Raw genomic sequence first — 55,522 nt, forward strand, 5'->3', positions numbered from 1 at the left:
TCGACGACGTCGTCGTCGCCAAGATCGCCGGGCTGGCCGCACGCGAGGTCTCCGGCGTGCACGCCATGGGCGGCGGCGCCGCCAGGGCGCTCGGCAGCATGCGCGGCATGGTCGGCGGGGAACGCAGCGTCGCACAGGGCGTCTCGGTCGAGGTGGGAGAACGCCAGGCGGCCGTGGACATGGACCTGGTCGCCGAGTACGGCACCGCGATCCCGGACCTGGCCGCCGCCGTGCGCAGGAACGTCATCGCGGCGGTCGAGCGCATGTGCGGCCTGGAGGTGACCGAGGTCAACATCAGGGTCGACGACGTGCACCTGCCCGGCCAGGACCGCGACAAGGACAGGGAAATGGGCGACGGTCGCCGCGAGGTCATCGAGCAGCCGGAGCCCCGGGTCCAATGACCCGGCCCGACGCCCCCGCCTGTGGCAGGGCCGACACCGAGACCGACGCCGAGGCGGAGGCCGAGGCGCTGGCCGAGCTCGTGCGGGCCTGCCCAGGGGTGGCGGGGCTCTCCGGCGGCCCGTTCGGGACGGTGGCGACGTACCTGCGCGGGGAGCGGGTCAGGGGCGTCTCGACCGGCGGGGACGTGGTGGAGGTCGCCATCGTGGCGACCCTGGAACGGCCGCTGCCCGAGACCGCCGAGGACGTCCGCCAGGCAGTGTGGAAGCTGACCGGCGGGCGTCCCGTCAACGTACGCATCGACGACGTGGTGGAGGAACCATGAGCAACGTCCCTTGGCTGCCGGTCATCGGCATGATGGTCGGCATCATCCTCGGATTCGCGGGGGCCTTCGGCGGCCTCGGCGCGTTCCTGCTCGTCCTCGTGCTCGGCGCGGTCGGCTTCCTGGTCGGCAAGATCGCCGACACCGGCGAGCTGAACCTGTCGGGCCTGACCGCGAGGCGGCGATGACGCCGATGATCACGACCGCTCCCCAGGTGACGGTTCCCCGGCAGCGGCTCGCGCCGGGGGACGAGCCGGAGCGGCGGGGCCGTACCGAGATCGCCGACCGGGTGGTCGCCAAGATCGCGTGCTGCGCGGCGCGGGAGGTTCCCGAGGTGCGCGACGTGCAGCTGGGCGGCGTGCCGTGGACGCGTTCGTCCAGCGCCGAGGTGCGCGGCGAGCGGGCCACCCTGAAGCTGAACGTGACCGTCGCCTACCCTGCCCCGCTGCACGCCGTGGCCGCGCGGCTGCGGGAGCACGTGCGCAACCGGGTGGCCATGCAGACCGGCCTGAACGTCACGCGCCTCGACGTGATCATGACCGATCTGGCGGGAGGCCCGGAATGACCCGCCCCCTCCCGCCCGAAGAGCCTGAGGAGGCGCGGGGGGCCGTCCCGGCGGACGGGGCCGGGGCCCATCGGGGCTGGGCGGAGGCCGTGCCGCCGCGCGACAAGGGGGCCGACCGGGCCGCGGTGCGCGCGTTCCGGCCGCAGCGCCGGGCGCCCGCCATCGTGGTCGCCGTCCTGCTCACGCTGCTGGGCCTGCTGGTCGCCGCCGAGACGGTGTCCGCGCTGGTCGGCAGCCCGTTGCGGTGGCTGCCATACGACCGGATGCTGGCGTGGGCGTCCACGACGCCGTGGTCGCACCCGCTGGTCCTGGCCGGGGCCGCGATCGTCGCGCTGATCGGCCTGGCGCTGCTGGTCACCGCCCTGGTGCCGGGACGGCCGCGGATGGTCCCCGTACGGACCGGCGACCCCGACCTGATCATCGGGGTGCGTCCCAAGAGTTTCACCAGGGCTTTGGAGCACGCCGCCGAGGAGGTGCCGGGGGTGCGCTCGGCCCACGCCACCCTGCGCGGCCGCACGGTCGCCGTCACCCCCGCCACGTCCGGCTGGGACGACGAGGGCTTCGGCCACGCCGTGCGCGAGGCCGTGCTCACCAGGCTCGCCGGGCTGGACCCGGTGGAGCCGTACCAGGTGGCGGTCAACGTCAAGGAGCGGCGATGAACAGGCGGACCGGGCGCGGCAACCGCTGGGGGCTGGCCCTGGTCGGCCTGGTGCTGGCCGTCCTCGGCGGCCTGACGCTGGCCCGGGGCCTGCTGGGGCCGTCCACGCCGATCGTGGACGCGGGCACGCGCGGGTTCTTCGCCGGCAACAGCCCGCTCGTGTGGTGGGTCGTGGCCGCCGTGTCGGTCCTGGTCGCGCTGCTGGCCCTGCGCTGGCTGGTCGTGCAGGGCCGCAGGGACGCCCGCACCCGGCTGCGCCTGGAGAGCGGCCCGGACGGCGTCACCGAGATCGCGGCGGGCGGGATGGCCCACGCGGTCGCCGCCGACGTCGAGGCCAGCCCCGCCGTCCTGAACGCCGACGCCGACCTGGTCGGCCCGCGCGGCCACCCCGAGGTACGGCTGCGCGTGGCCGCCGACGAGGCCGCCCCGATCGCCGAGCTGAGCGAGCACCTGTCCAGGGTCACCCTGCCGAACCTGCGGGACGCGCTGGACAGGGATCACGTGCCGGCGGTGGCCCGCGTTAGCCTGGAGCCCTCACCTGCGACGCAGCGGGTCGTGCGCTAAGGCTTCGCCGAGAGGGGTCCTCCGTTGTCCATCGTGAAGATCAACGTCCTGACCGTGCCCGACGAGATGCGCGAGGAGCTGGAGAAGCGCTTCTCGGGCCGGGCCGGGATGGTGGAGTCGGCCGACGGGTTCGAGTGGTTCGAGCTGCTGCGGCCGGTCGAGGGCACCGACCAGTACCTCGTCTACACGCGCTGGCGCAGCGAGGAGGACTTCCAGACCTGGCAGCAGGGTCAGGCGTTCCAGCGCGGCCACGCCCAGGCCGCCGCGGCCGCCGGGCAGGGGCAGGGGCACGGCCACGGGCAGGGCCCGGCGGCGACGGGCTCCCAGGTGTGGAGCTTCGACGTCGTGCAGAGCGCCGGGCCCAAGGGTTAGGCGTCGAGCGGGTTGTTCGCGATCCGGTCGGCGGCCCCGTTGCGGACGAACCGGCCGGCGATGCTCGACGGCTTGCGCGCCCCCTGGTCGGCGATGCAGGCGGCGAACTCCTTGGCGATCTCCAGCCGCGGATGGCGCTCCAGAACCTCGCGCCGCACGCCGTCGGGGATGTCCTCGGTACGCCGTCCGGAGATGTCCATGCCGGTGGAGAGCTCCAGCAGGTGACCCTCCGGGTCCTCCTCCAGCGGCACCTCCTCCCACATGTGCCGGACGATCACCTCGGAGGCGCGCAGCCGGCGCTCGGGCGACCAGCCGGCCCCCGCGCAGAAGGCCCAGGCCACATGGCCGCCGGCCTCCTCGAAGGGCACGGTCTGGCTGTCGAACTCGGCGACCAGGCCGAGATCGTGCAGCATCGACGACACGTAGAGCAGCTCGGCGTCGAAGTCGATCGCCCTGCTCTGGGCGTACGCGGCGGCCCACAGGTAGGCGCGCACGGAGTGGTTGAGCAGCGAGGGCGTCTGGTAGCGCGTGGCCACCTCCAGCGCACCCCGGCAGGCCGGCGTGTCAGGGATCACGATGTCGTCGTATCTCACGGATTCAGCATGACATCCGCGCTGCCGCAGGCACCGGTGCGCATCGGGCCGTTAACGATCCGGTACGCGACTTGACCGCTTGATCGTGATTCCGAAAGCATGTCCCGCCCTCACTTCTTTGTCCGGAAGGAACCCTGGCGTGCGCCGGCTCGCGATACCTCTTGCCCTCATGCTCGCGACCAGCGGGCTGGTGAGTCCCGCGCAGGCCGCCGACAAGGTGACCCGCACCGCGCAGTGCCAGGGAGACTGGCTGCCGGGCACGCCGACGGCCGAGGACGTCATGAAGGGCGAGATCTCCCTGGTGGGGCTGCCGGCGTACAAGCTGGGCAAGAACGTCGACTGGGGGGCGAGCCCGTACCGGAACCGGTCGTGGGAGTTCGTCTTCCAGTCGCTGCGCTGGATGGGCACCCTGGTCGTGGCCTACGAGAACACCGGCGAGCAGCGTTACCTGGATCGTGCCACCGAGATCACCAAGGACTGGGTGGCGAGCAACCGGCGCGGCGCCGCCGCGACCAAGCCGTACGTGTGGAAGGACCACCCCGTCTCGCTGCGCACGCAGCCGCTGCTGTGCCTGAGCATGCACGTCAAGGAGAGCTGGCTGAAGGACAGCCTGGCCGACCACGCCAAGCTGCTGTCGGACGCGCGGTTGTACAAGAAGGGCCACAACCACGGCATCGACCAGGACATCGCCCTCATGGGCATCGGCTGCCGCTACGGCCGCTCCGACTGGTCGAACCTGGCCTCCAGGCGGCTCACCGGCACGGTCAAGCTGGACGTCGACTCTCAGGGCGCGCTCATGGAGCAGGCCCCCCGCTACGCGGTCTACGTGTACGGCCGCCTCCAGGTCGCCATGACCAACATGAAGGCCTGCGACCGCAAGGTGCCGTCCGAGATCAGCCGGCGGGCCGAGGCGCTGAAGGACTTCATCGCCCACTCCACGATGCCCAACGGCTACATGGCCCCGATCGGCGACGGCAGCGCCGAGACCGAGCCCAAGATGGAGACCGGCACCCCGAAGCAGAAGGTCAAGGTCTACAAGGCCGGTTACGTCTACGGCCGGACGGCCTGGGGCAAGCCGGACTCGTCGTACTACTCGATCAGGTTCGGCCCGGGCATGAAGTTCCATGGGCACGAGGACCACCTGGGCGTCACGTACTACGCCCAGGGCCACGACATCCTCATGGACGGCGGCTTCCACTCCTACGAGAAGAGCGCCTACCGCTACTGGACGCTCTCCCCCGAGGCGCACAACGTGCCGACGGTCGAGGGGGCCCGGTTCCGGCCGCGCACCTCGTCCAAGCTGACCAAGACCTCCTACGGCAAGGACCGGCAGGCCTTCCGGCTCACGGACAAGGCCTACGGCGTGAGCCGGACGCGTGCGGTGCTGGTGAACCACGGCCAGGACCTGATGGCGGTGCTCGACACGGCCTCCGGGGGCAAGAAGGTCAGGAACCTGTGGCGGTTCGCGCCCTCGTACAAGGTCGTCTCGAACTCCGGCGGCAAGGTGGTGCTGGCCGACGGCGCCTTCAAGGTGACGCTGATGCAGTTCTCCGCGTGCCGCCGGGTCGGCGGGCAGAAGGTGGAGCGCGGCGGCAAGCTGGGCTGGGTGTCGCCCACGTACCTGGCCAAGGAGGCCACCAACGTGGTGGTGTCGCCGGCGGCCAGGTCGCTGCTGACGGTGATCGTGCCGGGCACCGACTCGCCGAAGGTGTCGTGCTCGGGCGGCAAGCTCAAGGTCGAGGGCCAGACCCTCTCCGCCGGGCTGCTCTAGAACGCGATCCGGCGGTACCACTCGTTGGACAGCATCTGGGCGCGGGCCCGCTCCGGCAGCCCGGTCAGCATGGTCATCGACGCGCCGCGCCCGACCTCGGACTCGTGGGCGAGCATCGCCGCCCACTTGCGCTCCGACCAGCGCGACACGTCGATCGCGGCCGAGACCTGGTCGTCGGGGACCCCGGGCAGCGCCTGGCCCGGCTCCGGGTCGGCGCCGAAGACCGCCCGCCAGTGTGACGTCACGACCGAGCGCGGGACGGTCGCCAGGTAGAGCGCGTGCGGCCGCCAGGGCTCGCCCGCGTCGCGGTGGAGCTGGTCGTACCCGGCCGCCTCGACGGCGGCCAGGGTGACGCGGTGCACGTGGACGTGGTCGGGGTGGCCGTAGGCGCCGAAGCCGTCGTAGGTGAGCACGACGTCGGGCCTGACGTCCCGGATGTGCTCGACCAGCAGGCCCACCGCCTCGTCGAACGGCACGTCGAGGAAGCGCGGGCGGCCGGGGGCGGACTCGGGCTTGTTCGCGTCGGCGAAGCCCAGCAGCCGGGGCTTGCCCGCGCCGAGGATGTCGAGGGCCCGTTCCAGCTCCTGCGCGCGCTGGGTGCCCTCGGCCCACGTGCAGGTGACGACGGCCGTCCGCGCGCCCTCGTCGGCGTATTTGGCGAGGGTGCCGCCCGTCCAGATCGCCTCGTCGTCGGGATGGGCGTGCACGCCCAGCACACTGAAGCTCATGGATCACCATCGTATGGAGGCCGGGCACCACTCCGGCCCCACGTAGGCTTGGGCGGAACATCCGGCGCGGAAGAAATGACCCGATGAGCGAGCCCGTACCCCCTGATCTGCTGGAGATCGCCGACGCGCTCGTGCCCGGCGCTCCTCTCGACACGGCGCGGCTGGCCCGTGGCGGGATGCACGACGTCGTCCTGGTGCCCGAAGTGGCGGCCGTGCGGGTCGGCCGGCGGCCGAGCGTGTCCGAGGCGCTGCCGCGGCGGACCGAGCTGCTGCGCGCGATCGGTGCCGCCGGGCTGCCGTTCGCGGTGCCCGAGCCGCTGACGCCGGTGACGACGTTCGGGGAGCGCGCGGCCGTGGCGGTGTCCTGGGTGCGCGGCGCCGGGCACGACGCCGGCCAGGGCGACCCGGGGCTGATCGGCGAGCTGCTCGGGGCCCTGCGCGAGCTTCCGGTCACCCCGGAGCTGCGTGCCCTGCTGCCCGCTCCGCGCGCGTACGCCGGGCCGGCGAGCTGGAGCACGATCCTCGCCGAGGAGGTGCTCCCCCGCTTCCCCGCCAGGTGGCGCGACGAAGGGCGGCGACGCCTGGACGACGCCCTGGCCCTGGAACCCGTCCCCGACGCGCTGGTCCACGGCGACCTGGTCGGCGACAACGTCCACTGGGACGAGAACGGCAAGCTGGTCGGCGTCCTCGACTGGGACCGGGCGCACCTGTTCGACCCGGCGATCGACGCGGCCTTCATGGGCTGGCACGGCTGGCACACCCTGCGCGACGCCGTCGACGCCGGCACCTACCGGCGGGCGGTCACATGGGAGCGCGCGTTCGGGGTCAACCAGCTCGTCGCCCTCCTCGTGCTCGGCGGCGAGCCCCTGACCCTCGCGGACAGCTTCACGACCCACGTCGTCGCCTGGCTGGACGAGGGCGGCGGCCCGGACCGGCTCTAGTCGGCCCGCTCCCGCGCGACCGGCATGCGGATGATCGCCGTCGTGATCGGACCGGCTCCCACGGCACCGGGCCGCATGGTCAAGGCGTTCCTGGCGAGAAGCGCGGCCTCCTTGGACGCCGACTTCGCCACCGATGTCGCCGCAGCCCGCGAGGCGTTCGACGACGAGATGAGGGACACGTGACCCGACGCCTGATCCTGGACACAGGGGTGCTCATCGCAACCGCGCGCGTCGTGGTCACCATGGACGCCTCCGCCGCGTTCGACGATCTCCCCGGCGTACGGGCCGTGGTCCTTCCTCACTGACACCCGGCGGCGCCCAGCGGTCCGCCACCGGGCCCGCCCGGCTCACCCCTCGCCCCGCGACCCCGACCGAGGGCCGCCCCTTCAGGAGGTCGGCCCTCAGCCGCGAAGCCCGCTCGGAGCGAGCGTCGCCTCGGGGGTCAGCCGCAGTCGCGGCCCGCGCGCAGCAGGCCGTACGTGACCGCCTGCTCCAGCGCCTGCCAGGAAGCGTCGATGATGTTCTCGGCCACCCCCACCGTCGCCCACTCGGCGGTGTCGTCGCTGGAGGTGATGAGGACGCGGGTGACGGCGTCCGTGCCGTGGGTGCCTTCGAGGATGCGGACCTTGTAGTCCACCAGCTCCAGCTTGGCCAGCTCCGGGTAGAGCTGCTCCAGCCCCTGCCGTACGGCCTTGTCCAGGGCGTTGACGGGGCCGTTGCCCTCGCCGGTGGCGACGATGCGCTCGCCCTTGGCACGCAGCTTGACGGTGGCCTCGCTGACCAGCTCGCCGCCCTTCGTACGCTCGACGATCACCCGCCACGACTCCACCTCGAAGTGCCGGCGGCGCTCCCCCTGGACGGTGTCGCGCAGCAGCAGCTCGAACGACGCGTCCGCGGCCTCGAAGGTGAACCCCTGCGACTCCAGCTCCTTGACCCGCTCGACCAGCGTCTTGGTGTGCTCCGGGGTCAGCTCGTAGCCCAGCTCGCGGCCCTTGAGCTCGACGGAGGCGCGGCCGGCCATGTCGGAGACGAGCATGCGCATGTCGTTGCCCACGGCGGCCGGGTCGATGTGCTGGTACAGGTTGGGGTCGACCTTGATGGCGCTGGCGTGCAGCCCGGCCTTGTGCGCGAAGGCGGACATGCCGACGTAGGGGGCGTGCGAGTTGGGGGTGACGTTGGTGACCTCGGTGATCGCGTGCGCGATGCGGGTCATGTCCGCCAGCGCCTCCTGCGGGACGAGGTCGAAACCGCGCTTGAGCTGGAGGTTGGCGACGACGGTGAAGAGGTTGGCGTTGCCCGAGCGCTCGCCGTAGCCGTTGGCGCAGCCCTGGACGTGCGTGGCGCCCGCCTTGACCGCGGCGAGGGTGTTGGCGACGGCGCAGCCGGTGTCGTCGTGGCAGTGGATGCCGACGCGGGCGCTGGTCTGGACGGCCGCGTGCACGGTCTCGGCCAGCTCGTCGGGCAGCATGCCGCCGTTCGTGTCGCACAGGGCGATGACGTCGGCCCCGGCTTCGGCGGCGGTCCGCAGGACTTCGAGCGCGTAGGCTGGGTTGGACTTGTAGCCGTCGAAGAAGTGCTCGGCGTCGAGGAAGACTCGCTGTCCCTCCGCACGAAGGTGAGAGACCGTGTCGCGGATCATCGCGAGGTTCTCCTGGAGAGTCGTGCGGAGGGCCAGCTCCACGTGCCGGTCGTGGCTCTTGGCGACAAGGGTCACGACCGGCGCGCCGGATTCGCGCAATGCGGCTACCAAGGGGTCGTCGGCGGCCTTCACACCGGCCCGGCGGGTCGCGCCGAACGCGGCGAGCTGCGCGTGCTTCAGGTCGAGCTCTGTTCGAGCGCGCCTGAAGAACTCTGTGTCCTTGGGGTTGGCGCCCGGCCAGCCCCCCTCGATGAAACCGACGCCCAGGCTGTCCAGGTGCCGCGCGATGGCGAGCTTGTCGACGACGGTGAGGTTGAGTCCTTCCTGCTGCGCGCCGTCGCGCAGAGTCGTGTCGTAGACGTGGAAGCGGTCGTCGGCCATGAGTCTCTTCTTTCGGATCCGTGTCCTGGAAAACAAAAAGACCCCTCACGGACGTGAGAGGTCTGCGCGCTGGCGGTGTCCCTGTGTCAGCCAGCGCGCCTGCCGATAATGAGCAGACTGTAGAACATGGTGCCTGCCAGTCTGCCACAGGGATTCACCATCTGGCACATCGGTCTCACCTCGTGGACACGACCTTTACACTTGCACGCCGGTGCCGCCGACGATGACGCGTTCGAGCGCCGCCGGGTCGAACACCTCGTTGCCGAGCTGCTGCCCGTTGAGCAGGACGGTCGGCGTGCCCTGGATCTGGATCTTCGCGGTCTCCGCCAGGTGCGTCTTGGCGTACGACTGCGAGGTCACGCACTCGTCCACCGAGGCGCCCGCCTTCCTGGCCGCCGCGACCAGCTCCTGCACGGTGAAGCCCGAGGCCGTGCCGTGCGGGGCGGGCTGCATCGCGTAGAGCGCGTCCCTGAAGGCCAGCCAGTTCTCCTCCGGCATGCACCGGGCGGCGGCCGCGGCCCTGATGGAGTTGGAGCGCATGGGCTCGTCCTGGAAGATCGTCACGGGGTGGAAGACGACCTTGAGCCTGCCCTCCTTGGCCAGCTTCTGGATCGTACCGTCGACCTTGGAGTGCATCTCCTTGCAGATCGGGCAGTCGAAGTCCTCGTACACGTCGAGCACGGGCGCGTCGCTGGACCTGTCGGCCAGGACCATCGAACCGTCGAGCTGCCTGGTCAGGCGTACCGACCCGGCCGTCTCACCCGGCTCCGAGAACGCCAGCACACCCAGCACCACCAGGGCCGCACCCGCGACCACGACCGCAATCAACCGCTTCATCATCCGCCCATTTCCCCGCTCACCGATCGCGCAGACCCTACCAACGCCAGAACCACTCTCCGGACGGCCGCCCGGCGCGGCTCCCTCATTGGTACCTGATGACGGTGAGAGAACGCTGTGAGGAGAGAATGACCTTCATGAAGGCGAACCTCCTCGACCCCGCGGTGGGCCGGTACATCCTCGACCACTCCACCCCGCCCGACTCCCTGCTGGAGGAGCTGGCACGGGAGACGGCCGAGGCGACGGGCGACCGCGCCGGCATGCAGATCTCCGCCGACCAGGGCCGGTTCCTGACCATGCTCACCCAGCTCGCGGCCCCGGCCGTGGCGGTCGAGGTGGGCACGTTCACCGGCTACTCCTCGATCTGCATCGCGCGAGGGCTGTCCGGCGGGCGGCTGCACTGCTTCGACGTGAGCGAGGAGTGGACCTCGATCGCCCGGCGCTACTGGGAGAAGGCGGGCGTGACCGACCGCGTCTCGCTGACGCTCGGGCCCGCCCTGGAGACGCTGGCCGCCTTCGACGAGCCCGTCGACCTGGCCTTCCTCGACGCCGACAAGGGCAACTACCCCGGCTACTACGAGCTGCTGGTCGAGCGGCTGCGGCCGGGCGGCCTGCTGCTGGCCGACAACACGCTGCGCAGCGGGCACGTGGCCGACCCGGCGCACGCGGAGCCGACGACGGTGCAGATCCGCGAGTTCAACGACCTGGTGATCGAGGACCCGCGGGTGAGCGTGGTCGTGCTGCCGATCGCCGACGGGATCACGATGATCAGGAAGAACCACTAGCCCCCCTTGACCACGGGATCCCGGCGGTGGCCGGCGGCTGAACGCCGGCCTCCCGGGCACGCCCTAGGCGATCTTGTGGATCCAGCCGCGGGTGTCGGGGCGGGCGCCGTACTGGATGCCGACGAGCTCCTCGCGCACCCGCATGGTCACCGGGCCCGGGGTGCCGTCGGCGATGGTCCAGGAGCGGTCGGCGCCCCTGACCGAACCCACGGGGGTCACCACGGCGGCGGTGCCGCACGCGAACACCTCGGTCAGCTCGCCGGCGGCGCAGGCGGACTCCCACTCGTCCACCGAGATCAGCCGCTCCTCGGTCTCCAGGCCGAGCTCGTCGGCTAGCTCCAGGATCGACTCGCGGGTGATGCCGGGCAGCAGGGTGCCGGTGAGCGCCGGGGTGACGAGCTTGTTGCCGAAGACGAAGAACAGGTTCATCCCGCCCATCTCCTCGACGTACTCGTGCTTGTGGGCGTCGAGCCAGACGACCTGGTCGCAGCCGTTCTCGACGGCCTGGCGCTGGGCGACGAAGGCGGCGGCGTAGTTGCCGCCGCACTTGGCGAAGCCGGTGCCGCCGGGCGCGGCGCGCGTGTACTCGGTCGACAGCCACACCGAGACGGGCTTGATGCCACCGGCGAAGTACGAGGCCGCCGGCGAGGCGATGACCATGTACTTGTAGGTCTTCGACGGGTAGTTGACGCCGAGCCCGGCCTGCGTGGCGAACATGAACGGACGCAGGTAGAGGCTGTGGCCCTCGGTGGTCGGCACCCACTCCTTGTCGGCCGAGACCAGGAGCTCCAGCGACTCCACGAACGCCTCCTCCGGCAGCTCCGGCATGGCCATGCGCTCGGCCGAGCGGTTGAAGCGGGCGGCGTTCGCGTACGGACGGAAGGCCACGATCGAGCCGGAGATCTGCCGGTACGCCTTCAGTCCCTCGAAGAGCTCCTGCGCGTAGTGGAAGACCGAGGTCGCGGGGTCGAGCAGGAGCGGCCCGTACGGCAGGAGCGCGGCGTCGTGCCACCCCTGGCCCTCGGTGTAGTCGATCGTGATCATGTGGTCGGTGAAGACCTGCCCGAACCCGGGGTTCGCCAGTACCTGCTCCCGCTCGGCCGCGGTGCGAGCGTGGTCGGAATGCTGCACGTCGAAGCTGAGCTTCTGAGCGATGGTCATGACGACGGTCCTTACTCTCTGCGAATCTACGATCCTGAAAGCTACTGCCCACGAGCAGTATTCGTACTTCCTATTGTCTTGCCATTTGGGATGGCAAGAGGCAGTTGGGATGGGTTCAACCCTCTGAACGCCAAAAAGCGCCTGGCAGTCCTCGTCGGGACCGCCAGGCGCGTACGGGGCTAGACGGTCCTAGCCGGATACTCGCGCGGAGATGTCGTCGCCGATCTCGCTGGTCGAACGGCCGGCGCGGCCGGTGACGCGCTCGGCGATGTCGGCGGCCACGGCCTGCTCGACCTTGGCGGCCTCGGCGTGCAGGCCGAGGTGGTCGAGGAGCATGCCCACGGACAGGATGGTGGCGGTCGGGTCGGCCTTGCCCTGACCGGCGATGTCGGGCGCGCTGCCGTGCACCGGCTCGAACATGCTCGGCGAGGTGCGCTCGGGGTTGATGTTGCCGCTGGCCGCCAGGCCGATGCCGCCGGCGATCGCGGCGCCGAGGTCGGTGATGATGTCGCCGAACAGGTTGTCGGTGACGATCACGTCGAAGCGCTCGGGCTGGGTGACGAAGAACATCGAGGCCGCGTCGATGTGGCTGTAGTCGGTGGTGACGTCGGGGAACTCCTCGGCCACGCGGTTGACCGTGCGCTGCCACAGGTCGCCGGCGAAGGTGAGCACGTTCGTCTTGTGGACGAGCGTGAGCTTCTTGCGGGGCCGCGACTGCGCCTTCTGGAAGGCGTAACGCACGACGCGCTCGACGCCGTGGGCGGTGTTCAGCGACTCCTGGGTGGCGATCTCGTGCGGCGTGCCGCGCCGCATGACGCCGCCGGTGCCGGCGTAGAGGCCCTCGGTGCCCTCGCGGACGACGACCATGTCGATGTGCTCGGCGGTGGCGCCGGCCAGCGCGGTCTCGACGCCGGGGAACAGCTTGACCGGGCGCAGGTTGACGTAGTGGTCGAACTCGAACCTGAGCTTGAGCAGCAGGTCGCGCTCCAGGATGCCCGGCGGCACGCTGGGGTCGCCCACGGCGCCGAGCAGGATCGCGTCGTAGCCGCGCAGCTCTTCGAGCACCGCGTCGGGCAGCGTCTCGCCCGTGCGGTGGTAGCGGGCTGCGCCCAGGTCGTAGTGGGTGGGCTCGATCTTCGTGCCCACGGCCTCCAGGGCCTTGAGCCCTTCGGCTACGACCTCGGCACCGATGCCATCCCCGGGGATGACGGCCAGGCGGATGTTACGCGACTCCATGGGCGGTACCTTACCGGCTCGTCTCGGCTGACGAACACATCATCTCAATCTCCGGACAATCCGTTTTGGGGGGATTGCGACCTTTTGACCGTTTCGTTAGAGTCCGACGAGCCTAATCCACGCAGCCGCTGCGTGGAGCCGGGGACCCATCTTTCCCCCCGGGGCGAATCGGCACCGCTCTCAAGCACCGCCGTAGGGCTACTTCCAGGCCCGAGCCCGTCAGCTAACCCGGCCGGCCACGTGGAAGGACAGTCCCCTGTCTAGCATCGCCATTCTCCTGGCGGTGGCGGCGGGCGGAGCGGGTCTCGCGCCCGCCGCTCCCGTCGCTCCCGCCGACCCCACCCCCGCCATCACCCTCACCGGCCCCCAGGTGAAACAGGTCCAGGAACGGCACGTGCCGAAACCGGCCTGGAAGGTCGCCCTCGAATACGCCATGGACAAGCGCGGCACCCCGTACGTGTGGGGCGGCGCCAGCGAGCGGGGCTACGACTGCTCGGGCCTCATGCTCCGGGCCTACGAGGACGCCGGCATCGAGCTCCCCAGAGTCGCCGCGGATCAGTACGGCGCCTTCTCCAAGAAAATCGCCTGGAAGGACCTCAAACCAGGCGACCTGGTGTTCTTCAGCGGCCTCGGCCACGTCGGCATGATCTCCAAGCCCGGCTACATGGTCCACTCCCCCCACACCGGCGACGTGGTGAAGGAGGAACGCCTGTCGCAGTGGCGCAGGCAGGCCTTCGTCGGCGCGGTACGCCCCGACCCCAAGGGCGTCAAGCGCTGGGCCGACTACGCCCAGCTCCGCAAGGCACCGGCCCCCGCCATGCTCACCGCGACCCTGTGACGACGACCTTCCCCGGCGAGTGTCCCTCCTCCTGGTAGCGGACGGCCGCCGGGATCTCGCCGAACGGGAAGGTCCTGTCGATGACCGGGGTGACCTCCCCCTGCTCGATCAGCCCGGTCAGCGTCAGCAGGTTCGCCCTGTTGCTCCCGCAGCGGACCACGTCCGCCCTGACGATCCGCTGCGGGACGAAGGACGCCGACGCCAGCGCGGCGAACATGTGGCCGGCCGGCTGCACCCAGCGGCCGGCCGGCCCGCCGACCAGCACGTACGTGCCCTTCCTGGTCAGCACGCGACGGCAGTCCGACAGCCGGCGGCCGCCCGCCACGTCGATGAGGAGGTCGAAGCGCCGGCCCGAGGCCGCGAAGTCCTCCTTGGTGTGGTCGACGACGTCGTCCGCGCCGAGCGAGCGGACCAGGTCCGCGTTGCGCCCGCCGCACACGCCGGTGACGTGGGCCCCCATCGACCTGGCGAGCTGCACGGCGAACGTGCCCACACCGCCGGACGCGCCGTTGACCAGCACCTTCTGGCCCGGCTGCACGCGTCCCTCGTCGCGCAGCGCGATCAGCGCGGTGTTGGCCGCCATCGGCACCGCCGCCGCCTGCTCGAACGACAGCCCCCGCGGCTTGGGGGCCACCTCGTCCTGCCGCAGGCAGACGTACTCGCCGAAGCCGCCCCGCAGGGACATCGCGTACACCTCGTCGCCGGGGCGGAACAGCGTGACGTCCTTGCCCGCCGCCTCGACCTCCCCCGCCACGTCGGCCCCGAGGACGGCGATGCTGGGCCGCAGCAGCCCGACCCCGCCGCCCATGACCCGGGCCAGGTACGGCTCTCCCCGCATGAAGTGCCAGTCATAGGGCTGCACGGACGTGGCCCGCACCCGGATCAGCACCTCGTCGTCGCGCGGCACGGGCCGCTCGACCTCGGTCAGGACGAGCTGGTCGGGCGAGCCGAACCTGCGCAGGACGTAGGCCTTCATCGTTTCCTCCCTCGTGGATGTGCCGTCAGTGTGGGCGCGACCTGCGCGGACGCTCAACGGTCGAAAGGCGACGGCTCGATGGCCGAAAGTACGACGGCCCGTCCCGCCGATGGTGCGAACAGGGAGGGGCCGTCCGCGCGATGACCCGGCACGGCCGCGGCCGTCACGCTCTTCCCCATGAGATGGATCGCACCTGCCGGGCTGCTCACGCTCAGCGTCGTCCCCCTGGTCGCCGGCGCCCTCCGGGTGACCGAGCTGGCCTCCGGCGCCGCCGTCACGGCCGACAACGCGCGGTTCTTCGCCATGCCCGTGCCGGTGCTGCTGCACATCCCGGCGTCGCTGGCGTTCTGCGTCCTCGGCACGTTCCAGTTCCAGGCCGGGTTCCGGGCCCGGCGGCCCGGGTGGCACCGGGTGGCTGGGCGGGCGCTGGTGGCGTCCGGGCTGGTCGCGGCGCTGTCAGGGCTGTGGCTGACGCTCTTCTCCGACCTCCCGGCGGGCGACGGCACGCTGCTGGCCGCCTTCCGGCTGCTGTTCGGGACGGCCATGGCCGCCTGCCTCCTGCTCGGCCTGGCCGCGATCCGGCGGCGCGACGTCGCCCGGCATCGGGCCTGGATGACGCGCGGGTACGCGATCGGGCTCGGCGCGGGCACGCAGGCGTTCACCCTGGCGTTCGGGCTGGCCGCCTTCGGGCCACCCGGCGAGCTGGGCCGGGCGCTGCTCGTCGGCGCGGGCTGGGTGATCAACCTGGCGGTGGCCGAGTCGATCGTCCGCCGGGGTCAGGTGCGTACGCGGTCGGTCTCGTAGGCCCACATGGCGATCTCGACGCGGTTGCGCACGCCGAGCTTGGTCATCAGGCTCGCGACGTGGCTCTTGACCGTGCTGAGCGAGATGTGCAGCTCGGCGGCGATCTCGCTGTTGGTCCGGCCGCGGGCCACCGCGCGCAGGATCTCCTCCTCGCGGCCGGTGAGCGCCTCGACCGGCTGCGCGGGCGCCTCGGTACGCCCGGCCCCGGCGAACGCGGCCAGCAGGCGCGCGGTCACGCTCGGGGCGATGAGCGCCTCGCCGCCGGCCGCCGCGGTCACCGCCTGGGCGAGCAGCGCGGGGCCGGCGTCCTTGAGCAGGAAGCCCCTGGCTCCGGCGCGGAGGGCGGCGTAGACGTACTCGTCGAGGTCGAAGGTGGTGATCACGACCACCGCCATGGGGTCGGCGACGTCGGGCCCGGCCAGCTGCCGGGTGGCCGCGATGCCGTCGAGGCCGGGCATGCGGATGTCGAACAGGCACACGTCGGGACGCAGGCGGCGGGCCAGCTCGACGGCCCGCCTGCCGTCGCCGGCCTCGCCGACGACCTCGATGCCGGGCTGGGCGTCGAGGATCATCCTGAGCCCGGTGCGGGCGATCTCCTGGTCGTCGGCGACGAGCACCCGGATGGCCCCGGCCTCCCGCTGCTCGGTCACGCGGGCTTCCCCTGGTCGGTCACGCGGCCTCCCGTCGGTCGGTCATGCGGCTGCCGCTGGTCGGTCATGCGGCTTCCCTGGGCAGGACGGCGGTGACCGTCCAGCCCCGGTTGGGGTTGGGGCCCGCCTCGCAGGTGCCGCCGAGCAGGGCGGCGCGTTCGATCATGCCGATGAGACCGTAACCGGGGGCGGCGACGCCACCGGCGCGGTCGCCGTCGTCGCTCACGGTCAGGCGGACGGCGGCGTCGTCGGCGGTGACGCGGACGGTGATGTGGGTGGCGTGGCGGGCATGCCGCCGGGCGTTGGTGATCGACTCCTGGGCGATGCGGTAGAGCGCGGCGCCCGCCGACGGCGGCAGGTCACCGAGCCCGTCCGCGACCTCCACCTCGACGGCCGGGCCGACCCGCGGGCGGCCGGCGAGCTGCCGCAGGTCGTCGAGGTGGCGGCCCGGGGCCAGCTCCGCCGGCTCGTTCCTGCGCAGCACCCGGACCATGGCCCGCATCTCGGCGAGCGTGCGCGACGCCTCGGCCTCGATCACCCGCAGCGCGTCGGTGGCCGCGCCCGGCTCGGAGGCGGCGGTGGCCAGGCCCGCCTGGGCGCGGATGGCCATGGCCGAGACGTGGTGGGCGACGGTGTCGTGCAGGTCGCGGGCGAGCTGTTCGCGTTCGAGCAGTTTGACCTGGTCGAGCTCGCGCAGCCGCGCGCCGGCCCGGTACCGGAAGGCGCTGCCCAGCCCGACGGTCGCGACCAGCACGCCCAGCGCCGGGACGACGTCGCCGATCGCCATGCGGCCGGAGGCCAGCGACAGGCCGACCGCGACGAGCCCCGCCGCCATCCCGATCCCGGCCTCGCGCCCCGAACCCCACCGGAACAGCGCGTAGAGCACGATCGTCACGAAGACCAGCGTGTACGTCTCCACCGGCTCGCCGCCGGTCAGCAGCGGGGCCAGGGTGGTGACGCCGAAGACGAGCGCGACCATGAGCAGCGGCCTGGTCCGGCGCCACAGCAGCGTGGGGATCAGCGCGACGGTGACGGCTGTCGAGACCACCGGCCACCGGAGGTCGGGCCGCAGGACGCCCTCGATCACCGCGGCCGGCACGAGCGCCGCGACGAGCGCCCAGTCGCGCCACACCCGCACCGGCGGGCCAGGGGGACGAGGCTCGCGCCACACGGAACGAAGGAGGCCGGCCACCCCCACATCGTAAAGGCGCCCCCCACCCTCCGCAGAGCCCAAACCCCCACCAACCCCCCGCAAGGCACGCCACCCGAACACGCCGCCCCTCCGAAGGGTCCGGGGGCCGGGGGTCAGTGTCTGCGGGCGTCGAAGATGAGGTCCCAGGCGCGGGACTTGGCGTGGGCGACCGCGCCCAGCAGGACGCCGCTGTCGCCGAGCACGCTGGCCACCACCCGCGGGCGCAGCGGCCCGAGCTCGGCGATGCGGCGCTCGACGGACGCGCCCAGCAGGTCGAGGTTGCGGCCCACTCCCCCGCTCAGCACGATCACCTCCGGGTCCAGCACGGCGGCCACCGCCACCAGCAGCCCGCCGATGCGCCGCCCCTCGGCCTCCACCACCGACCTGGCCGCCTCGTTCCCGTCGGCGGCGGCGGCGAAGACCTCCCTGGCCGTCTCCAGCTCCAGCCCCGCCGCCCGGGCGGCGCGCACGACACCCGGGGCGGAGGTGACGGCCTCGGTGGCCCCGTGCGCGAACGCGTCGGCACCGTGCACGTACGAGTCGGCACCCTGGGCGAACGAGTCGGCACCCTGGGCGAACGCGTCGGCACCCTGGGCGAAGGAGTCCCCGCCCTCCACGAAGGAGTCGGCGCTCTGCGCGGCGGCGGCGGTGGCCGGTTCTTCGGCGGCCGGGACGTAGGAGACCTCCCCGGCCGCCCCCCGCGCCCCCACGTACAGCTCGCCGTTGATCACGATGCCCATGCCGACGCCCGTGCCGATGGACACCAGGGCGAAGTTGGCCTTGCCGCGGCCGGCCCCGTGGGCGTGTTCGCCGACGGCGGCCAGGTTGATGTCGTTCTCGATGACGAGCTCGACGCCGAGGGCCGCGCGCAGCCGGTCGGCCAGGTCCGGCGGGCCGGGCAGGTTGGGGGCGAAGTCGAGGCCGCCGCGGACGGGGTCGTACACGCCGGGCGAGCCGACCACCGCGCAGGTGATCGTGCGCCACTCGACCTCCGCCTCGCGGGCCGCCGCCCTGGCCAGCTCGCCCACCAGCCCGGCCAGCTCGGCCGAGGTACGGGCCGTGTTGCGCCCGTCGGTACGCCCCGCGAACGTGCCGCGCAGGTCGGCCACGGCCACCCGGATCCAGTCGCGGCCGATGTCGATCCCGGCGACGTGGGTGGAGGCGGCGTTCATGTCGTAGAGCGAGGACACCGGGCCGGGCCGCCCGGACACCTCCCCGACCAGGTGGACCAGGCCGTCCTCCGCCAGCCCGGCCAGGGCGGCCGAGACCGTGGGCTTGGACAGGCCGGTGCTCTTGGCCAGGTCGGCGCGCGAGGCCGGGCCGTGCTCGTGGAGCTGGTCGAGCAGGCGGCGCTCGTTGAGCACCCGCAGCAGCCGTGGATTGGCCAGGTCGCGTCGCATGTCCGGCCTCCCTCCGAGGTGCACTCTAGCCAACTCGCCTGATAGTAAACTACCTTTCTTACCAAGCGGGGGCGGGCATCTTCTGAGAGGACGAAGTGCGATGCACCGAGCTTGGCGACTCATCCCCGCGGCGGCGGTCCTGCTGGCCGCCGCCTGCGGGAACAGCACCACCGGCACGACCACCACCACGCAGGCCACCACGCAGACCGACACGGCGCGACAGGGCGGGACGATCGCCCTGTTCCTCCCCGAATCCAAGACCACCCGGTACGAAGCCTTCGACCGTCCCCTGTTCGAGGCCAAGGTCAAGGCGTTGTGCCCCGGCTGCAAGGTGATCTACGGCAACGCCGAGCAGGACGCGGCCAAGCAGCAGCAACAGGTCGAGGCCGCGCTCACCCAGGACGCCGACGTGCTTGTCCTGGACGCCGTGGACGCCAACGCGGTGGCGCCCCTGGTCAACCAGGCCAGGCAGAAGAAGGTCCCCGTGATCGCCTACGACCGTCTGATCTCGGGGATCGACTACGCCTACTACGTCTCGTTCAACAACGTACGGGTGGGCGAGATGCAGGGCCAGGCGCTGCTCGACGCCATGAACGCCAAGGGCACCACGGCCAAGGGGCAGATCGTGATGATCCACGGCTCGCCCACCGACCCGAGCTCGGCCGACTACAAGAAGGGCGCCAAGAACGTCCTGGACGGCAAGGTCAAGGTCGGCAGGGAGTTCGACACGCCCGACTGGAGCCCCGACAAGGCGCAGCAGCAGATGGAGCAGGCGATCACCGCCCTCGGCCGGGACGACATCGTGGGCGTGCTGTCGGCCAACGACGGCATGGCGGGCGGCGCCATCGCGGCCATGAAGCGCGCCGGCTACAAGGAGCTGCCGCCCATCACCGGGCAGGACGCGGAACTGGCCGCCGTGCAGCGCATCCTCACCGGCGAGCAGTACATGACCATCTACCTGGACATCAGGAGAGAGGCGGAGAAGGCCGCCGAACTGGCCGTCGCCCTGACCAAGGGCGAGCAGCCCGCCGCCACCTCCAAGGTGAACAACGGCACCGCCGACATCCCGGCCTTCCTCCTCGACCCGATCGCGGTCACCGCCGACAAGATCAAGGACACCATCGTGAAGGACGGGTTCTACAAGGCCGACCAGATCTGCACGGCCGAGGTCGAGGCCGCCTGCGCGAAGGCGGGCATCGAGTAGATGATCGCGGCGACCGGGATCTCCAAACGGTACGGAGCGGTGCGGGCGCTCGACGGGGCAGGGCTGGACCTGCGTCCCGGCGAGGTCGTGGCGCTCATGGGCGACAACGGGGCGGGCAAGTCGACGCTGGTCAAGACCATCTCCGGCGCGGTCGTGCCGGACGAGGGCCAGATCACCGTGGACGGCGTGCCGGTGCGCGTCGCCACCCCGCACGACGCGCAGGCGCTCGGCATCTCGACCGTCTACCAGGATCTCGCGCTCTGCGAGAATCTCGACGTCGTGGCCAACCTGTTCCTCGGGGCCGAACGCCGCCGCTGGTCGGTGCTGCGTCACCTGAGCATGGAACGCGCGACCCGCGACCTGCTGGCCCAGCTCGACGTGCACATCGGCGACATCAGGGTGCCGGTGTCGATGTTGTCGGGCGGCCAGCGGCAGTCGGTGGCCATCGCCAGGGCGCTGCTCGGCGAGCCCCGGCTGGTCATCCTGGACGAGCCGACCGCCGCGCTCGGCGTGGAGCAGACGGCGCAGGTGCTCGCGCTGATCCGGCGGCTGCGCGAGCGCGGGCTCGCGGTGCTGGTCATCTCGCACAACCTCGCCGACGTGCGCGAGGTGAGCGACCGGGTGGTGGTGCTGCGCCTCGGGCGCAACGCCGGTGAGTTCCGTACGGCCGACGCCTCCCGCGAGGAGATCGTGGCCGCGATCACAGGAGCGGGCGAATGACGGCGATGCCGATCGCGGTGACCGGACGGCTGCGCCAGGGAGAGGTCGGCGCCTGGCCGGTGGTCGGCGGACTGGTGGCGATCACGATCGTGTTCAGCACGCTCAACGACCGTTTCCTGTCGCCCGAGAACCTCACCAACCTCGTCCTCCAGATGGCCGCCACGGGCACGATCGCGCTCGGCCTCATCATGGTGCTGCTGCTCGGCGAGATCGACCTGTCGGCCGGCTCGGTCAGCGGCCTGTGCGCCACGATCATGACGATCGTCCACGTCAAGCAGGGCTGGAACGCGCTGCTCGCCATCCTGCTCGCGCTGGCGGCCGGGGCGGCGATCGGGCTGCTGCACGGGCTCATGCTGACCAAGCTGCGGATGCCGTCGTTCGTGGTCACGCTGGCCGGGCTGATGGGCTGGCTCGGGCTGCTGCTCTACCTGCTGCGCGAGGGCGGGACGATCAACCTGCCGTTCAACGGGTTCGTCTCCGGGCTGAGCGACACCTGGCTGCCGGGCTGGCTGTCCTGGGCGCTGGTGATCGGGCTGGCCGGCGGGCACGCCGGGATCGCCACGCTGGCCAGGCGGGCGCGGCTGGCCGCCGGGCTGCCCGTGGCGCCGGCGTGGCAGGTCCCCGTGTCGTCGGGCGGGCTGGCGGTCGTGCTCGGCGCGGCGGTGGCGGTCATGTCGGCCGACCGGGGCGTGCCGCTGCTGCTGGTGCTCTTCGGCGCGCTGGTCGTCCTGCTGGACCTGGTGCTGCGGCACACCGCCTTCGGCCGCCACCTGTACGCCGTCGGCGGCAACGCCGAAGCCGCCAGGCGCGCTGGCATCAACGTGACCAGGATCAGGATCCTGGCGTTCGTGCTGGCCTCCACGCTGGCGGCGGCCGGCGGCGTGCTGGCGGCCAGCCGGCTGTCGGCGGTCAACCAGGGGTCGGGCGGGAGCGACATCCTGCTCATGGCCATCGCGACGGCGGTCATCGGCGGCACGTCGCTGTTCGGGGGCCGGGGCCGCGCCTACGCCGCGCTGCTCGGGGTGCTGGTCATCCAGTCGATCACCAACGGCATGTACCTGCTGAGCGTGGACTCCTCCGTGCGGTTCATGGTGACGGCCGGCGTGCTGGCCCTGGCGGTGGCGATCGACTCGCTGGCCCGCAGGGGCGCCGCGCGATGAGCCGGGTCCTGGGCATCGACGTCGGCGGCACCAAGATCGCGATCGGGGTGTCGGGCTCCGACGGGCCCGTGGTCGCCGGTCGCACCCGGCTGGAGACCGGGCCGGACACGCTCGTCCGGGCCCTGGCCGCGGCCCGCGTCCTGGACGGGCGGCCGGCCGCGGTCGGCTTCTCGACCTGCGGGGTGATCAGGGACGGCGTGGTGCGCCTGGCCCCGAACGTCCCTGGCTGGGAGGGGCTGGAGCTGCCCAGGCTGCTGCGGGAGGAGTTCGGCGCCACGCCGGTGGCCATCGACAACGACGTGAACGCGGCGGCTGCGGCCGAGCTGCGGTGGGGCGCGCTGCGCGGCGTCTCCACGGGCGTCTACCTCAACCTCGGCACCGGCCTGGCGGCGGCCCTGGTGGTCGGCGGCCGGGTGGTGGCCGGGGCGCACGGCGCGGCCGGCGAGATCGGCTACCTCCAGGTCACGCCGGGGCAGGCGGCCTTCGCCGACGGGCGGGTGCCGCTGGAGGAGCTGGTCTCCGGCGCGGGGCTGGCGGCCAGGGGCGGCGCGCTGCTCGGCCGCGCGACCACGGCGGAGGAGGTGCTCGCCGCACGTTCCGGGCCGCTGGCGGAGCTGGTGGAGGAGACGCTGCGGGTGCTGACCATGACCGTGGCGAACCTGTGCGTCACGCTCGACCCGGAGCGGCTGGTCGTGGGCGGCGGCATGATGGGCGCGGCCGGGCTGATCGTGCCCAGGCTGGCCTGCGAGGTGCGGCGCGCCGTGCCGTTCCCGCCGGAGATCCGGCCCGGCCGGTTCACGGACGACGCGCCGCTGCTCGGCGCGCTCGCCCTGGCCCACGCCGCGGCGCGGGCCTGAGGGCGGGCGCTACCGGGCCGAGTTCTGGGGGGCGCCGCCGTTGTCCCTGCGGTCCAGGGCAGTCTGCAGGGCCTCGGCGGCCTCGTTCTCGTTCTCTTCGGTACGGTTCCAGGCATACATCTCGTACATGTCGCTCATCTCGTTTCGCGGGCGCGTTCCAAAGGGGGGCGTCGGACCCCGGTCGCGAATCCGACCGGGCCTGCTCTCGCGGGTCCGGGTCACGGACCGGGCGAAGGAAAAGGGACTGACCGGCCGACGACGTCACCACTCACCGCGGCGGGTCGTCGGCCTGCCCTAACAGGCCCCGCCGCGGCAGGTAATGAGTACGAGCACCTGGCGCATTTCCATCCACGGTACCCGGCGGCGGTTTCGCTGTCTCGTTGGATGTCCTACTATCTCGCATTCTGAGACAAGAAAAGGCCGCCACCCGGAACGGTCCAGGTGACGGCCTTCCCCCAGATCTGGGGGTCGGTCCCGCGGCGGCGGAGGTCAGTCCTCCAGGTCGACCGAACGGCCGCTCTCGGCGCCGATCTCGGCTGCGATCTGGTCGATCACGGCGGCCGGGATGGCCGAGTCGACGGTCAGCGCGATCAGCGCCTTGCCGCCCTTGACGTCACGGGCGACCTGCATCGAGGCGATGTTCACGGCGGCCTCGCCGAGCAGCCGGCCGACCACGCCCACGATGCCCGGACGGTCGGTGTAGGTGAAGAACGACAGGTGGGCCGTCGGCTCGATCTCCATCTCGTAGCCGTTGACCTCGACGATCTTCGTGATCTGCCGGGGGCCGGACAGCGTGCCGGAGACCGAGACGTGCCGGCCGTCGGCGAGCACGCCGCGCAGGGTCACCACGTTGCGCCAGTCGGGGCTCTCGGAGCTGGTCACCAGCTCCACGCTGATGCCCCGCTCCTTGGCCAGCAGCGGCGCGTTGACGTACGTGACCTGCTCCTCGATCACGTCGGCGAACACGCCCTTGAGCGCGGCCAGCTCGATGACCCGCACGTCCTGGGAGGCGATCTCGCCGCGGACCTCGACGTCGAGCTTGGTGGCGACCTCGCCGGCCAGGGCGGTGAAGACCCGGCCCAGCTTCTCGGCCAGCGGCAGGCCCGGCTTGACGTCCTCGGCCACCGCGCCGCCCTGGACGTTGACCGCGTCGGGCACGAACTCGCCCGCCAGCGCCAGCTTCACGCTCCGCGCGACCTGCGTGCCGGCCTTCTCCTGGGCCTCGTGCGTGGAGGCGCCGAGGTGCGGCGTGGCGACGACCTGGTCCAGCTCGAACAGGGGGCTGTCGGTGCACGGCTCCTTGGCGAACACGTCGAGGCCGGCGCCCGCGACGCGGCCCTCCTTGATCGCCGAGTAGAGCGCGGCCTCGTCCACGATGCCGCCGCGGGCCACGTTGATGATCCGCACGGACGGCTTGACCTCGTGCAGCTCCTTGTCGCCGATGAGCCCGAGGGTCTCCTTCGACTTCGGCAGGTGCACGGTGATGAAGTCGGCCTGCTTGAGCACCTCTTCGAGGCTGAGCAGCTTGACGCCCATCTGCGCGGCGCGGGCCGGCGGCAGGTAGGGGTCGTAGGCGATCAGCTCGACGCCGAACGGCTGGAGCCGCTGGGCCACGAGCTGGCCGATCTTGCCGAGGCCGAGGATGCCGACGACCTTCTCGTCCAGCTCGACGCCGGTGTACTTGGAGCGCTTCCACTCGCCGTTCTTCAGCGCGGCGTGGGCCTGGGCCGTGTTGCGGGCGCTGGCCAGGATGAGCGCGATGGTCTGCTCGGCGGCGCTGGTGATGTTGGAGGTCGGCGCGTTGACGACCATGACACCGGCCTTGGTGGCGGCCTCGACGTCGACGTTGTCGAGGCCGACGCCGGCGCGGGCGACCACGCGCAGCTTCGGCGCGGCGGCGATGGCCTCGGCGTCGACCTGCGTGGCGGAGCGCACGATCAGGGCGTCCACGTCGGCGAGGGCGGGCAGAAGCTGGGAACGGTCCGCTCCGTCGGTGTGGCGGACCTCGAAATCGGCGCCGAGCACGGCGAGGCCGGCCTCGGACAGCTCCTCTGCGACCAGAACGACGGGCTTGTTCACAGGCGTGGATCCTTAGGGGCATGCGGCGGGCTGGAGGGACACGTCGATGGGTCCCTCGGATCTCTCTGAGTCTATCCGCGCTTGTGAACGCGTTCACGAGGGACCCACGATTTGAGACGACCCGCCCGGCGTCACGGGCTCCCGGACACGGCTCCGGCTACCCCCGTCGCGGCAAAGTCATCCACTTCGCATACATCTTTGTCTTGATCGGGAGATTTATTCGCCATTAGCCTGATAAGCCGTGGCCGACTACCTATGGTTCGTCATATGAGCATCGGGAATCCTGCGCTTGCCGACGTGCTCGCACAGCATGGCACGCCCCATCGCCTGCTGGCGGCCCTCGCCGACGGTGGAGTCCTGGTGGCAGTGCGACCAGATCGATCGGTCGTCCTTGGGACGACCCAGGCGGGTGACCGGGTTCTGCTCGGTTACACCAGCCCTACGACCTATGCCCGGCACCGAGGCAGCCATTCGCTCTCGGTGTGCGACGCCGACACCATCCTGGACATCCAGCGCGTCACCGGCGTGCGGGAGATCGTGATCGACGCCGCCGGCCCCGCAGCCGCGGCCGTGCCCATCGACGATCTCCAGCGCTTCCTCACCGGCACGCGCTCGGGGCACACACCCGTGCTGTCGGGGGCGGTGCCCGCCGCCTACGCGACGGGCGCGATGGCCACCGTCTCGCGCGTGCCCGCGATGGCGCAGGCGGCCCCGCCGACGCCGCAGGCGCCCGCGCTGCCGTGGGTGCCCGCGCCCCGGCCCCACCTGTCGGGGCCGATGCAGCAGGTGGACCCGGGCTACCGCCGGTGCACGCACCCGATCCTGCCGGCGCTGCGGCAGGCCATCGCGCAACTGCTGGCGGACTTCCCGCTCGTGCACCACGTGTGGATCTCCGAGGCCGGCACCGCGTCCGGGGCGACCGGGATCATGCTGCACGTGAAGGTGCACATGTCGGCCGCCGAGGACGTCGTCCGCGACCTGCACCGGCTGGTCCGCGCCCGCCTGCCGCAGTTCGCGGCCAGCGGCGCGCCGATCCTCATGGCCAGGGTCGCCGACGCGCGCAGCGAGCGCCGGATGATCGAGATCGGCGCGCACGTGGTGTGCGCCAACGTCCGGGAGTAGCCGCCGTTCTGGAGTGGCCGCCGGTGGGGCCCGGGAAACTGGGCCCTACCGAACAAGCTCTCGCTCGGCTTGAATAAGGCTCATGATCACAACGCCGGTGAGCGCGCCCACGGTCTCCAGGGGCGTGCGCCTCGGCTACGGCGTGGGCTCCTTCTGCACGGCCACGGTCAGCGCCGTGCCCGGCCTGCTCCTGCTGTACTACATGACCAACTTCCTGGCGGTGCCCGCGTGGCTGGCCGGCGTCGTGGTCACCGCACCCAAGGTCTGGGACCTGATCATCAATCCGCTGGTCGGCCGGTGGTCGGACCGGACGGTCTCGCGCATGGGACCGCGCCGCCCCTGGCTGCTGGCCGGGTCGCTGACGCTGCCCGTCGCCTTCTTCCTCGTCTTCGCCGGGCCGCCGCTGACCGGCGTCCCGGCCGCCCTGTACGTCGGGCTGTGCTTCATGGCGACGGCCACGGCGTACGCGCTGTACGAGGTGCCGTACAAGGCCATGCCCGGCGAGATGACCGACGACTACCACGAGCGCACCTCACTGCTGCAGTGGCGGATGGTCTTCATCGGCGCGGCCACCGCGATCAGCGGCGTGCTGGCCCCGATGATCGCCACCGGCCAGGGCGAGGAGGGCACGCTCGGCAGCTACCGGCTGATGGGCCTGACGATCGCGCTCATCCTGCTGGCCTCGATGCTCGGCTCCTTCTTCGGCACCGCCCGCGCCCCCATGACCGGCGCCCCGGAGGCCGACCACGGCGGGTGGCGCGAGCAGTTCGCGGCGATCAGGGGCAACCGGGCGTTCCTGTGGCTGACCGTCATGGCCTGCCTGCAGATGCTGGCCGTCAGCATGATGCTGGCCGCGGCGCCGTACTTCGCGTCGTACACGCTGGGGTCGCCCAAGAGCACGCAGACGCTCTTCGCCGCGCTGGTCGGGCCGATGCTGCTGACCATGCCGCTGTGGGTGTGGCTGGCCCGGCGCTTCGACAAGCGCGGCGCGATGATCCTGGCCGCGCTGCTGTTCGGCGGCGGCACGGCGGCGGCCATGGCGACCCCGCTGTTCGGCCCCCTGTACGCCCACCTGACCATCCTGCTGGTCGGCATCGGGATCGCCGGGGTCGAGCTCATGCTCTTCTCGATGCTGGCCGACGTGGTCGCCACGGACGCGGCCGAGTCCGGCAAGCGGCGGGCGGGCGTGCTGACCGGGTTGTGGACGGCCATCGAGAGCGGCGTCAGCTCGTTCGGCGCGCTGATCTTCGGGATCATCCTGTCGATCGGCGGCTTCGTCGAGTCCGACGCGGGCACGCCCGTCCAGCAGCCGGACAGCGCCGTGACCGCGGTCCTCATCGGGCAGACCGCGGTCCCGGCGTTGATCATCTTCCTGTCCGTGCTGGTGACGCTGCGCTACCGGCTCAGGCCACCCGCCGCGCCAGCACCAGCCGCGTCCGGGTGAACAGCCCGGCCACCAGCGCCGCGACCAGCGGCAGCCCCAGCACGAGCGCGGCCAGGAACAGCCAGGGGACGTCGATCACGGCAGGACCGTCCAGGAAGCTACGCGAGCCGCCACCGCCGTACCTGGTGAGCGGCCAGGTCACCGCGACCCCGGCGACGGATCCGGCCAGCAGGCCCACCACGGCGCCGAGTCCCGCGATGTAGGCGGCCTGCGCGGCCACCACCAGCCTGCGCACCCGGGGCGCCGCGCCGACCGCCGACAGGTTGTTCAGGTCGGGACGCATGTCGGCCGCCGCCAGCCCCGTGGCCGCGAACGTGCCTCCGAGCACGAGGACCAGCGCGGCACCGAGCAGGATCATGAGGACGAAGGCGCGGTTCTCCGCGTTCCCCCGCTCGGCGTAGAGGAACAGGTTGCCGTCCACCTCGCCTCGCAGGTCGGCCTCCATGCGCCGTTCGTCCTGCGGCGGGGACCCGGTGTAGAGCATCCGCTCGGTCACCACGAGTCCGGCCTTGGCCAGCGCCTGCGGCGGGATCATGGCGCCCGCCTGACGGGGGTCGGCGCCGGTGGACACCACAGCCGGGATCCGGATCGTCCTGGCGGTCGTGCGCGTGTCCCCGTCCTGGCGGTCGACGGTCACCTCGATCATGCCGTCGCGCATCACGTCCTGGCTGAAGGCCACGGCCTTGCCCGCCGCCAGCGCGGCGGCCGCCTGCGGGTCCCGGCGCTTCTGAAGGAAGGCGAGCAGGTCCGCGCCGCCGATCGGGGGGCGGTCGTAGAACCGCAGCGGGCACGCCGCCCCGCACGTCGTCCTGTTCACGGTCAACCACAGCGTCCTGCCCTTGGCGTCCGCCACCTCCCGTCCGGCGACGATCTCCGTGCCGGGGAAGCGGACGCGGACGGCCTCCTTCAGCCGCGCCCAGGTCTGGTCGTCCATCGCCGTGGCCCCGCCGATCACCGTGGTGCCCAGCGGGAACACCGTGGCGGTGGCCTCCTCCTGGTGTGTGTAGGCGGTGCTGCTGCCGATGCCGAGCGCGACCGCCCCCATGGTCGCCGCCATGACGGCGGCCGCGGCGGAGGCCGTACGGACGCGGTGGCGCGCGGCGTCGCGCACGGACAGGCGCAGCGGGAGCGGCAGCCGGGCGGCGATCCGGGAGCCGGACTGGACCAGCCACGGCATCAACGCGACCACGCCGAGCACGAACGGCACGAAGGCCGCCGTCATCGACACCACGCCCCTGGTCATGGCGTAGCCGGTCGCCCCCAGCCCGACCACCAGCAGCACGATCCCGAGCACGGGACGCCGGGCCCGCCCCCGGGCCTCCGCGGCCCGACCGGCCAGCACCAGCGCGGTGTTCTGCCGGCTCGCCTGCACCGCGGGCACGATCGCCGCGACCAGCCCGCTGAGCAGGCCCAGCGCCGCCACGCCGAGCACCGGCAGCCACGGCACGTCGGCCGGCCCGTGCGTCCAGTCCAGTTCCCTGGCCGCGATCGACTCGACCAGCAGGCCGGGGCCGATGCCCAGGACCACCCCGAGCACGGCCGCCGCGCCGCCGAGCACCAGGCCGTCGGCCAGCACGATCATGCGCAGGTGCCGCGCCGACCCACCCTGTGCGGAGATCACCGCCAGCTCCCTGCGCCGCCGTCGCAACCCCACGGCGAACGCCGGACCGGCCAGCAGCACGGTCTCCATGACGACGAGCACGATCGCGACGACGAGCACGACCAGATCCTTCGCCCTTCCCGGGCCGTCGAAGCGCGAGTCGTCGCCCGTGTGGGCGTCGAGCAGCGCGCGGGAGATGACGCCCAGGCCCGCGCGGTTGAGCTGCTGCACCTTCGACCACATGACGGGCGTGGCGGTGTCGGCCAGCCAGCCGCTGCTGTTGCCGTCGTTCTGGTGCGGGAGCAGGCCCTCCGGCAGGGCGGTCAGCTCAAGGATGCCGGGCCGGTTGGGGTTGTCGAAGACGCCGACCACCTTCACGGTGCGCTCCGGCCGCCGCGTGACGAGCGTGTCGCCCACCCGGACGCCGCTGTCGGCCATCTTCGACGAGATCGCCACCTCGCCGGGCGCGGTGGCGTACCGGCCCTGCTTCAGGGGGCGCACCCCGGCCGTCATGGGGTCGCGCAGATCGACCTCCAGGACGTCCGCCAGGTTGAAGCCGTCGGGCAGCCGGGTGGTGACCACGCTCTCCTGGTAACGCAGCAGGCGACCGGGCAGCAGCGTGTTGATCTCGGCGACCGTCCACGGGCGCATCGGACCGGTGCTCTGGGTCTGGTATGCGGAGAAACCGTAGTGGTCCTGCTTCACCGGCCGGCGGAACGGGAAAGTGATGATCCGCGCGTCGGCCGCCCCGATCTCCGACACGGCCTTCTCCTGCGGGGTGATGCTGGTCGTGGCGGCGCTCGTGAGCACCGCCGTGATCACCAGGACGGGCAGGCCGATCATCACCATGATCAGCGCGGTACGGCCCTTGGCCCGCCACGCGCTCCGCCTGGAAATGCGCAGGGCGGCGAGGAAGGCGCTCATCGGGAGCTCTCCAGCCGCACCGCCGACGCCTCCACGATCAGTCCGTCCCGCAGGTAGACCACCCGGTCGGCCCACGCCGCGTAGCGCGGCTCGTGGGTGACCAGCAGCACCGCCGCGCCCTCGTCGCAGCGGGTGCGCAGCAGTTGCAGGATCTCGTCGCCGGTGGCCGTGTCGAGCGCGCCGGTCGGCTCGTCGGCCAGCAGCAGCCGCCGTTCGCCGACGAGCGCCCTGGCTATGGCCACGCGCTGGCGCTGGCCACCGGACAGCTCTTCGGGGAACCGGTCGGCGAGCTGGTCGACACCCACGTCGGCCAGGGCGGTCAGCGCCTCCCGGCGGGCCTGGCCGGCGCGGACGCCGTCCAGTTCCCTGGGCAGCATCACGTTCTCCGCCGCCGTCAGGGACGGGATCAGGTTGAGGTCCTGGAAGACGTACCCGACGCTGCCGCGTCGCAGCGCGGCCAGGTCGCGGACCCCGGCCAGGTCGCGGCCCTCGATCAGGACCGTGCCCGACGTGGGCCGGTCGAGGCCGCCGGCCAGGTTGAGCAGGGTCGACTTGCCCGAGCCCGACGGGCCCATGACCGCGACGAGCTCCCCCTGCCCCGCCTCCAGGCTGACGCCGCGCAGGGCGTGCACCTGGCCGTGCTCGCGGGTCACGTCCCGCAGCTCCAACACAGTCATTGGTTCTTCTCCTTGACAACGGCCTCGCAGTGGTCGAGCCAGCGCTGCTCGGCCTCGACCTTGAAGATCATCGATTCCAGGACGAGCCGCTGGGCGAGACCGCCCCCCGTGGCCCTCTTGGCCCTGGTCAGGTCCTGAAGCGTGCGCATGCCCGCCATCCGCTGGGCCTGGATGACCTCGCCGACGTCCACGTCGGTGGCGGCGACGGCCATCGCGATCTTGATGACGAGTTCGTCCCGAGGCCGGTCGGAGTGGTCGACGGGGGTGCTGAACCATCGCTCCAGCTCCTCCCGACCGGCCTCGGTGATCGTGTAGACGGCTCTGCCCTGCTCGTCGGCGCCGCCGGGCGCCACCAGGCCGTCACGTTCCAGGCGGGAGAGCGTCGTGTAGACCTGGCCGATGTTGAGCGGCCAGGTCGCCCCCGTCGACGCCTCGAACTCCACCCGGAGCTGATAGCCGTAGCGCGGCGCGCTGCTCAGCAGAGCGAGCAGTCCGTGTCTGATCGACATGGATACTGAGTATGCATACCGAGTATGGCCACCGCAACCGATCCGCGTATTCTGGACACGGAACGCCGTTCAGGCCGATACTCGGGACATGAGCTCCACCCAACCGCCGTTCCGCGCCTCCGACGGGGAACGCGACCGTGCGATCGACGAGCTCAAGCACCGGGCCGTGGAGGGCCGGATCTCCCACGACACCTTCGTCGGCCGGGTCGACCAGGCGCTGCGGGCGCGCAACCAGCACGAGCTCGACGAACTGGTCGCCGACCTGCCGCGACGTGCGACGATCAGGCAGCGGCTGACGGACGCGGTCTCGTCGATGTCGGAGTTCACCACCCGGCTCCAGTCGGCCTGGCGGCGGCCACGGCTGCCCCGGCTGGCCCTGCCGGACGACGACCGGCTGCGTTACGTCGTCGGCCGGGGCTCGGCCTGCGATCTCGTCCTGTCGGACCTGACGGTGTCGCGCGTGCACGCCGAGCTGCGGCGGGAGGGCGATGGCGGCTGGATGCTGGTCGATCTCGGCTCGCTCAACGGCACCCGGCTCAACGGGTGGCGGCTGGTGGGGCCCGCCCGGGTGAAGTCGGGCGACGAGATCTCCTTCGGCGACTGCGGCTTCCTGCTGGCCTCCGACATCCCGTCCGCCTGACACCTCCCCGCCTCCCGCCCGGAGCCGCGCCCTCGCCGAAAGGCCGCGCGGCGGCAGGCGGCAGTGGGCGGCAGGCAGCGGCGGGCGGCGGTGGGCGGCGCGCCGCCGGAGCTCGCCCCAGAAATACGGATATTTGCGGATTACACGGCGACTGCGCTGATTCATGCTCACATGCGATCCCCCAGTCCCTTGGAGACCACATGCGGCGCACCTCAGCCTCCCTCCTCGCGGGCACGCTCGTCGCGGCACTCGCGTGGGCGTCCGGCCCCTCCACACCGGCGGTCGCCCTCGACCCCTCGCCCGGCGTGGCCGACCTGACCCAGGACATCAACCAGATCCTCGGCGACTCCCGGCTCACGATCGGCCGGGCGGGCGTCGTCGTGAAGAGCGCCGCGAACGGCGAGCAGCTCTACGCCACCGACGCCGGCAAGCTCCTGACCCCGGCGTCCAACACCAAGCTGTTCACCTCGGCCGCGGCGGTGCAGACGCTCGGCCTGGACTACCGCTTCCCGACCACCGTGCTGAACGCCGGCCGCAAGGTCGGCTCGGTGCTCACCGGCGACCTCGTGCTGCGCGGCACCGGCGACCCGACCATGCTCGCCGAGGACTACGACGCGCTGGCGGCCAAGGTCGCCGCATCCGGCGTCAAGGTCGTCACGGGCAAGCTGATCGCCGACGACACCTGGTTCGACGGCCAGCGGCTCGGCACCGACTGGGCCTGGGACGACGAGACCGCCTACTACGCGGCGCCGATCTCCGCCCTGACCGCCTCCCCCGACCGGGACTACGACGCCGGCTCGGTGATCGTCTCGGTGGAGGCCGACGGCGGCCAGGTCAAGGTCTCGACGACCCCGGAGACCGACTACCTGAAGATCGTCAACAAGGCCACCGTGGGCGCCGAGACCGACGTGCTCATCGAACGGCAGCACGCCTCCCGGACGGTCGTGATCACCGGCACGGTCGCGGACCCGTACCAGGAGTGGGTGGCGGTGGACGACCCCACGGCGTACGTGTCCACGCTGTTCCGCAAGGCGCTGGCCGCGCACGGCGTACGGGTGCTCGGGCCGACGGCGACGGGCGCGGCTCCCGCCGGGGCGGCCGAGCTGGCCAGGCACGACTCGATGCCGCTGAGCGAGCTGCTGGTGCCGTTCCTGAAGCTGAGCAACAACATGCACGCCGAGATCCTGACCAAGGCCATGGGCCGCAAGGCCGCGAACCAGGGCACCTGGTCGGCCGGCCTCAAGGTCGCCACGGACTTCGCCAAGGCCAACGGCGTCCAGGTGATCAACATGCGGGACGGGTCCGGGCTGTCGCGCCGGGACGGCTTCTCGCCGGACTCGATCGTGCAGCTGCTGACCGCCGTACGGACCAAGCCGTGGTTCAGCACCTGGTACGAGGCTCTGCCCATCGCCGGCAACGCCGACCGCTTCACCGGCGGCACGCTGCGCAGCCGGATGCGGAACACCCCCGCGGCGAACAACGTGCACGCCAAGACGGGCTCGCTGACCGGCGTGACCTCGCTGTCCGGCTACGTGACCAGCGCCGAGGGCGAGCCGCTGGTCTTCTCCATCATGCTGAACCAGTTCCTGTCCGGCTCGCCGAAGGACATCGAGGACAAGATCGCCGTACGGCTCGCGCAGTTCTCGCGGGCGACGGCGACCGACGTCACCGCCCACCTCAAGGCCGCCGACCAGGGAACGGCGGGCGACCTGGAGTGCTCGTGGCTCAAGCCGGCCCAGTGCTAGCGGCCCGGTAGAGGGCCTGGCGGCCTCCGACGCATGGGGGCCGCCCCGGCTCGACAGAGGTGATCACGATCCGATCACCTGGAGCCCCAGATATAGTCCACATTTTCACTACATAGCCGACACGGGCGCGCCAGAATTCGGAGTCAACGCCGAGGCGAACCCCCAGATCCCGGGAGCGCCGGGCCGTCACCGGCCACACCCCCAAGCCGGTCGTCCCACCGAATGCCCGGCACGCTCCCTCCCGGCGGGCCCGCGCCGCACGTCCCCCCGCACACCGGACCGCGGCCGGGCCCGCCCCCCCCTCGACCGGGGGACCGGCACAGGCCACGCCGCGTCGCGGCACGGCAAAGGGGCCCGCCCGGACGGGCGGACCCCTCGGTCACGCAGTTCAGCCGCTGAGGAATTACGTCAGCTGACAGCGCACTTCGTGTCTTTGCTCTTGATGCCGAGGATCTGGCTCAGGATGTCGCCGGTCTCGAGGACGAGCACACCGCTGGTGCTGTTGTCGACCTCGCCACGGGCGAAGATGTTCTCGTCACCGCAGACGAAGAGAACCCGGCCCGGGTCCTCGTCGGAGTGAGGGACGAAGGCCATGTGAGGGGTCGCCGCTAGAGCCGAGCCGCCGACCATGACCATCCCGCCGACGAGCCCGGCCAGGATGAGCCCTTGTCTGAACATATCGATTCTCCTTGATACCTATCGACTACTCTCCGTAGCTATCGGGAGGAGATTTGCCCTAGGCCCTCTTTCAACAAACGCCGGTATTTCTGTCTTTACCTGCGCAAACACGCGGCATGAGGGAAGGGATGACACAGCCCGCCCTTCTTGACCGACAGGTGTACGCGGCAGAGGAATATCCGGCTCCGCCGTGACCCCGCGCTGACGCGTCCTCTCAGGGGAGGGTGAGAACCACCGGGCCGTCGGCGGTGATGGCCACCGTGTGCTCGACGTGGGCGCTCCTGCTGCCGTCCCCGGAGCACACCGACCAGCCGTCCTCGGCCATGCGGTACTCGTCGTCGCCGCCCGCCATCAGGCTGGGCTCGATGGCGATCACCAGGCCGGGACGCAGCCGCAGCCCCAGTCCGGCGCGCGCCTCGTTGGGCACGAACGGCGACTCGTGCATGGCCCGGCCGATGCCGTGGCCGCCGAAGTCGTTCTGCATGCCGTAGCCGGCGCCGCGGCCGACCAGCGACATCGCGTGGCCGATGTCGCCCATCCGGCCTCCGGGCACGGCGGCCGCGATGCCCGCCGCCAGCGTCTCGCCGGCCACCTGGACGAGCTTCAGGTCCTCGGCCCGCGCGTGCCCGACGGAGAAGCTGACCGCGCCGTCGGCGTGCCAGCCGTCCACGTGCGCGCCGAAGTCGACGCTCAGCAGGTCGCCGTCGCGCAGCCGGTACGGCGTCGGCAACCCGTGCAGCATGACCCCGTTCACGGACGTGCACACCACCCCCGGGTACGGCATGGCCCCGAACGACGGGTGGTAGCCCAGGAACGACGACCGCGCCCCCGCCTCGTGCATGACCTCGCGGGCCACCTCGTCGAGCTCCAGCAGCGACACCCCGACGGCGGCCCGCTCCCTGACGGCGGCGTGCACGGTGGCCACGACGCGGCCCGCCTCCCGCATGGCGTCGATCTCCCCGGCGGTCTTGAGCGTGATCACAGCGGCCTCCCAGCCCTCGGCACGATAACTATACCGGTATTATTATCACGCTTCACGGGGGCTTCAAGACTCCCCGCCGAACCCCAAGACCGGACGGGGATCTCTAGACGGACCCGATAACACCCGACTCATTGACTAATTACGTAGAGTAACCGTTATAGTGCTCGGAGTATGCGTTTCGGACGGTTCTCGATGCTCGCTCTGGCGCTCGCGGCAGGGGCCGTCGACGCGCTGAGCTTCCTTGCGCTCGGCCAGGTGTTCACCGCGAACATGACCGGCAACATCGTCCTTCTCGGCCTGGCCATCGGCACCGGCGACACCTCGCACGTCATCCGCTCGGGCCTCGCCCTGGCCACGTTCTGCCTGGGCCTGACCGCGGGCTTCACCCTGCTGGGCCCCACCCCGTCCGCGGGACGGGATCCCCCGGCGGCGGTGCCGGCGCGTCCCCTGACGGTGCTGCTCGCCGAGCTGGCGCTGCTGGTGCTGGTGGCGGCCGGATGGGCGGCGCACGTGCTGCCGCGTCCGGCGCTGATCGCCGCCTCGGGGACGGCGATGGGCCTGCAGAGCGCGGTCACGCGCTGGGCGGGCGGCCCCGGGCTGTCCACCACCTACCTCACGGGCACGCTGACCAGCCTGGCGGGCCGGGCGGTCGGCCCGCGCTCGGGGATGCTGCGCCCGCTGGGCGTGGTGCTCTGCGTGGTCTCCGGCGCCGTCATCGCGGCCCTGGCGCTACGCCTGCACCACCCGCTCACGCCGTTCATCGCCCCGGCCACGGTCGCCGCCGCCATCGCCGCCTGGGCCCTCACCTCCGGAGACCGCGCCCACCGTGGTGAAGGTCAGGACGGCTTGCGGTAGGTCAGCAGGTAACGCCAGAAGAGCCGCCGGCGCAGGGAGAAGCCGGGGAGCAGCGACGCCGCCTCCCGCCGGACCTCCTCCAGGGACATCTCCGGCGGCCGTACAGGCGCGGGCACATGCACGGCACGATGCCCTCTCGCCCGCCCTCCGTCCCGCCCTCCCGCCCGCTCCCCCGCCGCCACCGCCACCCGTGCCGCCGCGTTCGCCGGTACGGCCGCCAGGCTCCAGACGAAGTCGGCCGTCGTCCGCTCCGCGTAGCACCCGAGGACGGCCAGCACCCCGCCGGGCGCCAGCGCGTCCCGGAGGGCCGCCACCGTCCCGAACGGCATGTGGTGCAGGCTGGCCAGGCAGGAGATGTAGTCGTAGTGCCCCGGGGGCAGCTCCATGCGCGTGACGTCGGCGCACACGAACCGCACGCCGTCCACCGGCGACGCCGAGGCGGCCTCGATCACCTCCGGGGCCGGGTCCACCGCGTCCACCTCGATCCCGAGGCCCGCGAGCCGCCGCGCGAAGCGCCCGGTGCCACAGCCGACGTCGAGCGCCGTACGGGCTCCTCCGGGCACGAGCCGGGCCATCGCCCGGTGGTAGTGATCGTTGTGATCGAAGGGCATCCCGGCATCATGCCATCGGACCGCCCGAAGCCCCCCGAAGTCGGGGAAAAGACATCGCCCGCCCGCTGACCGTGCAGCGGGCGGGCGACGTGCGGCGCGAAGGTCAGCCCTTGAGCCAGCTCATCATCGGACGCAGCTTGGCGCCCGTCTTCTCGATCGGGTTCTCGGCCAGCTCCTCGCGGTAGCGCGTGAAGTCCTTCTGGCCGCCGTCGAACTCCTCGACGAGCTGCCGGGCGAAGGTGCCGTCCTGGATCTCGCCGAGGATGCGGCGCATCTCCTGACGGGTCTCGTCGGTGATGACGCGCGGGCCGCGGGTGTAGCCGCCGTACTCGGCGGTGTCGGAGACCGACCAGTACATCTTGGAGATGCCGCCCTCGTACATGAGGTCGACGATGAGCTTCATCTCGTGGAGGCACTCGAAGTAGGCGACCTCGGGCTGGTAGCCGGCCTCGATGAGGGTCTCGAAGCCCGCCTTGATCAGCTCGGAGACGCCGCCGCACAGCACGGCCTGCTCGCCGAACAGGTCGGTCTCGGTCTCCTCGGTGAAGGTGGTGCGCAGCGCGCCGGCGCGGGTGCCGCCGATGCCCTTGGCGTACGACAGCGCCAGGTCCAGGGCCTTGCCGGAGGCGTCCTTCTCGACGGCGACGAGACACGGGACGCCGCGGCCGGCCTCGAACTGGCGGCGGACCAGGTGGCCCGGGCCCTTCGGGGCGACCATGCAGACGTCGACGCCCTCGGGCGCCTCGATGAGGCCGTAGCGGATGTTGAGGCCGTGGCCGAAGAACAGCGCGTCGCCCTCGACGAGGTTGGGGGCGACGTGCTCGGCGTACAGGTGGCGCTGGATGTGGTCCGGCGCGAGGATCATGGTGAGGTTGGCCTCCTCCACCGCCTCGGCCGGGGTGACGACCCGCAGCCCGTCGTTCTCCGCCTTCTCGCGGCTCTTGGAGCCCTCGGGGAGGCCGACGCGCACGTCGACGCCGGAGTCACGCAGGGAGAGCGCGTGGGCGTGGCCCTGGCTGCCGTACCCCAGCACGGCCACATGACGTCCCTGGATGATCGACAGGTCGGCCTGGTCGTCGTAGTAGATCTCGGTCACTTCTGTAGAACCTTTCAGGCGGTACGGTCCAGTGCCCTGAGGGACCGGTCGGTAATGGAACGGGCGCCGCGGCCGATGGCCACCATGCCCGACTGGACGAGCTCTTTGATCCCGAACGGCTCAAGGACCTTGACGAACGCCTCAAGCTTGTCGGGAGTGCCGGTGACCTCTATGGTCACCGCGTCGGCCGCGACGTCCACGCAGCGCGCGCGGAAAAGATTGACGAGTTCGAGCACATGCGACCGGTTCTCGGCGTCGGCCTTGACCTTGATCAGCATGAGCTCGCGCTGAACGGACTGCGACGGGTCCAGTTCGACGATCTTCAGGACGTTGACCAGCTTGTTGAGCTGCTTGGTGACCTGTTCAAGGGGCAGCTCCTCCACGCTCACCACGATCGTGATGCGCGAGATGTCGTCGTGCTCGGTGGGCCCGACGGCGAGCGAGTCGATGTTGAACCCCCGCCTGCTGAACAGCGCGGAAACACGTGCGAGAACGCCCGGCTTGTTCTCCACGAGCACGGACAGCGTGTGCCTGCTCATCGGTCGCTCCTAGTCATCCTCGTTCTCCCACTTCGGCGCCATGTCCCGGGCGATCTTGATGTCGTCGTTGCTGGTGCCGGCCGCGACCATGGGCCACACCATGGCGTCCTGGTGGACGACGAAGTCGATCACGACCGGCACGTCGTTGATCTCCATGGCCTTCCTGATGGTCGCGTCGACGTCCTCGGCGCGCTCGCATCGCAGGCCCACACAACCATAGGCCTCCGCCAGCTTGACGAAGTCGGGGATGCGACGCGCGGTCTGCAGGTCGGTGTTGGAGTAACGCTCCTCGTAGAAGAGCGTCTGCCACTGGCGGACCATGCCGAGGTTGCCGTTGTTGATGACGGCGATCTTGACCGGCACGCCCTCCAGGGCGCAGGTGGCCAGTTCCTGGTTGGTCATCTGGAAGCAGCCGTCGCCGTCGATGGCCCACACCGTGGCCTCCGGCCGGCCCATCTTGGCGCCCATGGCGGCCGGGACGGCGAAGCCCATCGTGCCGAGACCGCCGGAGTTGATGAACGTCCCGGGGTTCTCGTAGTCGATGAACTGCGCGGCCCACATCTGGTGCTGCCCGACCCCCGACACGTAGTACGCGTCGGGCCCGGCGATGGCGCTCAGCCGCTCCATCACGTACTGGGGGGCCAGCGTGCCGTCCTCGAAGGTCTCGTAGCCCAGCGGGTAGGTCTCCTTGTAGCCGTTCAGGACGGTCCACCAGTCGGTGTAGTCGCCCTTCTGGCCCGAGGCCTGGATCGCGCCGACGAGGTCGCTGATGACCTCCTTGCAGTCGCCCACGATGGGCACGTCGGCGTGCCGGTTCTTGGAGATCTCGGCGGGGTCGATGTCGGCGTGCACGACCTTGGCCTGCGGCGCGAACGAGGACAGGTTGCCGGTCACCCGGTCGTCGAAGCGCACGCCCAGCCCGATGATCAGGTCGGATCTCTGCAGGGCGCCCACGGCCGAGACGCTACCGTGCATGCCCGGCATGCCCATGTGCTGGGGGTGGCTGTCCGGGAACGTGCCCCGCGCCATCAGGGTGGTGACGACCGGGATGCCGGTCAGCTCGGCGAGCTGCAGGAGCTCGGCCGACGCGCCGGCCTTGTGCACGCCGCCGCCGACGTACAGGACGGGCCTGCGCGACTCGGCGATCAGCTTGGCGGCCTCGCGGATCTGCTTGGAGTGCGGCCTGGTGACCGGGCGGTAGCCCGGAAGCTGCATGACAGGCGGCCAGCTGAAGGTGGTCTGGGCCTGCAGGGCGTCCTTGGAGATGTCCACCAGCACCGGGCCGGGACGGCCGGTCGAGGCGATGTGGAACGCCTCCATGATCGTGCGGGGGATGTCCGCCGGATCGGTGATCAGGAAGTTGTGCTTCGTGATCGGCATGGTGATGCCGGAGATGTCGGCTTCCTGGAAGGCGTCCGTGCCGATCATCGGCGCGGCGACCTGGCCGGTGATCGCCACGATCGGCACCGAGTCCATGAAGGCGTCGGCGATGGGCGTCACCAGGTTGGTGGCCCCGGGGCCGCTGGTCGCCATGCACACGCCCACCTTGCCGGTGGCCTGCGCGTAACCCTCGGCCGCGTGGCCGGCGCCCTGCTCGTGCCGTACAAGCACGTGCCGGACCTTGGTCGAGTCGTAGAGGGGATCGTAGGCGGGCAGAATCGCGCCGCCCGGGATCCCGAACACGGTGTCGACTCCCACGTGCTCCAGCGCCCTCACCAGGGCCTGTGCACCTGTCATCCGTTCGGTCATCGGCTCGTTCCTTGCGTGGCTACTCACTTAAGGACATAAAAAATGCCCCGTCCCACCGGCGGAGGTGGGTCTGGGGCGGCGCGCAGGTCGGAGTGCTTCGCTATCGGCCTGCGCGCCGGCGAAGTACTACGAGAATCTCACTGCGAAGCATGGCTTACACCATAGCCGCTCAGAACGCCCCGGTGTCAACTTGGCGGGACACGAGTCTCAAACGGTGAGACTCGTCCGCATCAGGCTGTCCACGCCGCGCGCCGCCATGGGACGTGCCACCAGGAAACCCTGCCCCCTGGTGCAGCCCATCTCGCGCAGCAGCTCCAGCTGCTCCGGCCGCTCGATGCCCTCGGCCACCACGGTGAGCCCGAGGTCGTGGCCGAGCCGCACGATCGTCCGGGTGAGCAGGGTCAGCGTGTCGTCCCTGCCCAGCCCGGACACGAAGGACGGGTCGATCTTGATCATGTCGACCGGGAGCTGCCGGAGGAAGGCGAGGGAGGCGTAGCCGGTGCCGAAGTCGTCGATCGCCAGGCGCACGCCCAGCGCCCGCAGCTCCGAGAGCCGCTTGATGGTCTCCTCGGCGTCCTCGACGAGCATCTCCTCGATCACCTCAAGGGTGAGCGCGGAGGCGGGCAGGCCGCTCTCGGCCAGCGCCTGCTCGACGGTCTCGACGAACCGGGGGGCGGTGATCTGCCGCGCCGACAGGTTGAGCGACAGGCCGATGTCCCAGGACGAGGCCCGCCAGGCGGCCACCTCACGGCACGCCTCGCGCAGGATCCACTCGCTCAGCGGCACGATCAGCCCGGTGTCCTCGGCCGGGCCGAGGAACTGCTCGGGCGGCACGAACACCGAGCCCCGCCACCACCGCACCAGCGCCTCCACCGCGGTCACCCGGGACGTGGCCAGATCGACCACGGGCTGGTACTCGATGGCGAACTGCTGCTCGATGAGCGCCCGCTGCAGGTCGGCGGCCAGCTCCAGGCGGCGCACGACGTCGGCGTGCATCTGCGCGGCGAACACCTCGACCCGGCGGCCGCCCAGTTCCTTGGAACGCGCCATCGCCACATCGGCGTTGCGCATGAGGTCGCCGGCGGGCAGGCCGTCCTCGGTGAAGGCCACGCCCACGCTCGCGGTCAGCGCCACGTCGCGGTCGGCCACCCGGAACGGCTCCTGGGAGACCGCGCGTACCAGGCGCTCGGCCATGTCCACGGCCATCTGCGCGTCGCCGCCGGTCTCCACGAGCACGGCGAACTCGTCGCCGCCCCAGCGGGCCAGCGTGTCGTCGGCGCGGACGGCCCCGCGCAGCCGCCGGGCGGCCTGGCCGAGCAGGTAGTCGCCGCTGGCGTGCCCCACCGAGTCGTTGACCGAGGTGAACCCGTCGAGGTCGAGGAAGATGACCGCGACGTTGCCGGACGTGCGACCCGACAGCACCTCGCGGGTGCGCTCCTCGAAGTAGGCGCGGTTGGGCAGCCCGGTGACGCCGTCGTGGAAGGTGAGGTGGGCGACCTGGTTGCGCAGGGCCTCCTCGTCGCTGACGTCGCGGGTGGTGACGAGCATGAGGTCGTCGCCGCCGATGTGGCGGGTGGCGACGGACTCGGTGGGCCGCCAGGTGCCGTCGGCGGCGCGCACCCGGCAGGCGATCATGCAGGCGCCCGGCGCGGCGCCCTCCTCGTCGGTGGTCATGGCGCGCATCGCGGCCTGGATGCCGGGGACGTCCTCGGGGTGGATGTAGTCGAAGATCGAGCCGCCGACCAGGTCCTCGGGAGGGTAGCCGTAGGTGACCTCGACGCCGGCGCCGATCTGGTGGACCACGCCCTCGTAGTCGCACAGCAGCACCACGTCGCCGGTGCTCTCGGCCAGCTCCCTGAGCTGCCGCTCGCCCAGCGAGACCAGGCCGCGCAGCCGGATGGAGGCCGCCGAGAGCACGAACAGGCGGACGAGCAGGAGCAGCACCACGGAGACCGCGACCACCACGACGCCGGTCACCGGCTGCGCGGCGCGGGAGCCCGCGAGGTGGGCCAGCAGCGTGCAGGCGGCCACGGCGACGAGCGCGAGCGGCATCATCGCGACCACGTTGCGCACGACCGGACCGCCCACCGGCCGCGCCCGCGGCCCCCAGGGCACGGCGGCCAGCAGCAGCAGCGCCACGGGCACGAGCATGACGGTCGTCATGGGCGGCTGCTCGCCGGACAGACGGGCCATGGCGGCCGACAGCCCGCCCACGGTCATGGTGGCGAGCACGCCCACCCCGGCCAGGCCGAGCAGCCAGGAGCCCGCCCTGCTGTTGAGCACCGAGGGGATCACCCCGCAGGTGACGAGCAACGCGATCATCGGCGGCACCATGGCGAACGTGAACGTGGGCGCGTCGCCCGTGTCCTCGTAGTAGTGGCGCAGCGCGACCACCCAGCCGATGAGGAAGAGCGAGGCCGCGCACAGGTACGCGTCCGTGAGATGCCTCAGCACGACCTTGGCCGGGAACCTGCGGTCGGCGGCGATCAGTGCGCCGCCCGCGATGATCACGGTGCCGACCAGGACGAACAGGTCGGCGAAGCCGACGACGAAGCTCGTGGCGACCGAGCGCAGCGCCACACCCGCGGCCCACACGACCGCGCCGCCGCCCATCCAGCGCGCGGCCATCGCCGTCGAGCGGTGTTCGGCCGACCTGAGCGAGACCCCCAGCAGCGAGGCGGCGGCGACGAGGGCCGCCACGCCTCCGGCCACGGCCCCGGTCAGCAGGGCCGGCCCGCCCGCGAGGAGCGCGGCGGCGAACGCCACCACTCCTGCCGCCCCTGCGGCGGCCAGCGGCGCCCGTGGATCACGCCAGCGGATCACAGTCGTTGCCCATCCTGTCTTGAACCCTGCACCAGTGTCCGCCGAAGCCCGGCGGGCACATCGCCAGTGTGTGCGGTCGCGGATGCGCGGGTGGTGACAACGCCGATGTCGTCACCGATCTGATAACCACACAGACCAATTTCCGCCAAGAGTTCCTTGACAGCGAGTCAGGAACTCCCTGCAGACGCCACCGTACGCACGAAAGGTCACGGCCCAGCCACGTTCCGGAATCCTCTCAATACGAGTCGGTAATGACGTTGATCAACTCTTCACCTGCGAGGAAACGGCCGAGCTGCTCGCGGATCAGCCGGAGCGTGCGTCGCACGGAGGCGGGGGTGCTGCCCGCGATGTGCGGTGTGATCAGCACGCCCGGCGCGTTCCAGAGGGGGTGGCCCTCGGGCAGCGGCTCGGGCGCGGTGACGTCGAGCGCGGCGCGTAGCCTACCGGTTTTGAGCTCGGCGATCAGGGCTTCGGTGTCGACCACGCCGCCCCTGGCGGCGTTGACCAGGACGGCGCCGTCCTTCATGCGGGCCAGGAAGGCGCCGTCGACCATGCCGGCGGTGTCGGCCGTGGCGGGCACGAGCAGGACCACGACGTCGGCCGCCGGCAGCAGCGCGGGCAGCTCCTCCATGGCGTGCACGCCCTCGCGCGCGCTCCTGGCCACCCGGACGACCTCGACCTCGAAGCCGCTCAGCCGCCGCTCGACCGCCGCGCCGATGGAACCGTGGCCGACGATGAGCACGGTGGAGTCGGCGAGCACGCCGGTGTGGTGGTAGATCCACTCACCTCTGCGCTGGGCGTCGGTGAACCCGGGGAACTCCCTGAGCACCGCGATCATCGCGCCGACCGCCCACTCGGCGGTGCCGGCGTCGTGCACGCCGCGGGCGTTGCACAGCACCACGCCCTCGGGCAGGTGCGGCCGGTACGGCTCCACCCCCGCAGTGACGGTCTGCACCAGCCGCAGCGAGCGCATCCGCGCCAGCGTCTCCGCCACGCCGGGCACCACGACCAGCGGCGGGATCCAGACCTCGACGTCCTCGATGCCGTCCGGCATGGACGAACCATCGTAAACAGCGCACTCAACGCCCGGCAGGTCAGACAGGACGTCCGCCGCCGCTTCGGACGGAACCCAGATCTTCATGCCGAGAACCTTACGACCCGCGGGGAAGTATGGAACACATGAGGAAGCTCTGGACGATCGTGCTCCTGGCCGCGCTCACCGCCTGCTCCGGCGACGGTGAGACGCGCCCTGCGGCCTCCGTCCCCACCCCCGCCGTCACCTCCGTCGCGACCGCTCCCACCGCCTCCGTGCCGGCGGCCGTGGCGCCCGGCACGCCCAAGGACGTGGCGACCGGCCTGGCCGTGCCGTGGGCGATCGCCTTCCTGCCCGGCGGCGACGCCCTGGTCACCGAGCGCGACACGGCCAGGCTGCTGCGCGTCACCCCCGCGGGCAAGGTCACCGAGGTCGGCCGGATCGCCGGCGCGCGGCCCGACGGCGAGGGCGGCCTGCTGGGCGTGGCGGTCAAGGACCGGCAGGTCTTCCTGTACTACACGGCCGAGCAGGACAACCGGATCGTCCGCTACCGGCTCGGCGACGACGGTCTCCGCGACGAGCAGGTCATCGTGCAGGGCATCCCGAAGGGCGGCATCCACAACGGCGGCCGGCTCGCCTTCGGCCCCGACGGCTACCTGTACGCCACCACCGGCGAGACCGGCGACCGCGAGCTGGCCCAGCGGCGCGACTCGCTCGGCGGCAAGATCCTGCGCATGACCGCGGACGGCGCCCCCGCCCCCGGCAACCCGTTCGGCACGCTCGTCTACAGCTACGGCCACCGCAACGTCCAGGGCCTGGCCTGGGACACCGCGGGCCGCCTGTACGCCTCGGAGTTCGGCGCGAACACCTACGACGAGATCAACCTGGTCCGGCCGGGCGCCAACTACGGCTGGCCGGAGGTCGAGGGCAAGGGGAACGACGCCCGCTTCGTCAACCCCATCCTCACCTGGTCCACCGGCGAGGCGTCGCCGTCCGGGATGGCGTACGCGGACGGCGCGCTGTGGGTGGGCACGCTGCGCGGCCAGCGGCTGTGGCAGGTGCCGCTGGGCCGGGACGGCTCGCCGGGCACGCCCGTGGCCCGCCTGACCGGCCGCTACGGCAGGCTGCGCGCGGTCACCGCGGCCCCCGGCGGCGCCCTGTGGGTGAGCACCAGCAACAAGGACGGCCGCGGCTCACCGCGTCCGGGGGACGACCGGATCATCTCGGTCCCCCTGTCCTAGCCAGGTCCTAGCCGGGCGCGCCGCAGGTGAGCGCGGTCTGCGGCCGGTACTTGGTGACCAGCTTCTTGTCCTTCTTGACGACCTCGCCGTCCTTGTAGAACACGCGGGTGACGTCGATCGTGAACCCCTGCTGGCCCATGGCGGCCACGCAGCCCGCCTCGCCGCTGGTCGCCCGTCCGAACGGCTTGAAGTCGCGCCGCTCGGACTCGACCGCCTCGATCTTGTCGTACCGCTTGGTGCTCCACAGGGAGACGGTGACCGTCGTGGGGGTGGTCGTGGTCTTGATCAGCACGCCGTACTCGGAGTCGTTGCGCCACTTGAGGTCGCGGTCGGGGTAGAGCAGCGCCACGTCGCGCCCGGCGGGGTAGGAGGGCGCGTAGTAGTCCATGGGCTCGCGCTCGACCAGGTCGAAGCCGCCGAGGAAGGCCGCGTTGTACATGGTGGTGGCGAACTGGGAGACGCCGCCGCCGACGATGTCCACCATCCGGCCCCCGACGATCTGGCCGGCCTGGACGTAGCCGTCCTCGACCGTGCGCTCGCCGGTCGCCTCGTTGAGCGAGAACGTCTCCCCCGGCTTGACCAGCCTGCCGTCGAGCTCCTGGGCCATGCGCCGGATGTTGGTGACGCGCGGCGGGCAGCAGTCGAACGTCGTGCTGAACGTGCCGACGTTCTCCTTGATGCCGAGGCCGCGGATCTGGCCGGTGGTGACCTCCGGGGTGACCACGCCGAGCTTGACCTCCACGGTCCGCGGGCCGTCCGAGCCGAACAGCTTCTCGATGTCCCGGGCCAGCAGCTTGGCGTTCACGCCCCTGCCCTTGCGCGCGGGCACCAGCACCGGCTTGTCGCCGACGATCTGGTACGTGGCGTCGCGCGGCTGCTGCGTGGCGTCCACGAGGCTGTTCTCCACCGGCGCGAGCGCGGCCTCGGCGTCGAACTCGGGGACGAGCGCGCCGTCGTCGCCGGGCGCGTAGGACAGGTGGGCGGCGATCATCGCCGGGGTGAGCTGGGCCTGCTTGCCGGCGAGGGTCAGCGTGACGGGCGCGGAGACGGCCTTCCTGGCCTCGGCCAGGGCCGACTCGACGGACTCCGCCGAGGTGGCGGGCCTGGCCGGGCGCATGGTGAGCACCACCGCGCCGCCGCCGCGCAGGAACGCCTCGCCGATCCGGCGCACGGCGTCGTCCCGGTCGAGGAGCACGCCGTCCTCGGGCATGCGGGCCTTCGGCACCAGCCCGGAGAAGACCACCTTGCCCTCGCGGGGCTGCTTGTCCACGCCTTCGGCCAGGCCCTCGACGGTCCTGGTGAGCTGCGAGGTGTCGATGGTCAGCTTGGGCGGGACGTCGGTCGTGCCGGTCAGACCGCGCCAGACCTCGACCGGGCCGGGGAAGCCGCTGGGGGCCTGCCCGATGGTGCCGACCACGTCGAGTTCGAGCCCGGCCTCGTCGGGCTGGATGGTGTCCTTCTTGGCGCCGGCCTGCACGGTGACCGGCCGGCTGAGCCTGGCGCCCAGCTCTGTGCGCAGCTTGTCGGCCGCCTGGGTGACGGTCAGGCCGCCGATGTCCACGCCGCCGACGCGGGTGCCGCGCAGCACGGCCCCCGACATCATCACGGCCGGCACCACGTACGCCAGCGCGGCCAGGACGAGCACCAGCACGAGCAGGCCGGGCAGCAGACGGCGCCGGCGGGCGGGCTCGGGCTCGAAGGAGGACGGCCGGTCGCCGCCGCTCCCCCCGAACACGGGGGCGGACGCGGCGGAGTCCTTGTCCTTCATCGGCCACGGCTGCGCGGGCGGCGCCTTGGGTGGCAGCGCGCCGCCGGTCTGACCGCCGGGCGCGCTCGGTCCTGGGGCCGGCCGGGGCTCCTGCTGGTCCTGCGGGCCGAAGATGTCACGGGACACGCCCGGAGGTAATCCTTCGATCCGCGGCTTCTTGGAGACACCCGACGTGGGCAGAGGCACCGAGGCGAACGGGTCGGTCGGTGATTCGATCGGTCCGGCGTTTCGCACGCCTCAATCTCCTCCCGGTCCGCAGCCAAGTCTCAGGCAACAGTAAGGCACGAGTATCCGACTATGTCACGAGAAACGAATACGGAAGTGTGTCAACCTAGCCACCGGTAGCGATGTTCCGGCCGTCCCGCGGTGCCGTACCTGGGATGCAGCTCGGCCCGGCCCGAGGCGCACAGGTGCTCCAGGTACCGTCGCGCGCTCACCCTCGACAGGCCCGTGAGCTCGGCCGTCTCGGCCGCCGACAGGTCCCCTCCGGCCTCGCGCAGCGCCCCTTCCACCAGCGCGCAGGTGGCCGGCGACAGGCCCTTGGGCACCGGGACGGCCTGCCGGGGCGCGCCGAAGAGCCGGTCCACGTCGTCCTGGCGGGCCTGGGGGCCGATGGCGGTGAGCCGTCTGCGGGTGTCGGCGTACTGGCGGAGGCGTTCGGTGAGCGCGGCGGCGGCGAACGGCTTGATCAGGTAGTTGACCGCGCCGCCGCGCATGGCCTCCCTGACCGTGGCCACGTCGCGGGCCGCGCTGATCATCAGGACGTCCACGTCGGTGAGGGACTTGAGCACCTCCAGGCCGGACATGTCGGGCAGGTAGATGTCGAGCAGGACCAGGTCGGGCCGGAGCTCGGCCACGGCGGCCAGCGCGTCGGCCCCGCCGTGCGCCACCGCGACGACCTCGAAGCCGGGGACGCGCGAGACGTACCCGCTGTGGATGCGGGCGACCATGAAGTCGTCGTCCACCACCAGGACCCGTACCGCGTTCACGCGCGGGCCTCGGCGGGCAGCAGGGCGGTGAAGACGGCGCCTCCCGCGTTGCGCACCCGGACCCAGCCGCCCCGGCGCAGGCACGCCTGCCGGGTCAGGGCCAGGCCCAGGCCGCGCGGCCCCGAGTGCGCGGCCTTCGTCGTGAAGCCCTCCCTGAAGACCTCCTCCACCAGCTCGGGGGTGATGCCGGGGCCGGAGTCGCCGACCCGGACGTGCAGGCCCTCGCCGTCGGCCACGACCGACACCTCGATCGTCCCGCCCGCGCCGTCGAGGGCGTCGATCGCGTTGGCGACCAGGTTCCCGACCACCAGGACGGCGTCCTGCGGGTCTCCGAGCGCGCCCTCGGGCACGGCGGAGTCCTCCGACAGCACCAGCCGGGCCCCGCGTTCGGCCGCCTCCGCCGACTTGGCCAGCAGCAGCGCGGCCAGCGTGGGGTCCTGGACGCGTTCGCGCAGGCCGGTGGCGTACGCGCCGGCCGTGGTGCGGGTGATGAAGCCGATCGCGGCCTCGTGCTCGCCGAGCTCCAGCAGGCCGACGACCGTGTGCATGCGGTTGGCGAACTCGTGGGCCTGGGCGCGCAGGGCCTCGGTCGCGCTGCTGCTGTCGTCCAGCTCGCGGGCCAGGCGGACCAGCTCGGTGCGGTCGCGCAGGGTGACGACCCAGCCCCGGTGGCGGCCGCGTACGGCGACCGGGGTCCTGTTGAGCACCAGCACGCGGTCGCCGTGCAGCACCACGCGGTCCTCGCCCGGGTCGGCGCCGGTCAGCACGTCGCGCATGCGCTCGGAGACCGGCATGCTCGTCACGTCGGCCCCCAGGTCGCCGAGCAGGTCGCGGGCCGCGTCGTTGACCAGCGTGACGCGTCCGGCCAGGTCGAGGGCGAGCACGCCCTCCTTCACGCCGTGCAGCACGCCCTCGCGCTGCTCCAGCAGTTCGGCGATCTCGCGCGGCTCCAGCCCGAACGTCTGCCTGCGCACCCGGGCGGTGATCAGCGCGGCCAGCGCCAGACCGGCCAGCAGCACGGCCAGCGCCGTCCAGATCAGCGGCGGCAGCGCGCCGCCGAGCTGTCCGGTGACCGTGGTCTGGAGCACGCCGACCGAGACCAGGCCGATGACGTTGCCGTATTCGTCGCGGATGGGGGTCTTGCCCCTGACCGTGGTGCCGATCGTGCCGGTCTCGGTGCCCACCCAACTCCGTCCCGTACGCAGGACCGCGGTGCCGTCAGTGGACAGCCGTTTGCCGATCAGGGCGGCGTTGGGATGGGCGTAGCGCTTCTGGTCGGCGTTGGCGATGGCCACGTAGTCGGCTCCGGTCTCGTGCTGGACGCTGAGCGCCAGCGGTTGCAGCACCGACTCCGGGTTCTCCAGCCTGAAGGCGTCGCGCACCTGCGGAAGGGCGGCCACCGACTGCGCGATGGCCAGGGCGCGCTGCTGGTGCAGCGCGTCGAGCTGCTCCCGCGTGTGCCCGGCCCACACACCGGCCGTGCCGCCGACGGCGAGCAGCACGATCACCATCTGGAGCACGAACAACTGGGTGCCGAGGGGGGCATCGGTAACCCTGCGCACGCCCACATGGAAACAAAGCCAGGTCACGGCCAGGTCGCGACCAATACGACCACTATGACGGCAATCGCCCAAAGCCTCGACCGGACGGGGAACGGGCATCACCATCGCAGCCCTACGACTGTGAGAATCCCCCTTGGAGTGATCATGCGCTTGCGCGTATTCGCCGCCGCCCTGGCGGCACTCTCCGTCACCACCCTGTCCGGCTGCGGCGGGACCGGCGCCTCCGGCGGCGACGCGTCCCTGCGGATCATGGCCCCGGCGGCGGCCGGCGGCGGCTGGGACCAGACCGCCCGCACGGCCGAGCAGGCGCTCAAGACGGCCGACCCCAAGCGCAAGGTCGAGGTCTACAACGTGCCGGGCGCGGGCGGCACGATCGGCCTGGCCCAGCTCGCCGGCGAGAAGGGCAACGGCAACCTGCTGATGACCATGGGCCTGGTCATGGTGGGCGCCATCGAGCAGAACAAGTCGAAGGTCACCCTGGCCGAGACCACGCCCATCGCCAAGCTGACCGAGGAGTACGAGATCGTCGTGGTCCCGGCGGACTCCCCGTTCAAGACGCTGGCCGACATGGTGGCCGCGTGGAAGGCCGACCCGGCGAAGGTCTCCGTGGCGGGCGGCTCGGCGGGCGGCACCGACCACATCGTGGCCGGGCTGATGGCCAAGGCCGCCGGCGTGGACCCCAAGCAGGTCAACTACATCGCGCACTCCGGCGGCGGCGAGGCGCTCAACGCGCTGCTGGGCAGCAAGGTCAGCGCGGGCATCTCGGGCGTCGGCGAGTTCGCCGAGCACGTGAAGTCCGGCAAGCTGCGGGCGCTGGCCGTCAGCAGCGGCTCGCGCGTGGCCGGCCTGGACGCGCCGACCCTGAAGGAGGGCGGCCTGGACGTCGAGCTGGCCAACTGGCGCGGCTTCGTCGCCCCCGGCGGCCTGGACGACGCCGCCAAGAAGTCCCTCACCGACCTGGTCACCAAGATGCACGACTCCCAGCCGTGGAAGGACGCCGTCGCCAAGAACGGCTGGATCGACTCCTTCCAGACCGGGCAGCAGTTCGCCGACTACCTGAAGTCCGAGGAGAGCAAGGTCAAGGGCATCATCGCCGAAATGGGGCTCGTGTCCTGATGGCTCGCTGGTGGCGGCCCGAACTCGGGCTGGCGGTCGTGGTGCTCGCGCTGGGCGTGTTCGTGGTGGTCGGCACGCTCGACGTCTCGGCCGCGGCCTCCCGGCTCGGCCTCGGGCCGCGCTTCTTCCCCATGCTGGTCGGCGGGGCCATGGTGCTGATCGGCGTGTTCTATGTGATCGACGTGCTGCGCGGCGGCGCCGGCGACCCCGAGGAGAGTGAGGACGTGGACGCGGGCGCCCCCACCGACTGGCGCAGCGTCGGGCTGGTCAGCGGCGTCTTCCTGGCCTTCGCCGCGCTCCTGGACGTGCTCGGCTGGGTCATCGGCGCCAGTCTGCTGTTCTTCGGCCTGTCGGTCGTGCTCGGGGCCGAGCACAGGCTGCGGGCCGCCGTGGTGGCCGTGGTGCTCGGCGTGACGACGTACCTGCTGTTCGTCAAGGGGCTCGGCGTCTCGCTGCCGGCCGGGCCGCTCGGCGGGGTGATGTGAGATGGGCTCGATCGACCTCCTGATGGACGGCTTCGCCGCCGCGCTCACCCCCGTCAACCTCCTGTACGCCCTGATCGGCGTCACCCTCGGCACCCTGGTCGGCGTGCTGCCCGGCATCGGGCCCGCGATGACCGTGGCGCTGCTGCTGCCGATCACCTTCACCGTGCCGCCGGCCAGCGCGTTCATCATGTTCGCCGGCATCTACTACGGCGGCATGTACGGCGGCTCGACCACCTCCATCCTGCTCAACACGCCCGGCGAGTCGTCCTCCATGATCACCGCCCTGGAGGGCAACAAGATGGCCAGGCGCGGGCGGGCCGCGCAGGCCCTCGCCACGGCGGCCGTCGGGTCGTTCGTGGCGGGCACGATCGCCACCGCGCTGCTGGTGGTGGCCGCGCCCGCCGTGGTGAGCTTCGCGATCTCGTTCGGCCCCGAGGACTACTTCGCGCTGGCGATCCTGGCCTTCACCGCCGTGTCGTCGGTGTTGTCCCGCTCGATCGTGCGCGGGCTGGCCTCCTTGGGGCTGGGCCTGGTGATCGGGCTGATCGGCATCGACCAGCAGACCGGTCAGGCGCGGCTCACGCTGGGCGTCCCGCAGCTGCTCGACGGCATCGACGTGGTGATCGTCGCGGTGGGCCTGTTCGCGGTCGGCGAGGCCCTGTACGTGGCCTCCCGGCTGCGGCACGCCACCCCCGAGGTGGTGCCCGTGGGCCGGGCGTGGATGGGCCGTGCCGACTGGCGGCGTTCGTGGCTGCCGTGGCTGCGCGGGACCGCGCTCGGGTTCCCGTTCGGCGCGCTGCCCGGCGGGGGCGCGGAGATCCCCACCTTCCTGTCGTACGCGGCCGAGAAGCGCCTGGCCAAGGGCGTGGCCAAGGAGGAGTACGGCAAGGGCGCGATCGAGGGCGTGGCGGGCCCGGAGGCGGCCAACAACGCCTCGGCTGCCGGGACCCTGGTACCGCTGCTCACGCTGGGCCTGCCCACGTCGGCCACGGCCGCCATCCTGCTGGCCGCCTTCCAGCAGTACGGCCTGCAACCCGGCCCGCAGCTCTTCGACCACAACCCGGCCCTGGTGTGGGCGATGATCGCCTCGCTGTTCGTCGGCAACACGATGCTGCTCGTGCTGAACCTGCCGCTGGCTCCCCTGTGGGCGCGCGTCCTGCGCATCCCCCGGCCGTACCTGTACGCCGGGATCGTGCTGTTCGCCGCGCTCGGCGTCTACGCCCTGAACGGCACGGTCGTGGACCTGTTCGTCCTGTACGTCCTCGGGCTGCTCGGGTTCTCCATGCGCCGCTTCGGCCTGCCCGTCGCGCCCGCGGTGATCGGCATGATCCTCGGGCCGATGGCCGAGATCCAGCTCCGCCGCGCGCTCGCCATCGGCGCGGGCGACGTGAGCGTGCTGGTACGCAGCCCGATCGCCGCCGTGCTCCTGGCCCTGGCCCTGCTCGCGCTGCTGACGCCGCTGTTGCGGCGGCTGATGGCACGCCGGGGCGTCGATGCGGTCACACCCGTGTCACGCGAGGACTGACCGGCCCGCCCACCGGGAACGTCGCCCGGTGGTTCTTGGAGCCCGCCTCCCCGAGGCGGGTGGTCATGGGCGCGACCCCTCGGTGGCCCTGTCGATATGTCCGGATCGGCGGGACCACCAGGGGCCCCGCCGATATGCCGGACCTCCTCCGATCGGCGGGACCACCAGGCGGTCCGCCGACCTGTCGGACCTACTCCGAGACGCCCAGCTTCTCCAGGATGAGCTCCCGGGCGCGGGCCGCGTCGGCCTTGCCGCGACTGGCCTTCATCACGCCACCGACCAGCGCACCGGCGGCGGCGATCTTCCCGGAGCGCACCTTCTCGGCCGCGTCCGCGTTGGCGGCCAGCACCTGGTCGATGATCGCCGACAGCTCGCCCTCGTCGTTGACGATCTTCAGGCCGCGCGCCTCGACGACCTCGTCGGGCGTGCCCTCACCGGCCAGTACGCCTTCGAGCACCTCCCGGGCGAGCTTGTCGTTGAGCGCGCCCGAGGCCACCAGCTCGGTGACCCTGGCGATCTGGGCCGGCGTGATGGGCAGCTCGGCCAGCGCGACGCCGCTCTCGTTGGCGCGCCGCGCCAGCTCGCCCATCCACCACTTGCGCGCGTCGGCCGCCGGGGCGCCGGCCGCGACCGTGGCCTCGACCAGGTCGAACGCGTCGGCGTTGTGCATGGCCTGCATGTCGAGGTCGGACACGCCCCACTCGGCCTGCAGCCGCTTGCGCCGGACCGACGGCAGCTCGGGCAGCGCCGCCTTCAGCTCGGCCACCCACGCCGGGTCGGGCTCGATCGGCACCAGGTCGGGCTCCGGGAAGTACCGGTAGTCCTGGGCCTCCTCCTTGGACCGGCCGGACGTGGTGGTGCCGGTGTCCTCGTGGAAGTGCCGCGTCTCCTGGAAGATCTTGCCGCCCTCGGCGAGGACCCCCGCCTGGCGCTCGATCTCGCTGCGCACCGCCCGCTCGACGCTGCGCAGCGAGTTGACGTTCTTGGTCTCGGTGCGGGTGCCCCACTCCGAGGCCCCGCGCGGCATGAGCGAGACGTTGACGTCGCAGCGCAGCGAGCCCTCCTCCATGCGCACGTCGGACACGCCGAGCGAGCGCATGATCTCGCGCAGCTCGGTGACGTACGCCTTGGCCACCTCCGGCGCGAGCCGGTCGGTGCCCGGGATGGGCTTGGTGACGATCTCCACCAGCGGGATGCCGGCGCGGTTGTAGTCGACGATCGAGTAGTCGGCCCCGTGGATGCGGCCGGTCGCGCCGCCCATGTGGGTGGACTTGCCGGTGTCCTCCTCCAGGTGCACCCGCTCGATCTCGATGCGCACGGTCTCGCCGCCGACCTCGACGTCGACGTAGCCGTCGAAGCAGAGCGGCTCGTCGTACTGGGAGATCTGGTAGTTCTTCGGCATGTCCGGATAGAAGTAGTTCTTCCGGGCGAAGCGGCACCACTCGGCGATCGAGCAGTTCAGCGCCAGGCCGATGCGGATCGTCGACTCGATGGCCATGGCGTTGGCCACGGGCAGCGAGCCGGGCAGCGCCAGACAGGTCGGACAGACCTGCGTGTTGGCCGGGGCGCCGAAGGCGGTCTTGCAGCCGCAGAACATCTTCGACTTCGTGCCGAGCTCGACGTGCGTCTCCAGCCCGAGCACCGGCTCGAACCTGTCGAGCGCTTCGTCATAGACCATGGTCATAGCGACGGGGCCTCCTTCAGCAGCGGGCCGCCCCAGCGGCTCTCCAGGGCCTTCTCGACGGCGGCGCCGACGCGGTAGCAACGGTCGTCGGCCAGAACCGGGGCCATGATCTGCAGGCCGACCGGCAGGTTGTCCTCGTCGGCCAGGCCGCACGGCACCGAGATGGCCGCGTTGCCCGCGAGGTTGGACGGGATGGTGCACAGGTCGGCGAGGTACATCGCCATCGGGTCGTCGGTGCGCTCGCCCAGCCGGAACGCCGTGGTCGGCGTCGTCGGCGAGACCAGCACGTCGACCTGCTCGTAGGCCGCCTGGAACTCGCGCGAGATGACCGTGCGCACCTTCTGCGCCTGGCCGTAGTAGGCGTCGTAGTAGCCGCTGGACAGCGCGTACGTGCCCAGCATGATGCGCCGCTTGACCTCGGGGCCGAACCCGGCGGCCCTGGTCAGCGCCATGACCTCCTCGGCACTGCGGGTGCCGTCGTCGCCGACGCGCAGGCCGTAGCGCATGGCGTCGAAGCGGGCCAGGTTGGACGAGCACTCCGACGGCGCGATCAGGTAGTACGCCGGCAGCGCGGTCGTGAACGACGGGCAGGACACCTCGACGACGGTGGCGCCCAGCGACTCGAGCAGCTTGACGGCCTCGTGGTAGCGGGCCAGCACGCCCGGCTGGTAGCCCTCGCCGGCGAACTCCTTGACCACGCCGATGCGCATGCCGGACACGTCGGGGTTCCTGGCCGCCTCGACGACGCTCGGGACCGGCGCGTCGACCGACGTGGAGTCCATCGGGTCGTGCCCGGAGAACGCCTCCTGAAGCAGCGCCGCGTCGAGCACGTTCCGCGCGAACGGCCCCGGCGTGTCGAGCGAGCTCGCGAACGCGATCAGCCCGTAACGGGACGAACCACCGTAGGTCGGCTTCATGCCCACGATGCCCGTGACGGCGGCCGGCTGCCGGATCGAGCCACCGGTGTCGGTGCCCGTGGACAGCGGCGCCTCGTACGCGGCGACGGCCGCGCTGGACCCGCCGGACGAGCCGCCCGGGATCCTGTCCAGGTCCCAAGGGTTGTGGGTCGGGTGGTAGGCGGAGTTCTCCGTGGAGGAGCCCATGGCGAACTCGTCGAGGTTCGTCTTGCCGAGGATGACCAGCCCGGCCTCGCGCAGACGCGCGGTCACGGTCGCGTCGTACGGCGGCCGCCATCCTTCGAGGATCTTGGACCCGGCCGTGGTCGGCATGTCGCGGGTGGCGAAGATGTCCTTGTGCGCGACGGGCACCCCGGCCAGCGGCCCGAGCTTCTCG

General features: G+C 71.7%; 54 protein-coding genes and 1 riboswitch (2 of these 55 only partly in view). Of the genes, 27 read left to right on the top strand and 27 right to left on the bottom strand.

Annotation, left to right across the window (positions count from 1 at the left end):
- The 7 genes in view from ACWCSU_RS32215 to ACWCSU_RS32245 are tightly spaced (at most 24 nt apart) and all read left to right on the top strand, a layout consistent with a single transcriptional unit that may run on beyond the window.
- Positions 1-401: the 3' portion of an Asp23/Gls24 family envelope stress response protein gene (locus tag ACWCSU_RS32215; RefSeq protein ID WP_397038025.1), read on the top strand. Its footprint begins 91 nt before the window's first position; the window shows 401 of its 492 coding nt (coding positions 92-492); the start codon falls outside the window, past its left edge; its stop codon occupies positions 399-401.
- Positions 398-724: an Asp23/Gls24 family envelope stress response protein gene (locus ACWCSU_RS32220; RefSeq protein ID WP_357697640.1), complete on the top strand. Its 327-nt coding sequence runs from the start codon at positions 398-400 to the stop codon at positions 722-724. Before ACWCSU_RS32215 ends, ACWCSU_RS32220 begins: the two co-directional genes overlap by 4 nt.
- A complete protein-coding gene (locus ACWCSU_RS32225; RefSeq protein ID WP_357697638.1) occupies positions 721-909 on the top strand; it encodes a hypothetical protein in 189 nt (62 codons plus the stop codon). Before ACWCSU_RS32220 ends, ACWCSU_RS32225 begins: the two co-directional genes overlap by 4 nt.
- On the top strand, positions 906-1,286 hold the full coding sequence (locus ACWCSU_RS32230) for an Asp23/Gls24 family envelope stress response protein (RefSeq protein ID WP_357697636.1): 381 nt from the start codon (positions 906-908) through the stop codon (positions 1,284-1,286). The genes ACWCSU_RS32225 and ACWCSU_RS32230 overlap by 4 nt, the downstream gene beginning before the upstream one ends.
- Positions 1,283-1,945 carry a DUF6286 domain-containing protein gene (locus tag ACWCSU_RS32235; RefSeq protein ID WP_449940003.1) on the top strand — a complete coding sequence of 221 codons (663 nt, stop codon included), beginning with the start codon at positions 1,283-1,285 and terminating at the stop codon, positions 1,943-1,945. The genes ACWCSU_RS32230 and ACWCSU_RS32235 overlap by 4 nt, the downstream gene beginning before the upstream one ends.
- Positions 1,942-2,508 (top strand): alkaline shock response membrane anchor protein AmaP, encoded by a 567-nt coding sequence (locus ACWCSU_RS32240; RefSeq protein WP_364085080.1) that lies wholly within the window; start codon positions 1,942-1,944, stop codon positions 2,506-2,508. Before ACWCSU_RS32235 ends, ACWCSU_RS32240 begins: the two co-directional genes overlap by 4 nt.
- 24 nt (positions 2,509-2,532) lie before the next feature.
- Positions 2,533-2,880, top strand: a complete 348-nt coding sequence (locus tag ACWCSU_RS32245; protein ID WP_357697630.1) for an antibiotic biosynthesis monooxygenase family protein — start codon at positions 2,533-2,535, stop codon at positions 2,878-2,880.
- On the opposite strand, the gene ACWCSU_RS32250 is transcribed toward ACWCSU_RS32245, so the two are convergent.
- A complete protein-coding gene (locus ACWCSU_RS32250; RefSeq protein ID WP_357697628.1) occupies positions 2,877-3,473 on the bottom strand; it encodes an HD domain-containing protein in 597 nt (198 codons plus the stop codon). The two genes, ACWCSU_RS32245 and ACWCSU_RS32250, sit on opposite strands and share 4 nt — an antisense overlap.
- A gap of 139 nt (positions 3,474-3,612) precedes the next feature.
- Between ACWCSU_RS32250 and ACWCSU_RS32255 the strand changes: the two genes are divergently transcribed.
- Positions 3,613-5,244 (top strand): heparinase II/III family protein, encoded by a 1,632-nt coding sequence (locus ACWCSU_RS32255; RefSeq protein WP_449940007.1) that lies wholly within the window; start codon positions 3,613-3,615, stop codon positions 5,242-5,244.
- Here the strand turns inward: ACWCSU_RS32255 and ACWCSU_RS32260 are convergent.
- The gene (locus ACWCSU_RS32260) at positions 5,241-5,972 is read right to left on the bottom strand and encodes a PIG-L family deacetylase (protein WP_357697624.1); all 732 of its coding nucleotides are present in this window, start codon (positions 5,970-5,972) and stop codon (positions 5,241-5,243) included. The genes ACWCSU_RS32255 and ACWCSU_RS32260 overlap by 4 nt on opposite strands.
- 83 nt (positions 5,973-6,055) lie before the next feature.
- On the opposite strand from ACWCSU_RS32260, the gene ACWCSU_RS32265 reads away from it, so the two are divergent.
- Genes ACWCSU_RS32265 through ACWCSU_RS32275 form a run of 3 tightly spaced genes read left to right on the top strand, consistent with a single transcriptional unit; the run spans position 6,056 to position 7,218 of the window.
- Entirely contained in the window at positions 6,056-6,913 is an 858-nt protein-coding gene (locus ACWCSU_RS32265; protein ID WP_449940009.1) for a phosphotransferase, read from the top strand.
- Positions 6,914-6,955: 42 nt separating this feature from the next.
- A complete protein-coding gene (locus ACWCSU_RS32270) occupies positions 6,956-7,096 on the top strand; it encodes a hypothetical protein (protein ID WP_357697620.1) in 141 nt (46 codons plus the stop codon).
- On the top strand, positions 7,093-7,218 hold the full coding sequence (locus tag ACWCSU_RS32275) for a hypothetical protein (RefSeq protein WP_357697618.1): 126 nt from the start codon (positions 7,093-7,095) through the stop codon (positions 7,216-7,218). Before ACWCSU_RS32270 ends, ACWCSU_RS32275 begins: the two co-directional genes overlap by 4 nt.
- A gap of 137 nt (positions 7,219-7,355) precedes the next feature.
- On the opposite strand, the gene cimA is transcribed toward ACWCSU_RS32275, so the two are convergent.
- Positions 7,356-8,933, bottom strand: a complete 1,578-nt coding sequence (gene cimA, locus ACWCSU_RS32280; RefSeq protein WP_357697617.1) for a citramalate synthase — start codon at positions 8,931-8,933, stop codon at positions 7,356-7,358.
- Positions 8,934-9,128: 195 nt separating this feature from the next.
- Positions 9,129-9,773: a DsbA family protein gene (locus ACWCSU_RS32285; protein WP_364085113.1), complete on the bottom strand. Its 645-nt coding sequence runs from the start codon at positions 9,771-9,773 to the stop codon at positions 9,129-9,131.
- 134 nt (positions 9,774-9,907) lie between these two features.
- Between ACWCSU_RS32285 and ACWCSU_RS32290 the strand changes: the two genes are divergently transcribed.
- Complete coding sequence (locus ACWCSU_RS32290) at positions 9,908-10,555, top strand: O-methyltransferase (RefSeq protein WP_357697613.1); 648 nt, start codon at positions 9,908-9,910, stop codon at positions 10,553-10,555.
- Between the two features lie 63 nt (positions 10,556-10,618).
- Here the strand turns inward: ACWCSU_RS32290 and ACWCSU_RS32295 are convergent, their stop codons facing one another.
- On the bottom strand, positions 10,619-11,716 hold the full coding sequence (locus ACWCSU_RS32295; RefSeq protein WP_357697612.1) for a branched-chain amino acid aminotransferase: 1,098 nt from the start codon (positions 11,714-11,716) through the stop codon (positions 10,619-10,621).
- Between the two features lie 189 nt (positions 11,717-11,905).
- Positions 11,906-12,952, bottom strand: a complete 1,047-nt coding sequence (locus ACWCSU_RS32300; protein WP_357697610.1) for a 3-isopropylmalate dehydrogenase — start codon at positions 12,950-12,952, stop codon at positions 11,906-11,908.
- A gap of 99 nt (positions 12,953-13,051) precedes the next feature.
- A riboswitch (cyclic di-AMP (ydaO/yuaA leader) is annotated at positions 13,052-13,205 on the top strand.
- A gap of 30 nt (positions 13,206-13,235) precedes the next feature.
- On the opposite strand from ACWCSU_RS32300, the gene ACWCSU_RS32305 reads away from it, so the two are divergent.
- On the top strand, positions 13,236-13,790 hold the full coding sequence (locus tag ACWCSU_RS32305; RefSeq protein WP_357697608.1) for a C40 family peptidase: 555 nt from the start codon (positions 13,236-13,238) through the stop codon (positions 13,788-13,790).
- Here ACWCSU_RS32305 and ACWCSU_RS32310 read toward each other — a convergent pair.
- A complete protein-coding gene (locus tag ACWCSU_RS32310) occupies positions 13,774-14,766 on the bottom strand; it encodes an NAD(P)-dependent alcohol dehydrogenase (protein ID WP_449940016.1) in 993 nt (330 codons plus the stop codon). The two genes, ACWCSU_RS32305 and ACWCSU_RS32310, sit on opposite strands and share 17 nt — an antisense overlap.
- A gap of 177 nt (positions 14,767-14,943) precedes the next feature.
- Here ACWCSU_RS32310 and ACWCSU_RS32315 point away from each other — a divergent pair, with 177 nt between their 5' ends.
- Entirely contained in the window at positions 14,944-15,570 is a 627-nt protein-coding gene (locus ACWCSU_RS32315; protein WP_449940018.1) for a DUF2306 domain-containing protein, read from the top strand.
- On the opposite strand, the gene ACWCSU_RS32320 is transcribed toward ACWCSU_RS32315, so the two are convergent.
- From ACWCSU_RS32320 to ACWCSU_RS32330, 3 genes are all read right to left on the bottom strand, one after another.
- On the bottom strand, positions 15,543-16,220 hold the full coding sequence (locus tag ACWCSU_RS32320) for a response regulator transcription factor (protein WP_364085124.1): 678 nt from the start codon (positions 16,218-16,220) through the stop codon (positions 15,543-15,545). The two genes, ACWCSU_RS32315 and ACWCSU_RS32320, sit on opposite strands and share 28 nt — an antisense overlap.
- 64 nt (positions 16,221-16,284) lie before the next feature.
- Entirely contained in the window at positions 16,285-17,412 is a 1,128-nt protein-coding gene (locus ACWCSU_RS32325; RefSeq protein WP_449940020.1) for a sensor histidine kinase, read from the bottom strand.
- Between the two features lie 113 nt (positions 17,413-17,525).
- Entirely contained in the window at positions 17,526-18,812 is a 1,287-nt protein-coding gene (locus tag ACWCSU_RS32330) for an ROK family protein (protein ID WP_449940023.1), read from the bottom strand.
- Between the two features lie 100 nt (positions 18,813-18,912).
- On the opposite strand from ACWCSU_RS32330, the gene ACWCSU_RS32335 reads away from it, so the two are divergent.
- From ACWCSU_RS32335 to ACWCSU_RS32350, 4 genes are read left to right on the top strand one after another with little or no spacing between them, the layout of a single operon-like run.
- Complete coding sequence (locus ACWCSU_RS32335) at positions 18,913-20,016, top strand: sugar ABC transporter substrate-binding protein (RefSeq protein WP_449940025.1); 1,104 nt, start codon at positions 18,913-18,915, stop codon at positions 20,014-20,016.
- On the top strand, positions 20,017-20,736 hold the full coding sequence (locus ACWCSU_RS32340; protein ID WP_449940027.1) for an ATP-binding cassette domain-containing protein: 720 nt from the start codon (positions 20,017-20,019) through the stop codon (positions 20,734-20,736).
- The gene (locus tag ACWCSU_RS32345) at positions 20,733-21,896 is read left to right on the top strand and encodes a sugar ABC transporter permease (RefSeq protein WP_397037825.1); all 1,164 of its coding nucleotides are present in this window, start codon (positions 20,733-20,735) and stop codon (positions 21,894-21,896) included. The genes ACWCSU_RS32340 and ACWCSU_RS32345 overlap by 4 nt, the downstream gene beginning before the upstream one ends.
- Positions 21,893-22,753, top strand: coding sequence for an ROK family protein (locus ACWCSU_RS32350; RefSeq protein WP_449940028.1), 861 nt, complete (start codon positions 21,893-21,895; stop codon positions 22,751-22,753). The genes ACWCSU_RS32345 and ACWCSU_RS32350 overlap by 4 nt, the downstream gene beginning before the upstream one ends.
- 489 nt (positions 22,754-23,242) lie before the next feature.
- On the opposite strand, the gene serA is transcribed toward ACWCSU_RS32350, so the two are convergent.
- A complete protein-coding gene (gene serA / locus ACWCSU_RS32355; protein ID WP_357697589.1) occupies positions 23,243-24,832 on the bottom strand; it encodes a phosphoglycerate dehydrogenase in 1,590 nt (529 codons plus the stop codon).
- A 297-nt stretch (positions 24,833-25,129) separates the two neighbouring features.
- On the opposite strand from serA, the gene ACWCSU_RS32360 reads away from it, so the two are divergent.
- Entirely contained in the window at positions 25,130-25,954 is an 825-nt protein-coding gene (locus tag ACWCSU_RS32360; RefSeq protein ID WP_357697587.1) for a hypothetical protein, read from the top strand.
- An 82-nt stretch (positions 25,955-26,036) separates the two neighbouring features.
- A complete protein-coding gene (locus tag ACWCSU_RS32365; protein ID WP_364085142.1) occupies positions 26,037-27,398 on the top strand; it encodes an MFS transporter in 1,362 nt (453 codons plus the stop codon).
- Here ACWCSU_RS32365 and ACWCSU_RS32370 read toward each other — a convergent pair.
- The 3 genes from ACWCSU_RS32370 to ACWCSU_RS32380 are packed head-to-tail and all read right to left on the bottom strand — an operon-like array spanning position 27,358 to position 31,108.
- Positions 27,358-29,922: an FtsX-like permease family protein gene (locus tag ACWCSU_RS32370; protein WP_449940032.1), complete on the bottom strand. Its 2,565-nt coding sequence runs from the start codon at positions 29,920-29,922 to the stop codon at positions 27,358-27,360. The genes ACWCSU_RS32365 and ACWCSU_RS32370 overlap by 41 nt on opposite strands.
- A complete protein-coding gene (locus ACWCSU_RS32375; protein WP_357697581.1) occupies positions 29,919-30,599 on the bottom strand; it encodes an ABC transporter ATP-binding protein in 681 nt (226 codons plus the stop codon). The genes ACWCSU_RS32370 and ACWCSU_RS32375 overlap by 4 nt, the downstream gene beginning before the upstream one ends.
- A complete protein-coding gene (locus tag ACWCSU_RS32380) occupies positions 30,596-31,108 on the bottom strand; it encodes a PadR family transcriptional regulator (protein WP_357697579.1) in 513 nt (170 codons plus the stop codon). Before ACWCSU_RS32380 ends, ACWCSU_RS32375 begins: the two co-directional genes overlap by 4 nt.
- 88 nt (positions 31,109-31,196) lie before the next feature.
- Here ACWCSU_RS32380 and ACWCSU_RS32385 point away from each other — a divergent pair, with 88 nt between their 5' ends.
- Together ACWCSU_RS32385 and dacB are read left to right on the top strand one after the other, a co-directional pair.
- Positions 31,197-31,748 carry a DUF1707 and FHA domain-containing protein gene (locus ACWCSU_RS32385; RefSeq protein WP_357697577.1) on the top strand — a complete coding sequence of 184 codons (552 nt, stop codon included), beginning with the start codon at positions 31,197-31,199 and terminating at the stop codon, positions 31,746-31,748.
- 200 nt (positions 31,749-31,948) lie between these two features.
- Complete coding sequence (gene dacB, locus ACWCSU_RS32390) at positions 31,949-33,493, top strand: D-alanyl-D-alanine carboxypeptidase/D-alanyl-D-alanine endopeptidase (protein ID WP_357697575.1); 1,545 nt, start codon at positions 31,949-31,951, stop codon at positions 33,491-33,493.
- 408 nt (positions 33,494-33,901) lie between these two features.
- On the opposite strand, the gene ACWCSU_RS32395 is transcribed toward dacB, so the two are convergent.
- Complete coding sequence (locus tag ACWCSU_RS32395) at positions 33,902-34,171, bottom strand: hypothetical protein (RefSeq protein WP_352318980.1); 270 nt, start codon at positions 34,169-34,171, stop codon at positions 33,902-33,904.
- A gap of 214 nt (positions 34,172-34,385) precedes the next feature.
- Positions 34,386-35,153: a type I methionyl aminopeptidase gene (gene map, locus ACWCSU_RS32400; protein ID WP_357697573.1), complete on the bottom strand. Its 768-nt coding sequence runs from the start codon at positions 35,151-35,153 to the stop codon at positions 34,386-34,388.
- A gap of 171 nt (positions 35,154-35,324) precedes the next feature.
- On the opposite strand from map, the gene ACWCSU_RS32405 reads away from it, so the two are divergent.
- Positions 35,325-36,008 carry a YoaK family protein gene (locus ACWCSU_RS32405; RefSeq protein WP_449940035.1) on the top strand — a complete coding sequence of 228 codons (684 nt, stop codon included), beginning with the start codon at positions 35,325-35,327 and terminating at the stop codon, positions 36,006-36,008.
- Here the strand turns inward: ACWCSU_RS32405 and ACWCSU_RS32410 are convergent.
- From ACWCSU_RS32410 to ACWCSU_RS32435, 6 genes are all read right to left on the bottom strand, one after another.
- Positions 35,990-36,619: a class I SAM-dependent methyltransferase gene (locus ACWCSU_RS32410; protein ID WP_449940037.1), complete on the bottom strand. Its 630-nt coding sequence runs from the start codon at positions 36,617-36,619 to the stop codon at positions 35,990-35,992. The genes ACWCSU_RS32405 and ACWCSU_RS32410 overlap by 19 nt on opposite strands.
- Before the next feature lie 103 nt (positions 36,620-36,722).
- Positions 36,723-37,706 (bottom strand): ketol-acid reductoisomerase, encoded by a 984-nt coding sequence (ilvC, locus tag ACWCSU_RS32415; protein ID WP_125637313.1) that lies wholly within the window; start codon positions 37,704-37,706, stop codon positions 36,723-36,725.
- A 23-nt stretch (positions 37,707-37,729) separates the two neighbouring features.
- On the bottom strand, positions 37,730-38,254 hold the full coding sequence (ilvN, locus tag ACWCSU_RS32420; RefSeq protein WP_352318972.1) for an acetolactate synthase small subunit: 525 nt from the start codon (positions 38,252-38,254) through the stop codon (positions 37,730-37,732).
- A 9-nt stretch (positions 38,255-38,263) separates the two neighbouring features.
- Positions 38,264-40,030: an acetolactate synthase large subunit gene (locus ACWCSU_RS32425; protein WP_357697567.1), complete on the bottom strand. Its 1,767-nt coding sequence runs from the start codon at positions 40,028-40,030 to the stop codon at positions 38,264-38,266.
- Positions 40,031-40,210: 180 nt separating this feature from the next.
- Positions 40,211-42,826 carry a putative bifunctional diguanylate cyclase/phosphodiesterase gene (locus ACWCSU_RS32430; protein ID WP_449940040.1) on the bottom strand — a complete coding sequence of 872 codons (2,616 nt, stop codon included), beginning with the start codon at positions 42,824-42,826 and terminating at the stop codon, positions 40,211-40,213.
- 235 nt (positions 42,827-43,061) lie between these two features.
- Positions 43,062-43,880 (bottom strand): 2-hydroxyacid dehydrogenase, encoded by an 819-nt coding sequence (locus ACWCSU_RS32435; protein ID WP_449940042.1) that lies wholly within the window; start codon positions 43,878-43,880, stop codon positions 43,062-43,064.
- 125 nt (positions 43,881-44,005) lie between these two features.
- On the opposite strand from ACWCSU_RS32435, the gene ACWCSU_RS32440 reads away from it, so the two are divergent.
- Entirely contained in the window at positions 44,006-45,100 is a 1,095-nt protein-coding gene (locus ACWCSU_RS32440) for a PQQ-dependent sugar dehydrogenase (protein ID WP_449940044.1), read from the top strand.
- Positions 45,101-45,107: 7 nt separating this feature from the next.
- Here the strand turns inward: ACWCSU_RS32440 and ACWCSU_RS32445 are convergent, their stop codons facing one another.
- The 3 genes from ACWCSU_RS32445 to ACWCSU_RS32455 all read right to left on the bottom strand — a co-directional run bounded on the left by ACWCSU_RS32445 (position 45,108) and on the right by ACWCSU_RS32455 (position 49,419).
- The gene (locus tag ACWCSU_RS32445; RefSeq protein ID WP_449940046.1) at positions 45,108-46,994 is read right to left on the bottom strand and encodes a VanW family protein; all 1,887 of its coding nucleotides are present in this window, start codon (positions 46,992-46,994) and stop codon (positions 45,108-45,110) included.
- A 200-nt stretch (positions 46,995-47,194) separates the two neighbouring features.
- The gene (locus tag ACWCSU_RS32450) at positions 47,195-47,857 is read right to left on the bottom strand and encodes a response regulator (protein WP_449940049.1); all 663 of its coding nucleotides are present in this window, start codon (positions 47,855-47,857) and stop codon (positions 47,195-47,197) included.
- On the bottom strand, positions 47,854-49,419 hold the full coding sequence (locus ACWCSU_RS32455; protein WP_449940051.1) for an ATP-binding protein: 1,566 nt from the start codon (positions 49,417-49,419) through the stop codon (positions 47,854-47,856). The genes ACWCSU_RS32450 and ACWCSU_RS32455 overlap by 4 nt, the downstream gene beginning before the upstream one ends.
- Before the next feature lie 144 nt (positions 49,420-49,563).
- On the opposite strand from ACWCSU_RS32455, the gene ACWCSU_RS32460 reads away from it, so the two are divergent.
- From ACWCSU_RS32460 to ACWCSU_RS32470, 3 genes are read left to right on the top strand one after another with little or no spacing between them, the layout of a single operon-like run.
- Positions 49,564-50,535 carry a tripartite tricarboxylate transporter substrate binding protein gene (locus ACWCSU_RS32460; protein ID WP_357697557.1) on the top strand — a complete coding sequence of 324 codons (972 nt, stop codon included), beginning with the start codon at positions 49,564-49,566 and terminating at the stop codon, positions 50,533-50,535.
- Positions 50,535-51,020 (top strand): tripartite tricarboxylate transporter TctB family protein, encoded by a 486-nt coding sequence (locus ACWCSU_RS32465; protein ID WP_397037851.1) that lies wholly within the window; start codon positions 50,535-50,537, stop codon positions 51,018-51,020. The genes ACWCSU_RS32460 and ACWCSU_RS32465 overlap by 1 nt, the downstream gene beginning before the upstream one ends.
- 1 nt (position 51,021) lies before the next feature.
- On the top strand, positions 51,022-52,545 hold the full coding sequence (locus tag ACWCSU_RS32470; RefSeq protein ID WP_357697553.1) for a tripartite tricarboxylate transporter permease: 1,524 nt from the start codon (positions 51,022-51,024) through the stop codon (positions 52,543-52,545).
- A gap of 190 nt (positions 52,546-52,735) precedes the next feature.
- Here the strand turns inward: ACWCSU_RS32470 and gatB are convergent, their stop codons facing one another.
- A complete protein-coding gene (gatB, locus tag ACWCSU_RS32475) occupies positions 52,736-54,223 on the bottom strand; it encodes an Asp-tRNA(Asn)/Glu-tRNA(Gln) amidotransferase subunit GatB (RefSeq protein ID WP_449940073.1) in 1,488 nt (495 codons plus the stop codon).
- Between the two features lie 2 nt (positions 54,224-54,225).
- Positions 54,226-55,522: the 3' portion of an Asp-tRNA(Asn)/Glu-tRNA(Gln) amidotransferase subunit GatA gene (gene gatA, locus ACWCSU_RS32480; protein ID WP_449940053.1), read on the bottom strand. 194 nt of this gene lie beyond the right edge of the window; the window shows 1,297 of its 1,491 coding nt (coding positions 195-1,491); the start codon falls outside the window, past its right edge; its stop codon occupies positions 54,226-54,228.

It is taken from the genome of Nonomuraea sp. NPDC001699, from assembly GCF_053596455.1.

Coding starts and splice junctions, on each gene's coding strand:
- ilvN (WP_352318972.1), bottom strand. CDS start 38,254: ATGAGCAGGCACACGCTGTCCGTGCTCGTGGAGAACAAGCCGGGCGTT.
- ACWCSU_RS32375 (WP_357697581.1), bottom strand. CDS start 30,599: ATGACTGTGTTGGAGCTGCGGGACGTGACCCGCGAGCACGGCCAGGTG.
- ACWCSU_RS32225 (WP_357697638.1), top strand. CDS start 721: ATGAGCAACGTCCCTTGGCTGCCGGTCATCGGCATGATGGTCGGCATC.
- ACWCSU_RS32395 (WP_352318980.1), bottom strand. CDS start 34,171: ATGTTCAGACAAGGGCTCATCCTGGCCGGGCTCGTCGGCGGGATGGTC.
- ACWCSU_RS32260 (WP_357697624.1), bottom strand. CDS start 5,972: ATGAGCTTCAGTGTGCTGGGCGTGCACGCCCATCCCGACGACGAGGCG.
- ACWCSU_RS32235 (WP_449940003.1), top strand. CDS start 1,283: ATGACCCGCCCCCTCCCGCCCGAAGAGCCTGAGGAGGCGCGGGGGGCC.
- ACWCSU_RS32345 (WP_397037825.1), top strand. CDS start 20,733: ATGACGGCGATGCCGATCGCGGTGACCGGACGGCTGCGCCAGGGAGAG.
- ACWCSU_RS32335 (WP_449940025.1), top strand. CDS start 18,913: ATGCACCGAGCTTGGCGACTCATCCCCGCGGCGGCGGTCCTGCTGGCC.
- ACWCSU_RS32330 (WP_449940023.1), bottom strand. CDS start 18,812: ATGCGACGCGACCTGGCCAATCCACGGCTGCTGCGGGTGCTCAACGAG.
- ACWCSU_RS32470 (WP_357697553.1), top strand. CDS start 51,022: ATGGGCTCGATCGACCTCCTGATGGACGGCTTCGCCGCCGCGCTCACC.
- ACWCSU_RS32340 (WP_449940027.1), top strand. CDS start 20,017: ATGATCGCGGCGACCGGGATCTCCAAACGGTACGGAGCGGTGCGGGCG.
- ACWCSU_RS32365 (WP_364085142.1), top strand. CDS start 26,037: ATGATCACAACGCCGGTGAGCGCGCCCACGGTCTCCAGGGGCGTGCGC.
- ACWCSU_RS32460 (WP_357697557.1), top strand. CDS start 49,564: ATGCGCTTGCGCGTATTCGCCGCCGCCCTGGCGGCACTCTCCGTCACC.
- cimA (WP_357697617.1), bottom strand. CDS start 8,933: ATGGCCGACGACCGCTTCCACGTCTACGACACGACTCTGCGCGACGGC.
- ACWCSU_RS32440 (WP_449940044.1), top strand. CDS start 44,006: ATGAGGAAGCTCTGGACGATCGTGCTCCTGGCCGCGCTCACCGCCTGC.
- ACWCSU_RS32230 (WP_357697636.1), top strand. CDS start 906: ATGACGCCGATGATCACGACCGCTCCCCAGGTGACGGTTCCCCGGCAG.
- ACWCSU_RS32410 (WP_449940037.1), bottom strand. CDS start 36,619: ATGCCCTTCGATCACAACGATCACTACCACCGGGCGATGGCCCGGCTC.
- ACWCSU_RS32240 (WP_364085080.1), top strand. CDS start 1,942: ATGAACAGGCGGACCGGGCGCGGCAACCGCTGGGGGCTGGCCCTGGTC.
- ACWCSU_RS32380 (WP_357697579.1), bottom strand. CDS start 31,108: ATGTCGATCAGACACGGACTGCTCGCTCTGCTGAGCAGCGCGCCGCGC.
- ACWCSU_RS32350 (WP_449940028.1), top strand. CDS start 21,893: ATGAGCCGGGTCCTGGGCATCGACGTCGGCGGCACCAAGATCGCGATC.
- ACWCSU_RS32300 (WP_357697610.1), bottom strand. CDS start 12,952: ATGGAGTCGCGTAACATCCGCCTGGCCGTCATCCCCGGGGATGGCATC.
- ACWCSU_RS32315 (WP_449940018.1), top strand. CDS start 14,944: ATGAGATGGATCGCACCTGCCGGGCTGCTCACGCTCAGCGTCGTCCCC.
- ACWCSU_RS32405 (WP_449940035.1), top strand. CDS start 35,325: ATGCGTTTCGGACGGTTCTCGATGCTCGCTCTGGCGCTCGCGGCAGGG.
- ACWCSU_RS32385 (WP_357697577.1), top strand. CDS start 31,197: ATGAGCTCCACCCAACCGCCGTTCCGCGCCTCCGACGGGGAACGCGAC.
- dacB (WP_357697575.1), top strand. CDS start 31,949: ATGCGGCGCACCTCAGCCTCCCTCCTCGCGGGCACGCTCGTCGCGGCA.
- ACWCSU_RS32295 (WP_357697612.1), bottom strand. CDS start 11,716: ATGACCATCGCTCAGAAGCTCAGCTTCGACGTGCAGCATTCCGACCAC.
- ACWCSU_RS32370 (WP_449940032.1), bottom strand. CDS start 29,922: ATGAGCGCCTTCCTCGCCGCCCTGCGCATTTCCAGGCGGAGCGCGTGG.
- ACWCSU_RS32285 (WP_364085113.1), bottom strand. CDS start 9,773: ATGATGAAGCGGTTGATTGCGGTCGTGGTCGCGGGTGCGGCCCTGGTG.
- ACWCSU_RS32435 (WP_449940042.1), bottom strand. CDS start 43,880: ATGCCGGACGGCATCGAGGACGTCGAGGTCTGGATCCCGCCGCTGGTC.
- ACWCSU_RS32310 (WP_449940016.1), bottom strand. CDS start 14,766: ATGAAGGCCTACGTCCTGCGCAGGTTCGGCTCGCCCGACCAGCTCGTC.
- ACWCSU_RS32465 (WP_397037851.1), top strand. CDS start 50,535: ATGGCTCGCTGGTGGCGGCCCGAACTCGGGCTGGCGGTCGTGGTGCTC.
- ACWCSU_RS32220 (WP_357697640.1), top strand. CDS start 398: ATGACCCGGCCCGACGCCCCCGCCTGTGGCAGGGCCGACACCGAGACC.
- gatB (WP_449940073.1), bottom strand. CDS start 54,223: ATGGTCTATGACGAAGCGCTCGACAGGTTCGAGCCGGTGCTCGGGCTG.
- ACWCSU_RS32290 (WP_357697613.1), top strand. CDS start 9,908: ATGAAGGCGAACCTCCTCGACCCCGCGGTGGGCCGGTACATCCTCGAC.
- ACWCSU_RS32265 (WP_449940009.1), top strand. CDS start 6,056: ATGAGCGAGCCCGTACCCCCTGATCTGCTGGAGATCGCCGACGCGCTC.